The 57,671-nt window shown below is 65.6% G+C and carries 47 protein-coding genes and 1 pseudogene (2 of these 48 cut by a window edge); 25 read left to right on the top strand and 23 right to left on the bottom strand.

Annotation, left to right across the window (positions count from 1 at the left end; translation table 11 throughout):
- A protein-coding gene (locus AB7290_RS14335; protein ID WP_085405887.1) for an NAD(P)/FAD-dependent oxidoreductase crosses the window boundary here: on the bottom strand, nucleotides 1–1,416 show its 5' portion. Its footprint begins 21 nt before the window's first position; 1,416 of the gene's 1,437 nt are visible here — the first part of the coding sequence; the start codon lies at nucleotides 1,414–1,416; the stop codon falls past the left edge of the window.
- Nucleotides 1,417–1,508: 92 nt separating this feature from the next.
- Between AB7290_RS14335 and AB7290_RS14330 the strand changes: the two genes are divergently transcribed.
- The gene (locus tag AB7290_RS14330) at nucleotides 1,509–2,045 is read left to right on the top strand and encodes a SixA phosphatase family protein (protein ID WP_085405886.1); all 537 of its coding nucleotides are present in this window, start codon (nucleotides 1,509–1,511) and stop codon (nucleotides 2,043–2,045) included.
- 60 nt (nucleotides 2,046–2,105) lie between these two features.
- A complete protein-coding gene (locus AB7290_RS14325) occupies nucleotides 2,106–2,531 on the top strand; it encodes a universal stress protein (RefSeq protein ID WP_071917342.1) in 426 nt (141 codons plus the stop codon).
- A 150-nt stretch (nucleotides 2,532–2,681) separates the two neighbouring features.
- Here the strand turns inward: AB7290_RS14325 and AB7290_RS14320 are convergent, their stop codons facing one another.
- The gene (locus AB7290_RS14320) at nucleotides 2,682–2,918 is read right to left on the bottom strand and encodes a DUF1127 domain-containing protein (protein WP_071912174.1); all 237 of its coding nucleotides are present in this window, start codon (nucleotides 2,916–2,918) and stop codon (nucleotides 2,682–2,684) included.
- Nucleotides 2,919–3,103: 185 nt separating this feature from the next.
- On the opposite strand from AB7290_RS14320, the gene AB7290_RS14315 reads away from it, so the two are divergent.
- Entirely contained in the window at nucleotides 3,104–4,447 is a 1,344-nt protein-coding gene (locus AB7290_RS14315) for an aminotransferase-like domain-containing protein (RefSeq protein ID WP_014493975.1), read from the top strand.
- 70 nt (nucleotides 4,448–4,517) lie between these two features.
- Here AB7290_RS14315 and AB7290_RS14310 read toward each other — a convergent pair whose 3' ends face one another.
- Nucleotides 4,518–5,108, bottom strand: a complete 591-nt coding sequence (locus tag AB7290_RS14310) for a YdcF family protein (protein WP_434057416.1) — start codon at nucleotides 5,106–5,108, stop codon at nucleotides 4,518–4,520.
- A 71-nt stretch (nucleotides 5,109–5,179) separates the two neighbouring features.
- Nucleotides 5,180–5,767 (bottom strand): hypothetical protein, encoded by a 588-nt coding sequence (locus AB7290_RS14305; protein ID WP_085405938.1) that lies wholly within the window; start codon nucleotides 5,765–5,767, stop codon nucleotides 5,180–5,182.
- A gap of 79 nt (nucleotides 5,768–5,846) precedes the next feature.
- Here AB7290_RS14305 and AB7290_RS14300 point away from each other — a divergent pair, with 79 nt between their 5' ends.
- Nucleotides 5,847–6,281, top strand: coding sequence for a hypothetical protein (locus AB7290_RS14300; protein WP_028158298.1), 435 nt, complete (start codon nucleotides 5,847–5,849; stop codon nucleotides 6,279–6,281).
- Between the two features lie 3 nt (nucleotides 6,282–6,284).
- Here the strand turns inward: AB7290_RS14300 and AB7290_RS14295 are convergent, their stop codons facing one another.
- The 3 genes from AB7290_RS14295 to AB7290_RS14285 all read right to left on the bottom strand — a co-directional run bounded on the left by AB7290_RS14295 (nucleotide 6,285) and on the right by AB7290_RS14285 (nucleotide 10,872).
- Complete coding sequence (locus tag AB7290_RS14295) at nucleotides 6,285–8,684, bottom strand: bifunctional diguanylate cyclase/phosphodiesterase (RefSeq protein ID WP_085405884.1); 2,400 nt, start codon at nucleotides 8,682–8,684, stop codon at nucleotides 6,285–6,287.
- A gap of 104 nt (nucleotides 8,685–8,788) precedes the next feature.
- Entirely contained in the window at nucleotides 8,789–10,222 is a 1,434-nt protein-coding gene (locus AB7290_RS14290; RefSeq protein ID WP_085405883.1) for an MFS transporter, read from the bottom strand.
- A 143-nt stretch (nucleotides 10,223–10,365) separates the two neighbouring features.
- Nucleotides 10,366–10,872 carry a YciE/YciF ferroxidase family protein gene (locus AB7290_RS14285; RefSeq protein ID WP_283017057.1) on the bottom strand — a complete coding sequence of 169 codons (507 nt, stop codon included), beginning with the start codon at nucleotides 10,870–10,872 and terminating at the stop codon, nucleotides 10,366–10,368.
- Between the two features lie 444 nt (nucleotides 10,873–11,316).
- Between AB7290_RS14285 and AB7290_RS14280 the strand changes: the two genes are divergently transcribed.
- The 8 genes from AB7290_RS14280 (at nucleotide 11,317) to garD (ending at nucleotide 22,737) form a co-directional block, all read left to right on the top strand.
- Nucleotides 11,317–12,399, top strand: coding sequence for a lysylphosphatidylglycerol synthase transmembrane domain-containing protein (locus AB7290_RS14280; protein ID WP_063982249.1), 1,083 nt, complete (start codon nucleotides 11,317–11,319; stop codon nucleotides 12,397–12,399).
- A gap of 90 nt (nucleotides 12,400–12,489) precedes the next feature.
- Entirely contained in the window at nucleotides 12,490–14,439 is a 1,950-nt protein-coding gene (locus tag AB7290_RS14275; protein ID WP_283017058.1) for a hypothetical protein, read from the top strand.
- Nucleotides 14,440–14,756: 317 nt separating this feature from the next.
- The gene (locus AB7290_RS14270; RefSeq protein WP_063982247.1) at nucleotides 14,757–16,112 is read left to right on the top strand and encodes an MFS transporter; all 1,356 of its coding nucleotides are present in this window, start codon (nucleotides 14,757–14,759) and stop codon (nucleotides 16,110–16,112) included.
- Nucleotides 16,113–16,234: 122 nt separating this feature from the next.
- Nucleotides 16,235–17,140, top strand: coding sequence for a LysR substrate-binding domain-containing protein (locus AB7290_RS14265; protein WP_063982246.1), 906 nt, complete (start codon nucleotides 16,235–16,237; stop codon nucleotides 17,138–17,140).
- A 131-nt stretch (nucleotides 17,141–17,271) separates the two neighbouring features.
- The gene (kdgD, locus tag AB7290_RS14260) at nucleotides 17,272–18,216 is read left to right on the top strand and encodes a 5-dehydro-4-deoxyglucarate dehydratase (RefSeq protein ID WP_038952797.1); all 945 of its coding nucleotides are present in this window, start codon (nucleotides 17,272–17,274) and stop codon (nucleotides 18,214–18,216) included.
- 26 nt (nucleotides 18,217–18,242) lie between these two features.
- Nucleotides 18,243–19,586, top strand: coding sequence for a glucarate dehydratase (gene gudD / locus AB7290_RS14255; protein ID WP_085405880.1), 1,344 nt, complete (start codon nucleotides 18,243–18,245; stop codon nucleotides 19,584–19,586).
- A 19-nt stretch (nucleotides 19,587–19,605) separates the two neighbouring features.
- Entirely contained in the window at nucleotides 19,606–21,054 is a 1,449-nt protein-coding gene (locus tag AB7290_RS14250; RefSeq protein ID WP_085405879.1) for an aldehyde dehydrogenase family protein, read from the top strand.
- A 141-nt stretch (nucleotides 21,055–21,195) separates the two neighbouring features.
- Nucleotides 21,196–22,737, top strand: a complete 1,542-nt coding sequence (gene garD, locus AB7290_RS14245) for a galactarate dehydratase (RefSeq protein ID WP_085405878.1) — start codon at nucleotides 21,196–21,198, stop codon at nucleotides 22,735–22,737.
- 17 nt (nucleotides 22,738–22,754) lie between these two features.
- On the opposite strand, the gene AB7290_RS14240 is transcribed toward garD, so the two are convergent.
- Both AB7290_RS14240 and AB7290_RS14235 read right to left on the bottom strand, forming a co-directional pair.
- Nucleotides 22,755–23,495 carry a hypothetical protein gene (locus AB7290_RS14240; RefSeq protein ID WP_085405877.1) on the bottom strand — a complete coding sequence of 247 codons (741 nt, stop codon included), beginning with the start codon at nucleotides 23,493–23,495 and terminating at the stop codon, nucleotides 22,755–22,757.
- A 6-nt stretch (nucleotides 23,496–23,501) separates the two neighbouring features.
- On the bottom strand, nucleotides 23,502–24,395 hold the full coding sequence (locus AB7290_RS14235; protein WP_201266286.1) for a MipA/OmpV family protein: 894 nt from the start codon (nucleotides 24,393–24,395) through the stop codon (nucleotides 23,502–23,504).
- A 347-nt stretch (nucleotides 24,396–24,742) separates the two neighbouring features.
- Here AB7290_RS14235 and AB7290_RS14230 point away from each other — a divergent pair, with 347 nt between their 5' ends.
- From AB7290_RS14230 to AB7290_RS14220, 3 genes are all read left to right on the top strand, one after another.
- Nucleotides 24,743–25,423: a response regulator transcription factor gene (locus AB7290_RS14230; protein WP_071912145.1), complete on the top strand. Its 681-nt coding sequence runs from the start codon at nucleotides 24,743–24,745 to the stop codon at nucleotides 25,421–25,423.
- A gap of 92 nt (nucleotides 25,424–25,515) precedes the next feature.
- Nucleotides 25,516–26,784: a sensor histidine kinase gene (locus tag AB7290_RS14225; RefSeq protein ID WP_245344303.1), complete on the top strand. Its 1,269-nt coding sequence runs from the start codon at nucleotides 25,516–25,518 to the stop codon at nucleotides 26,782–26,784.
- Between the two features lie 192 nt (nucleotides 26,785–26,976).
- Complete coding sequence (locus AB7290_RS14220; RefSeq protein WP_063986239.1) at nucleotides 26,977–27,246, top strand: hypothetical protein; 270 nt, start codon at nucleotides 26,977–26,979, stop codon at nucleotides 27,244–27,246.
- Nucleotides 27,247–27,294: 48 nt separating this feature from the next.
- Here AB7290_RS14220 and AB7290_RS14215 read toward each other — a convergent pair whose 3' ends face one another.
- Nucleotides 27,295–28,416, bottom strand: a complete 1,122-nt coding sequence (locus AB7290_RS14215) for an L-dopachrome tautomerase-related protein (RefSeq protein WP_085405875.1) — start codon at nucleotides 28,414–28,416, stop codon at nucleotides 27,295–27,297.
- A 227-nt stretch (nucleotides 28,417–28,643) separates the two neighbouring features.
- Between AB7290_RS14215 and AB7290_RS14210 the strand changes: the two genes are divergently transcribed.
- Together AB7290_RS14210 and AB7290_RS14205 are read left to right on the top strand one after the other, a co-directional pair.
- Nucleotides 28,644–29,060 (top strand): winged helix-turn-helix transcriptional regulator, encoded by a 417-nt coding sequence (locus tag AB7290_RS14210; protein ID WP_080583959.1) that lies wholly within the window; start codon nucleotides 28,644–28,646, stop codon nucleotides 29,058–29,060.
- A gap of 267 nt (nucleotides 29,061–29,327) precedes the next feature.
- Nucleotides 29,328–31,592: a TonB-dependent siderophore receptor gene (locus tag AB7290_RS14205; protein ID WP_085405874.1), complete on the top strand. Its 2,265-nt coding sequence runs from the start codon at nucleotides 29,328–29,330 to the stop codon at nucleotides 31,590–31,592.
- 9 nt (nucleotides 31,593–31,601) lie between these two features.
- Here AB7290_RS14205 and AB7290_RS14200 read toward each other — a convergent pair whose 3' ends face one another.
- Nucleotides 31,602–31,958, bottom strand: a complete 357-nt coding sequence (locus tag AB7290_RS14200; protein WP_028158285.1) for a hypothetical protein — start codon at nucleotides 31,956–31,958, stop codon at nucleotides 31,602–31,604.
- Nucleotides 31,959–32,357: 399 nt separating this feature from the next.
- Here AB7290_RS14200 and AB7290_RS14195 point away from each other — a divergent pair, with 399 nt between their 5' ends.
- Nucleotides 32,358–33,458, top strand: coding sequence for a hypothetical protein (locus AB7290_RS14195; protein ID WP_245344302.1), 1,101 nt, complete (start codon nucleotides 32,358–32,360; stop codon nucleotides 33,456–33,458).
- 115 nt (nucleotides 33,459–33,573) lie between these two features.
- On the opposite strand, the gene AB7290_RS14190 is transcribed toward AB7290_RS14195, so the two are convergent.
- Together AB7290_RS14190 and AB7290_RS14185 are read right to left on the bottom strand one after the other, a co-directional pair.
- Nucleotides 33,574–34,185 (bottom strand): DUF2147 domain-containing protein, encoded by a 612-nt coding sequence (locus AB7290_RS14190; RefSeq protein WP_063982234.1) that lies wholly within the window; start codon nucleotides 34,183–34,185, stop codon nucleotides 33,574–33,576.
- A 107-nt stretch (nucleotides 34,186–34,292) separates the two neighbouring features.
- Nucleotides 34,293–35,321: an NAD(P)/FAD-dependent oxidoreductase gene (locus tag AB7290_RS14185; protein WP_085405872.1), complete on the bottom strand. Its 1,029-nt coding sequence runs from the start codon at nucleotides 35,319–35,321 to the stop codon at nucleotides 34,293–34,295.
- Between the two features lie 182 nt (nucleotides 35,322–35,503).
- On the opposite strand from AB7290_RS14185, the gene AB7290_RS14180 reads away from it, so the two are divergent.
- Nucleotides 35,504–35,971: an acyl-CoA thioesterase gene (locus AB7290_RS14180; RefSeq protein ID WP_085405871.1), complete on the top strand. Its 468-nt coding sequence runs from the start codon at nucleotides 35,504–35,506 to the stop codon at nucleotides 35,969–35,971.
- A 15-nt stretch (nucleotides 35,972–35,986) separates the two neighbouring features.
- Here AB7290_RS14180 and AB7290_RS14175 read toward each other — a convergent pair whose 3' ends face one another.
- The gene (locus AB7290_RS14175) at nucleotides 35,987–36,307 is read right to left on the bottom strand and encodes a 2Fe-2S iron-sulfur cluster-binding protein (RefSeq protein ID WP_014493954.1); all 321 of its coding nucleotides are present in this window, start codon (nucleotides 36,305–36,307) and stop codon (nucleotides 35,987–35,989) included.
- A gap of 165 nt (nucleotides 36,308–36,472) precedes the next feature.
- Nucleotides 36,473–36,847: an Hpt domain-containing protein gene (locus AB7290_RS14170; protein ID WP_441253477.1), complete on the bottom strand. Its 375-nt coding sequence runs from the start codon at nucleotides 36,845–36,847 to the stop codon at nucleotides 36,473–36,475.
- A 395-nt stretch (nucleotides 36,848–37,242) separates the two neighbouring features.
- Between AB7290_RS14170 and AB7290_RS14165 the strand changes: the two genes are divergently transcribed.
- Complete coding sequence (locus AB7290_RS14165; RefSeq protein ID WP_085405870.1) at nucleotides 37,243–42,984, top strand: negative regulator of septation ring formation; 5,742 nt, start codon at nucleotides 37,243–37,245, stop codon at nucleotides 42,982–42,984.
- A 179-nt stretch (nucleotides 42,985–43,163) separates the two neighbouring features.
- Here the strand turns inward: AB7290_RS14165 and AB7290_RS14160 are convergent, their stop codons facing one another.
- From AB7290_RS14160 to AB7290_RS14150, 3 genes are read right to left on the bottom strand one after another with little or no spacing between them, the layout of a single operon-like run.
- Nucleotides 43,164–44,045 (bottom strand): MlaD family protein, encoded by an 882-nt coding sequence (locus AB7290_RS14160; RefSeq protein WP_085405869.1) that lies wholly within the window; start codon nucleotides 44,043–44,045, stop codon nucleotides 43,164–43,166.
- Nucleotides 44,046–44,061: 16 nt separating this feature from the next.
- The gene (locus AB7290_RS14155; protein WP_063982229.1) at nucleotides 44,062–44,844 is read right to left on the bottom strand and encodes an ABC transporter ATP-binding protein; all 783 of its coding nucleotides are present in this window, start codon (nucleotides 44,842–44,844) and stop codon (nucleotides 44,062–44,064) included.
- Nucleotides 44,845–44,846: 2 nt separating this feature from the next.
- Complete coding sequence (locus tag AB7290_RS14150; protein WP_063982228.1) at nucleotides 44,847–45,980, bottom strand: MlaE family ABC transporter permease; 1,134 nt, start codon at nucleotides 45,978–45,980, stop codon at nucleotides 44,847–44,849.
- 143 nt (nucleotides 45,981–46,123) lie between these two features.
- On the opposite strand from AB7290_RS14150, the gene dgcA reads away from it, so the two are divergent.
- On the top strand, nucleotides 46,124–47,119 hold the full coding sequence (gene dgcA, locus AB7290_RS14145) for an N-acetyl-D-Glu racemase DgcA (protein WP_085405868.1): 996 nt from the start codon (nucleotides 46,124–46,126) through the stop codon (nucleotides 47,117–47,119).
- Here dgcA and AB7290_RS14140 read toward each other — a convergent pair.
- The gene (locus AB7290_RS14140) at nucleotides 47,089–48,285 is read right to left on the bottom strand and encodes an MFS transporter (RefSeq protein ID WP_085405867.1); all 1,197 of its coding nucleotides are present in this window, start codon (nucleotides 48,283–48,285) and stop codon (nucleotides 47,089–47,091) included. The two genes, dgcA and AB7290_RS14140, sit on opposite strands and share 31 nt — an antisense overlap.
- Nucleotides 48,286–48,360: 75 nt before the next feature.
- Between AB7290_RS14140 and AB7290_RS14135 the strand changes: the two genes are divergently transcribed.
- Both AB7290_RS14135 and AB7290_RS14130 read left to right on the top strand, forming a co-directional pair.
- A complete protein-coding gene (locus AB7290_RS14135) occupies nucleotides 48,361–49,719 on the top strand; it encodes a hypothetical protein (protein ID WP_085405866.1) in 1,359 nt (452 codons plus the stop codon).
- A gap of 382 nt (nucleotides 49,720–50,101) precedes the next feature.
- The gene (locus AB7290_RS14130) at nucleotides 50,102–51,232 is read left to right on the top strand and encodes a hypothetical protein (RefSeq protein WP_144030894.1); all 1,131 of its coding nucleotides are present in this window, start codon (nucleotides 50,102–50,104) and stop codon (nucleotides 51,230–51,232) included.
- 34 nt (nucleotides 51,233–51,266) lie between these two features.
- Here the strand turns inward: AB7290_RS14130 and AB7290_RS14125 are convergent, their stop codons facing one another.
- On the bottom strand, nucleotides 51,267–51,626 hold the full coding sequence (locus AB7290_RS14125) for a hypothetical protein (protein WP_085405864.1): 360 nt from the start codon (nucleotides 51,624–51,626) through the stop codon (nucleotides 51,267–51,269).
- A gap of 253 nt (nucleotides 51,627–51,879) precedes the next feature.
- On the opposite strand from AB7290_RS14125, the gene AB7290_RS14120 reads away from it, so the two are divergent.
- Entirely contained in the window at nucleotides 51,880–53,568 is a 1,689-nt protein-coding gene (locus AB7290_RS14120) for a Na/Pi cotransporter family protein (RefSeq protein WP_085405935.1), read from the top strand.
- 64 nt (nucleotides 53,569–53,632) lie between these two features.
- Here AB7290_RS14120 and AB7290_RS14115 read toward each other — a convergent pair.
- Nucleotides 53,633–53,746: pseudogene (locus tag AB7290_RS14115) on the bottom strand (RbsD/FucU domain-containing protein); the annotation flags it as partial.
- Nucleotides 53,747–53,956: 210 nt separating this feature from the next.
- On the opposite strand from AB7290_RS14115, the gene AB7290_RS14110 reads away from it, so the two are divergent.
- Nucleotides 53,957–55,756: a caspase family protein gene (locus AB7290_RS14110; protein ID WP_085405863.1), complete on the top strand. Its 1,800-nt coding sequence runs from the start codon at nucleotides 53,957–53,959 to the stop codon at nucleotides 55,754–55,756.
- Nucleotides 55,757–55,829: 73 nt separating this feature from the next.
- Here the strand turns inward: AB7290_RS14110 and AB7290_RS14105 are convergent, their stop codons facing one another.
- On the bottom strand, nucleotides 55,830–56,813 hold the full coding sequence (locus tag AB7290_RS14105) for a threonine/serine dehydratase (RefSeq protein ID WP_028153337.1): 984 nt from the start codon (nucleotides 56,811–56,813) through the stop codon (nucleotides 55,830–55,832).
- Between the two features lie 64 nt (nucleotides 56,814–56,877).
- On the bottom strand, nucleotides 56,878–57,671 hold the 3' portion of the coding sequence (locus AB7290_RS14100) for a glycosyltransferase family 4 protein (RefSeq protein WP_063982221.1). Its footprint extends 250 nt past the window's final position; only the last 794 of its 1,044 coding nucleotides appear in the window; its start codon lies beyond the right edge, outside the window; its stop codon occupies nucleotides 56,878–56,880.

Here is a 57,671-nt window from a genome sequence, read left to right as displayed (position 1 = left end):
CTCGGCCACAGGTTTCGGCGGAGGGGCCGGCTGCGGCCGGACGCTGGGCGGCGGACGGCGAGGACCAGTGCCGGCGGCCCGGTTGGCTTCAGCGAGGCGCGCCTCGCGTTCCCGGTCCTTGACCCGCGCACGCTCGCGGTAGCGGGCGAGCGAGCCTGCGGCGGCGGAACTCGCCCTGCCCCAAACTCCCACCAATTGGCCCGCGACCCGCCCGGTCGTGCCGCCCGCCCAGACCAGCTCGAATGGCGAGAACAGCTTCCAGCGGTCGTCGCCCCACAAAATGCTACGCGCGATCAGCTGCCCGGCCACGGCCGACGTGTTCATGCCCTGGCGGCCGAACCCGCTCGCTACCCACAGGCCTTTGCGCAACTGGCCGATCTGCGGCATGCCGTGCACGGTCTGGCCGGTGGCGCCGCCGAACATGTCGGCGATCTCGACATCGCCGAACTGGGGGAAAATCGATCTGATCCGCCGCCTGACCGCGCCCGCAAAGCGCTGCGGACGCGCGGCCCAGGTGGTCTCGGGGCTTTCCCACATCAGGCGGTCGCCGTCGACGACACGGAAATGGTCGACCCCGTCGGAATCCATCACCGATCCCTTGAACGCCACGATCTCGTGCACGCACTCGCCGAGCGGCGCGGTAATCCCGGCATAGCGCCAGACCGGCAGCAGCGTCTCCGACAGGCGCCTCAACGGCGCGCCGAGGTGGATGTTGCCGGCGAGCACGATGTGGGTGGCGCGCAGCCGCGCCGAGGGCGTGACGATGCGCTTGCGGATGCCGGAATGATCGATGCTGACGACCGGCGTATCCTCGAATATGCGCGCTCCCGCTCGCCGCGCCAGCGCTGCGAGGCCGTGCACATATTTGCGGCCGTCGAGCTGGAATGCCCGGGGATAATAGACGCCGTGGAAGTAACGGTCGGTCTTGAGCGCCTCGCGGACGCGATCCACCTGCCAGCCCTCGACCTCCGTGTCGAAATCCTCGTGGAGCATCTGCAACCGGCTGATCAGCCGGTCGCCGGCATCGACGTTGGAGACCTCCAGCACGCCATCGCTCGGGCCAATGCCGGGCATGTTCTCTTCGGTGGCGTTGGCCCGGACGAACTCGGCGCCCTCCTTCGCCAGTGTCCACAATTCGCGCGCGTCCTCGAAGCCGATGCGCTCGATCAAATCTGCGAGCGGCAGCGCAAAGCCCGGCATCACGGTGCCGAGCTGGTTTCCGGAGGCGTTCCAGCCGATATGGCGGCCCTCGAGCACCGCGACGCTGGCTCCGAGCCGGGCTGCCTCCAGCGCGATGGAGAGCCCGGCAAGCCCGGCCCCGATCACGCAGATGTCGGCGTCGAGATCAAACGACAGTCGCGTGCGTTCACGAAAGCCGGCTTCTTCCTGGGACACGCTTGTGAAAGTCTCGCTCATGTCGTTTCCTTAAAGGACCGATCGGGCCCTTGTCACCTTGTCCTCAACCGGCGCCTGTAGATTATCTGGACGCGTAACGATTCGAGAATGCCATGCGCCGTTTGATGCTGCTGCGTCACGCCAAGACCGAGACTGACGCGCCGAGCGGCCGTGACCAGGATCGTTGCCTCGACGACCGCGGCCACAAGGATGCCGCGCAGATCGGGGATTGGCTGGCCACCCATCCCCCCTTCCCCAAGGCCGTGCTGGTGTCGCACGCCGTCCGGGCCCGGCAGACCTGGGACATTGCCTGGGAGACGATGAAGGACCGCGTCGCAGCGCCGCAGGTGGAGGTCTTGCCCGAACTCTACGGCGCCGATCCCGCCCAGATCCTGGAATCCATTCGCACCGCAACCGTTCCGGCCAACCCGAAGCAGTTGCTGCTGGTGGGCCACAATCCCGGCATGCACGAGGCCGCGCTGATGCTGATGGGCGGCGGCGATCCGGCGGGCGCCAAGGCGCTCGCTCACAATCTGCCCACGTCGGGGCTTGCGATCTTCGACTTTGACGTCAAGGATTGGGGTGACGTGGCCTACCGCCGCGGCAAACTGGTGCTGTTCGTCAGCCCCAAGCTGCTTCGATCGGGTTGAGACGCGCGGGGCGCGCCGTCTCGACCGGTTGATCCTAGCTTGGTCAATTGGGAGACGCAGATGTTCAAGTCCATCCTCGTGCCCATCGACCTCGCCGACACCGATCTGGCCAAGCCGGCGCTCGCGACCGCGATAACGCTGTCGCAGACCTGGAGCGGATCGATACGACTGCTCAACGTGCTGCCGATGACGCCGGTGATGCTCGCCGAATACGTCCCGGCCGATTTCGACGAGCAGCAGCGCCAGACCTCCGAGGAAGCACTCGCCATCGTCGCGCGGGAGTCAGGCATCGAGACGGGGCGCATTTCCAGCGTGGTGCGACAGGGCGGCATCTATCATGAGATCCTGGAGGAGGCCATGCACATGAAGGCCGACCTGATTGTGATGACCTCGCACCGGCCGGCGATGCGCACCTATTTCCTCGGCTCCAATGCCGGGCACGTCGTGCGCTACGCCAAGTGCTCGGTGCTGGTGGTCAGGCACTGAGCGCCACAACAAACGCTGTCATTGCGAGCGGAGCGAAGCAATCCAGAGTCTTTCCGCGGTGGCAGTCTGGATTGCTTCGCTCCGCTCGCAATGACGACGCGGAGGCATTGTCACCACGCCCGGACTTGCGGGCGTGGCGGCCGAACAAACTCACAGATACCGCGTCAGCTCGGCCTTGAACTGCCCGTAGACGGCGTCCTCGATCTGGCTGCGCGTGATCCCGATGTCGCGCAAGGCGTGGTCGTCGAGCTCGTTCAGCGTCTTGACGGCAGAGCGGCGCTCCAGACGATCGAACAGCGCATGGGCAACGTTGGCGAGCGTGCTGAAAAATCCGCCCGACGAGGATGGGCGTAAACTCCGCCCGGCAGTTTGCGAGATCGTGGTCATTTTTCTTCTCCGGCCTATTGTCCGCGCAGCGAAGCAGGTGCCGTTGGCGCGGACGCTGTGAGCGCCTGCACCTCATTTGCCATCGGATTGCTCTCGCTCTCCTCGGCTCAATCGCGGAACTTGATGGAACTTAAATGCTCCAGTACACTACTCGGAGCAAGTAAAACATTGCTCTCGGTGCAATAATGTCCAAGTTCGAATACGTGAAGCTTGCCGATGCCATTGCGGCCGATATCACTAAAGGCACGTTAAGGCCCGGCGACCGGCTGCCGCCACAGCGCAACTTTGCCTATGACCGCGGCATCGCGGTCTCGACCGCGAGCCGGGTTTATACGGAGTTGCTTCGCCGCGGGCTCGTCGTCGGCGAGGTCGGCCGCGGCACGTTCATCTCCGGCGACATCAAGCGCGAGGTCGAGGCGTTGAGCGAGCCGCGCGACGCGCGGATCGATTTCGAGGTCAATTATCCGTTATTGCCGCAGCAATGGGCGATGATCGCCAAGAGCCTTGCCGGGCTCGAGCGCGTCGACGCGCTCGAATCCGCCCTGCGCGTCTCGACCAGCACCGGCACCAAGAGCGCGCGCAATGCGGCCGTCGCCTATCTCGCGCGCAAGGATTTCACGCCGCAGGCCGAGCAGATCGTCTTCACCGCCAACGGCAAGCAGTCGCTCGCCGCCGCGCTCGCCGCCCTCGTTCCCACCGGCGGCCGCTGCGGCGTCGAGGCGCTGACCTACCCTTACGTCAAGAGCATCGCGGCGCGGCTCGGCGTGACGCTGGTCCCGATTCCGATGGACGAATACGGCGCACGGCCCGATGCGATCCAGAAAGCGCATCGCGAAGCGCATCTGTCGGCGCTGTATCTCCAGCCCATCATCCAGAACCCGCTCGGCGTCACCATGAACGCGACGCGGCGCGCCGACATCATGCGCGTTGCCGAGAAGCTCGATCTCACCATCATCGAGGACGCCGTCTACGGCTTCCTCGCCGACGACACACCGCTGGCAGCGCTCGGGCCGGACCGTTGCATCGTGATCGACAGCCTGTCCAAGAAGGTCGCACCGGGCCTCGCGCTCGGCATCCTCGTGACCCCGCCGCATCTGCGCGAGAGCGTGATGAGCGCGGTCCGGACCGGCGGCTGGATCGCCTCGGGCCACGCGCTGGCGTCCGGGCAGCGGCTGATGGCCGACGGCACCGTCGCCGAGCTGACGCGGCTGAAACGGATCGACGCTGCGCGCCGGCAGCAGACCGCGGCAAGGCTGCTTGCCGGCTACCAGATCGCGGCCGACGCCCGTTCCTATCATTTGTGGCTGACGCTGCCGCCACACTGGCGCTCGCAGACCTTCGTCGCCGCAGCAGCCCGGCGCGGCATCGCACTGACGCCATCCTCGACGTTTGCAATTGCGCACGGACATGCACCGAACGCGGTGCGGCTCGCGCTCGCCCCGCCCTCGCTCGAGCAGCTCGATTCCGGCCTGCGCACACTCGTGTCGCTGCTCGGCACCAAGGAAGAGGATTTCGACTCGACGGAGTAAGCGAGAGCGTTGCGAGCGAAGTGATACCGGTTCGAAAACGCGTCGCAACAAAGATCCGGCCCTTCGCCGCTCAGGTCGCCGGCCATTCCGCGATAAAGCCCCTCGCCTTGTACGGCTCGATCTTGTCCCATTCGTGCAGGACACGCCGGCGAAACTCGACATTGGTGTGCCAGAGCGCGCGCGGCGTCGCAAAGCTGTCGACGGTGAGCAGCATCTTCTCGACGTCAGGCCAGTGCCGGTGCAGCGTCATCGGGTAGCGGCGCGCCGTCCAGGTGTTGCCGAGGCAGATCACGCTCCGGATGTTTCGCAGTCCAAGCGCTGCATCAATGATCGGCAGCGAGAAGATCACGTTCTCGCCGGTGTTCATTGCGCGATGTTCCTCGAGGATGAGGTCCGCCGGAATGCCGGCCGCGACCATCGCTGCCTTGATGATGGTGCACTCAGATTGCTCCGAGCCCGGCGTCACACCACCGCTGACAATCGACCAGCGGAAAAGGCCCTCGCGCCACAGCCTCGCGGCGGTGTCGGCGCGCAAGCCAACGTCCTCGCGGGTGCCGAACATGAACAACAGATCGGCCGGCCGGAGCGGCGTATCGATCAGATGCGTACGGTTGATTTCGACGATCTCATCCGCTGTAGGCTGCTGCCTGTTGCGATCCATGGTTGGCATGACAGCACGATGCGACACCGGCGCAGGGGCACGAAGTCACGTTTGATTGCGGCCGATTGCACCTAGGGCAGCAACGCCTTCGGCACACGATCAAAACTGTAGCTGTGCGGCTGGTTGCGCCGCACGAAGCCGCCGACCTGCCAGGCGAACAGCGCGGCAAAACCGATGATGAAGAGGGCGCCGGCGAATTCGCCGATCAGGAGCGCGCGGATCAGCAGCCCCGTCATCGCCACCGTCAGCACCGCCAGGAAGGCCAGCACCGCCGCATAGGTCTTGCGGCCGAGGCCTGCGGTCAATTCGGCGCGGCTGCCGGCTTGCGCCATACGTGCGTGCAGTTCGATGATGAAATCGCGAAAACCGTTGTCCTGCGGCGCCATTAACGCCGCGGTCTGCCAGCTCGTCGACAGGATCCTGATGCGGCCGCCGCCGGTGTGGCTGACATCGGCGCGAAAGCGGTGCTGCTGCATCGACACCGGGCGAAACGACAGCCGGATCGCCGAGATCTCGTCATAGCGCCACAGGCCGGAGCGGCCGGCGATGTGCCAGGACAGGCCCTCGTCCGTCAGCTCGAAACGATGCGCCGAGCCGATCAGCGACGCCTTGTAGGCGTAGCTCGTGACCGACGGGCCTTGCGCTCCCGAAACCTGTATCCCCACAATCAATCCCGTCCGCGCAATCCCGCCTGCGATCGGCTTGCGCGATCGCCCTCGCCCATCCTACAAGCGGGGCATGGCTGAGACGACCTTTTTTCCGCGCCGCCTGATTCTCGGCGCCGCCGTGATCTCCGGAGTGCTGCTCGCGCTCGCGGTGCACATGCTGGGCGCGCGCTACGGGCTCGACCTCGGCGGGCTCTGGCATTCCGACACGCACGAATTCATACCCGCGGGCGCAGCGATCGCCTGGTGGCTGATTGCCACGGTGGGTTTCTCCGGCGGCTATTTCACGGCGACATTGATGCAGAGCGCCGTCTCCGGACAGATCCCGCAGCGGATGCGGCAGTTCCTGATCGCGGTCGGCGTGCTGCTGCTTGCCGGTGCGGGCCAGGTGGCCTCGGCGCCGAGCCCGATCCCGTCCGTCTCGGGCGTGCTCGCCGGGCTCGCCGCGCTATGTCTTGGCGCCGTGATGGCGTTTTGCGGCGCGCATTTCGCGCTGCGCCGCGGCTAGACATCAGGCCGAGGCGAGCAGCCGCGGCCGGTTCAGCATCAACGCGACATCGGATGCGGGCCGCGGCTTGCTGAAAAGATAGCCCTGCGCCTGGGTGCAGCCCTCGCGCCGCAGCAGCTCGAGCTGCGCGTCGTTCTCGACGCCTTCCGCCGTGGTGACGATGCCGAGGCTGCGCCCGAGGCCGGTCACGGCGCGGATGATCGCCATGGAATCCTCGCGCGTCGCAAGCTCCGACACGAAGGAGCGGTCGATCTTGATCTTGTCGAACGGGAAGCTGCGCAGGTAGCTCAGCGACGAATAGCCGGTGCCGAAATCGTCGAGCGAGATCCGCACGCCCATGGCCCGCAGCTCGTGCAGGGTGGTCAGCGTCGCCTCGCTGTTCTGGAGCAGCACCGATTCGGTGATCTCGAGCTCGAGCCGCCGCGCCGCGAGCCCTGAGGCTGCCAGCGCATCGGTCACGGATGCGATCAGGTTCGGACTCTTGAACTGCACCGGCGACAGGTTGACGGCGACATCGACGTCGTCCGGCCAGGTGGCGGCGTCACTGCAGGCGCTGCGCAGCACGAACTCGCCGAGCTGGACGATGAGGCCGGTCTCCTCGGCCACCGGGATGAAGTTGATGGGGGCGATCAGGCCGCGCTGCGGATGGTTCCAGCGCAACAGCGCCTCGAAGGCGACGACGCGACCGCTGGCGACGTCGCGGATCGGCTGGTAGTACGCCTCGAACTCGTCGCGCAGCAACGCCGCCCGCAAGTCCATCTCCAGCAGCCGCCGCGCCTGCGCACGCGCATCCATGCCGGTCTCGAAGAAGCGATAGGTGCCGCGGCCGTCCGCCTTGGCGCGGTACAGCGCGAGGTCGGCGTTCTTCAACAGCTCGTCCGGATTGTCGCTGTCCTGCGGCGACAGCGAGATGCCGATCGAGACGCCGATCACGATCTGATGGTCGTCGATCTCGTAAGGCGCAGAGATCACCTCGACGAGGCGGCCGGCAAGGGCTCGCGCCGCGGCTTCCTCGGAGCGCCCGATCTGGACCACGGCGAACTCGTCGCCACCGAGCCGCGCCACGGTGTCGCTCGCGCCGACAGTGGCCTTCAGCCTGCGACCGACTTCCTTGAGCAGCGCATCGCCGATGGGATGGCCGAGCGAGTCGTTGACGTCCTTGAAGTGATCGAGATCGAGGCACAGCACCGCGAGCTGGTCGCCCGACTTCGCCCGGCCCAGTCCCTGCTCGAGCTGCTCGTGGAACAGCACGCGGTTCGGCAGATTGGTCAGCGCGTCATGGCGCGCCATGTGCGAGATCTTGGCCTGCGCCTCCAGCCATTCGGTGATGTCCTCGAAAGTCGCGACCCAGCCGCCGCCCTGCATCGGCTGGTTGACGACGCGGATGGAGCGACCGAACCGGGTGACGACCTGGCTGGTCGTGCGGCCCTCGCGCGCGTCGGCCACGAGGCGCGCGAAGAATTCGCCCGCATCGCCCTGCCACTGGCCCTTGGCCTGCTCTTCCCGCAACACGTCGACGAGCAGGCGGCCGGCGAGCGGAATGTCGGTGCGGCCGAGCAGCGCCGCGTAGCGCTCGTTGAAGAGCTGGATCTTGCCGTCCGCATCGAACATGCACAGTCCCTGCGACATGTTCTCGAGCGCGGTATCCAGCACGACCTGCTGGCGTCCCAGTTCGCCCTTGGCGCGGCGGTCGAGCAGAGCCGCCGCGAGCGCGATCGCGATGATCGCAGCGGCGGCGCTGGCGGTGAGGATCGACAATGAGGCCGGCGGGATCGACAGGCCACTGATCACGACCGCAGGATCCGGCGTCAGCTCCACGGCGCCCATGGCGGTGAAATGATGTGAGACGATGGCAAGCGTCAGCAGCACCGTCGCGCCGAGCGCGCCCGCAAGGCTGTCGCGGCGCCCCGCAACCACCAGGGCAAGCGACCCGAGAACGATGCCGAGGATGATCGAGACCGTCACTGTGCCGGTCGTCCAGCCGATGTGCGCGGGAATCTCGAGCGCCATCATGCCGGTGTAATGCATGGCGGCAACGCCGCCACCAACGACGGCGCCGCCGAGCGCAACCAGGCTCGCCCGCGTCACCGACACCGAGATGCTCAGCCCGATGAAGGTGACCGCGATCGCGAAGATCAGCGACAGGACCGTCAACGGAATGTTGTAAGCGCCGCCCGCACCAGGCCCGTAAGCCTGCATCGCGATGAAATGGGTTGCCCAGATGCCGCCGCCGGCGACGACGGCATCAAGCGCGACCCACGATACGCGAGCTCCCCCGCGCGCCGCACGCGCGCGGTGGAACAGGCTGATCGCCGCCGCGCTGGCGAGCAGACATACCGCTCCGCCGAGTGCGACCAGTCGCCAATCATGCTGATCCGTCAGGCAGTAAAGAACTTGATACATTGCCGGTCCCTATTCCAACCGCACTAGAACCGGCAGAGATGGACAGTCGGTAACCGGCTATGTGCCGGTTTCGGGAATGGTGAACATAGAATGTGTGGGATCGCTCACATTGAGCGCCCTTGCGCCCTTGCGTCAGGTGCATTTGCGCCGAGGCCGATCACGGCGGCGGTGAGCAGCAGGACGGCCGCCGATATGATTAGCGACTGGTGAAGGCCCGTCATGAATGCACTGTCCGAGGCCACCAGCGAGCCGAACAGCGCGACGCCGAGCACGCTGCCGGTCTGCCGCGTCGCGTTCAGGACGCCGGCGGCGATGCCGGAGCGCGCCTTGTCGATGCTGCCGAGCAAGGTGGAGGTCAGCGGCGGCACCAGCAGGCCAAGTCCGCCGCTGATCGCGATCATCTGCGCAAAGATCGCCCAGTAGCTGGTCCCGGCTTCGGTCCAGAGCAGCCCGAGACAGCCGAGCGCCGAGATACAGGCGCCGACCACGATGGTCGGGCACGAGCCGATGCGCTCGGCCAGACGCGGCGCCAGCAGGTTGAGCGGCAACACCGCGCCCATCATCGGCACGAAGGCAAGCCCGGTCCACCAGGCCGACAGCCCGTTGATCCTCTGGAAATACAGGCTCAGCACGAAGATCAGGCCGTAGATCGCGATGTTGACGAGGAGGCCGACGATCGTGGTCAGGGTAAACAGCCGGTGACTGAACAGCGACAGCGGCAGCATCGGCTGCACGGTGCGGCTCTCGCGCCAGACGAAGAGCACCGCGAATGCGGCTGAGGCAACGAATGCTGCGATCACGGCTGGATGGCTCCAGCCGAACGCGCCAGCTTCGATGATCGCGCCGGCGAGCGCGCCCAACGCACCGATCGCGGCGAGCTGTCCCGGCAGATCGATCTCGCGCGAGCGCGACCGCGTGGTCTCGCTGGCGTAGCGCCAGCTCAGCCACAAGCCGGCAAGACCGATCGGCAGGTTAACCAGGAAGATCGCGCGCCAGCCAACCAGCGTGATCAGCGCGCCGCCGACGAAGGGACCGGCAGTCAGCGCCAGGCTCGCTCCGGCGGCCCAGACCGCCACGGCACGGCCACGCTCGCGGTCGTCCGCATAGGCATGATTGAGCAGCGCCAGGGAATTCGGCACCAGGATCGCCGCCGCCAGCCCCTGGACCAGCCGTGCTGCGATCAGCACGATGGCGTTGGGCGACAGCGCGCAGGCGAGCGAGGCCGCGGTGAAGATTGCGAACCCCGCCATGAAGATGCGCTTGGCGCCGATGCGGTCGCCGAGCGCACCTGCGGTCAGAATGAAGGCGGCAAAGGCGATGGTGTAGGCGCTGACCACCCATTGCAGCTCAGCGACGCCGCCGCCGAGCGTTTTACCCATCGCGTCGAGCGCGGTGTTGACGATGGTGACGTCGAGTTGCACCACGCCATAGCCGAGGCTCATCGCGGCAAGCGTGAGGGAGGTCGCAAGGCGCGAGCCGGCACGCTGCGCGCCGGCTCCGTTGTCGAGGGGTTCATATTTGATGGTGCTGGCTCGCATGCTGCCACCTCGGTTGCAGCCCCATGCGAAACATACGCTTCCAGCCCGCATTCATGCTTCGACAATGATCGTATTATGGATGCGTCAAATGCGAACGCCGCGCGGATGACCGCGCGACGCCTTTTTCGCAGCTACGCCCGGTCCTAGCTCGCCGCGCGCAGGTTCACCTTGCTCTCGGCGAGCGCGGTCAGCTTCCTGTCGGTCGCCTTCTCTTCTTCCAGCGTCTTGGCGAGCACGGTGGCGCAGTCGTTGCGGCCGAGCTGTTTGGCCCAGGCGATCAGGCTGCCGTAGCGGACGATCTCGTAATGCTCCGCGGCCTGGGCCGCGTTGATCAGGGCGGCGTCCAGCACCGCCTTGTCGGCGACTTCACCGGCGGTCTCGTCGGCTTCCTCGATGATGCCGTCGATGGCCGGGCAGTCGACCGCCTTCACCTGCGTGCCGTGCATCTTGAATACTTCCTCGAGCCGCTTGACGTGCTGCTTGGTTTCTTCGAGGTGCGTCAAAAAGCCCTGCTTCAACTGCGGATCGGTGGCCTTATCTGCCATTTTCGGCAGCGCCTTGGTGAGCTGCTGCTCGGCATAATAGATGTCCTGAAGCTGGTGCACGAACAGGTCGTTCATGGTTTTGATATCTTTTGTGAACAGTCCCATCGTTCCGATCCTCTCGGTTTCGGGAACACGGAGGCGTCGGCTCGCACGAAAAGCCGATTATTCCGCCATGTTCGATTGCTGATGGAGCGCTAACCAGCGCACGGTACCGACGTTCCAAAAAAGCTCGCATCGCTTGCGCTGGAACAATGCCGACTGCGGGCGGACACGAAATCATGTCAAGATGCGGACGCGCGTTCCGGGCAGGTGCCCCGACTCATATGCTTAACGCGCGCCCGATATGAACCACATATGACAAAAGCGGCGGTCCACCGCAGAACCTATCGGTCGAACGCAGAACCTATCGTTGTCAAGGGCTGCACAAGTCGCTGTTTTTGCCTTAAATGAGCTACAACATGCCTAGCGGTCGAAGCCCATTTCGGGCAGTGATCGCGCCCGACCGGTCAATGTCTGGCCGATCGGTCTTGCCCCCCGCCGGGAGGATGAATGCACGGACTGCTGCCCGCGCTGAAGCGCGGCTTCAAGAGATGGATCGGCTGGCGACGGCTCGGTGTTGCCGCGAGCGTCTTCATCATCGCCTTCGCGATCACCACGCTTGCGCGCACCCTCAAGGACATCGATACCGGCGTCATCCTGACCGCGTTGACCGAGATTCCCCGCGGGAATATCGGGCTGGCGGCGATCTGCGTCGTCTTCGCGTTCTGTACGCTGACCTTCTACGACTATTTTGCACTGCGAACGATCGGCAAGAAGCATGTGCCCTATCGCATCGCAGCACTCTCCAGCTTCACGTCCTATTCGATCGGCCACAACATCGGCGCCACCGTTTTTACCGGCGGCGCGATCCGCTTCCGGATCTATTCGGACTACGGGCTGAACGCGATCGACGTCGCGAAGATCTGCTTCCTGTCAGGCCTGACCTTCTGGCTCGGTAACATCTTCGTGCTCTCGATCGGCATGGTCATCCATCCGGATGCCGCCTCATCGATGGATCAACTGCCGTCGTCGATCAACCGGCTGATCGGGCTCGGCGGCCTCGCCTCGATTGGCGCCTATCTGGTCTGGCTCTGCATGGGCGAGAAGCGCCGCGAGCTCGGCCAGAAGGGCTGGAAGGTGGTGCTGCCCTCGGCGCCGCTGACGCTGGTCCAGATCCTGATCGGCGTGGTCGATCTCGGCTTCTGCGCGACGGCGATGTACCTGCTGATGCCGGCCAATCCGTCGATCGACTTCATGTCGCTGGCGGTGGTGTTCATCCTGGCGACGCTGATCGGCTTTGCCAGCCACGCGCCCGGCTCGATCGGCGTGTTCGATGTCGCCATGCTGGTCGCGCTGCCCGAATTCGGCCGCGAGCAGCTTCTGGCGACCCTGCTGGTCTTCCGCATCCTCTATTTCGTGATCCCGTTCGGCCTCGCCATCTCCATCATGGGCGCGCGCGAGCTCTGGATGAACGTGGTGGAGCCCTGGCAGGAGCGGCGGCGGCTGGCCGAGGCCTGCGCGCAAGGCAACCTGCCGAAGCAGGTAGCAGCGATGGAACGCGAGCGGTCGTTGCGACAGGCCAGCAAGCGGTAAGGCGGGCGGGCGACCGTCAGACAGAGGTTGCGGGCGGCGCAGCAATGCTCTCTTATTTCCGCCTCAACTTTGCCGTTGAACACGCGGGCCATGATCCCTTTTTCCTTTCGTACCCTTCCCGCAGGCCTCCTGCTGCTTGCCGGGATTCTGACGTCTTTGCCGCTCGAGCGCGCCGCCGCGCAGGGCGCCGGTGCGATGCAAATATCCTGGGAGGTGCGCAACCGCTTCCGCCTGTTCCGCGAGGAGCGCGACTTCCAGCTCCATGTCGAGAACGCGCGTAACCGCAGCATCCTCGCCGCCGAGCAGTCGCTGGAGCTCCAGAGCGAGGGCCGCGGCTGGGCCCGCAACATGGTCAACCGGCTCTGCATCGACCTCCAGGGCCGGGTCAACCAGCCCTGCACCCGCGACAACGTCAAAGAGAATTACCTCACCCCGACCGATCATCCGGTGACCGTGCGCCTGACCGGCGCAGTGCCGGTCGGCGCCACCTGCGCCTGGTCGTTCGACGACGGCGACGGGCCGCAGACCTCGACTTTCGATTGCGCCGAGCCGATCAACCTGCGGGTCCGCTACGGCAAGCAGACGGTCGCGAGCGTCGACGTCTCCTCCGGCTCCGATCCGACCCAGCGCGTCCAGGCCGAGATCCAGGTCCGCGACATCTTCGTCGCCGGGCTCGGCGACAGCATCGCCTCCGGCGAAGGCAACCCGGACCGGCCGCTGGCGCTGTCGGACGAGGGCTTCTGCTTCCGCTCCTATCTCGGTACCGCCGGTGCGCAATACTACCGGCCGAGCCGTGCCGGCTATAAAGGTGGCCGCGCCTGCGAAGCACCCGACACGCTCGCCAACTGGCAGCATTACGGCGCGCTCTGGTTCAACTCGCCCTGCCACCGCTCGCTCTACAGCTACCAGGCCCGCACGGCTCTCGCGCTCGCGGTGCGCTACACCCACATCGCGGTGACCTTTCTGCCACTCGCCTGCACCGGCGCCAGCATCGGCGACGGTCTGCTGGGCTCGCAGCGCGCCCGCGAATGCCCGCCCGGCAAGACCGGCGTCTGCAACACCAGCGTGAACGCCCAGGTCGCCGAGCTGCGTGAGGCGCTCACCGCGGCGAAAAAGCGCCAGCCGGACCGCACGCTCGATCTCGTGCTGCTCTCGGTCGGCGCCAACGACGTCTATTTCTCCGGCCTCGTCGCCGACGTCATCGTCGACACCGCGACCGAGCGCGCGCTGTTCCGCCGCTCCGGCGTAATGGCGAGCGTCGACGATTCCCGCGATGCACTGGCGCGCGAGCTGCCGCAGAATTTCGCCAAGCTGCGCGAGGCGCTGAAGCCGCTCGTCAGCGGCGACCTCTCGCACGTGGTCTATGTCTCCTACGCCAATCCCGCGCTCGCCGATGGCGGCGTGCCCTGCCGCGGCGGCCGCGCCGGGTTCGACATCCATCCGTCCTTCAACGCCGATCCGCAGCGCCTGGCCCGCGTCTCGACCTTCGTCGACACCGAATTCCTGCCGCAGCTGAAGAGCCTCGCCACCTGCACGCGCGGGGCGCTGTGCCGCGATCCCGAAACCGACCGCATGACCTTCGTGGACTCGCACCAGGCGGTGTTCGCCGATCACGGCTTCTGCGCCCATGCGGGCAACGATCCCGAATTCGACCGCACGTGTTTCGCCGAGAACGGCCAGAGCTTCAATCCCGATATCGTGAGCGCGGCGAGCCAGCCGATGCTGTGCGGCCGCGGCGCCTCGGAGTATCGCGCCTACCTGCCGCGCGCGCGCTGGATCCGCGATGCCAACGACAGCTATTTTGCCGCGATGACCTATCCGCAAGGCCTGCCGGCGGCGAGCCAGCCGACCGACATCCACGACGCCACCTGGGGCGTGCTCTCCGCCGTCTACGGCGGCGCCGTGCATCCAAGCGCGGAAGGCCACGCCGCGATGGCGGACGCCGCACTGCCGGCCGCGAGCAGCGTGCTCGGCCTCGATGCCGTGCCGCCCGGCGTGACACGCGGACTGTTGGCGCCGCTGCTGGGCACGCAGCAATAGCACGACACTGCTCCCACATACTCGGTGTCATCGCCCGCGAAGGCTGGCGATCCAGTACTCCGTGACAGCGGTGATTGAATCGAGAGGCTGCGGCGTACTGGATTCCCCGCTTTCGCGGAGAATGACAGTGGTGTGCGGAGCACGACCTCGCGCATCACGATCGCACATTCTCGTCACCTCGTGATCGTTCCCCGCACCTGCCGTTCCATCGATCCAAAAACGGCATCGATCGATACTCCCTTGAACTTGGACACTTTGCCGCGCGCGCCTCTAGGAGTCGCAGAGAGGAAACATTTCGAGTTCTAAGGAGGCGCGTGATGAGCGCAGTGGTGTCGTCCGCAGCGGACGTGAGGAGGTCTCGCGTCAGGCTGTTCATCGTGACCATGTTGTTCCTGGTCACGACCGTGAACTATGCCGACCGCGCCACCCTGTCGATCGCGGGCCCCGCACTCTCGAAAGAGCTGCATCTCGATCCCGTCGCCATGGGCTGGATCTTCTCGGCCTTCGGCTGGTCCTATGTCGCGGCGCAGGTGCCGGGCGGCTGGCTGCTCGACCGCTACGGCTCGCGCCTCGTCTATGCCTTCAGCATCATCGTCTGGTCGCTGTTCACGATGATGCAGGGCTGGGTCGGCTTCCTCAGCGCCGGCGCCGCCATCATCGTGCTGTTCGCACTTCGCCTCCTTGTCGGCGTCGCGGAAGCGCCCTCGTTCCCCGCCAACGCCCGCATCGTCGCCGCCTGGTTTCCCGGCAATGAGCGCGGCACCGCATCGGCCTTCTTCAATTCGGGACAGTATTTCGCCACCGTGATCTTCGCGCCGCTAATGGGCTGGATCGCGCATGATTACGGCTGGCGCTTCGTATTCTTCGTGATGGGTGGGCTCGGCGTCATCATGGGCCTGGTCTGGATCAAGACCGTCTACGGCCCGAAGGAGCATCCCGGCATCAACGAGGCCGAGTTCGATTACATCAAGGAAGGCGGCGCGCTGGTCGATCTCGACGCGCCCAAAAACGATCTGGTGCAGGAGCGTGCGCCCGAGTCCGGCTCCGGGTGGGATCACATCCGCCAGTTGCTCTCCAACCGCATGATGCTCGGCGTCTATCTCGGCCAGTACTGCATCAACACGCTGACCTATTTCTTCCTGACATGGTTCCCGGTCTACCTCGTCAAGGAGCGCGGCCTGTCGATCCTGCAAGCCGGCTTCGTCGCGACGCTGCCCGCGCTGTGCGGCTTCATCGGCGGCGTGCTCGGCGGCGTCATCTCCGACGCCATTCTCCGCAAGACCGGCTCGCTCACCATGGCGCGCAAGATCCCGATCGTCGGCGGCATGCTGCTGTCGATGTCGATCATCGCCTGCAACTATGTCGACGGACAGGCGCTGGTGGTCGGCTTCATGGCGCTCGCCTTCTTCGGCAAGGGCATCGGCGCACTCGGCTGGGCGGTCGTCTCCGACACCTCGCCCAAGGAAGCCGGCGGCGTCTCCGGCGGCCTGTTCAACACCTTCGGCAACCTCTCCTCGATCAGCACCCCGATCGTGATCGGCTACATCCTGGCCGCGACCGGCTCATTCAACGGCGCACTGCTGTTCGTCGGCGCCAATGCGCTGGTGGCCGCGTTCGCCTATCTCGTGGTGGTCGGCAAGATCGAGCGGGTGGTGCTCAAACGTTCCTCCTGAGGGCTCCCGCGGGAGCTTGACCAGGCAACTCAACGGCGGCTCCTCAGCCGCCGTCTTTGTTTTGGGGATGATCGATGCTAGAAGTGCCGGGGAAACGCCTTATCCATCTAAGGCATGTATCGATGTTCGACCTCAACCAGCTCCGCTGTTTCGTCACGGTGGCCGAAGAACTGCATTTCGGCCGCGCCGCCGCGCGACTGAACATGACCCAGCCACCGCTGTCGCGGCAGATCCAGGTGCTCGAGCACATCATCGACGCGCCGCTGCTGGAGCGCACCAGCCGCTCGGTGCGCCTGACGCCGGCGGGGCGCAGCTTCCTGCCCGAGGCAAGGCGCATCCTGAAGCTTGCGGAAAGCGCCTCGCAAGTCGCCCGCCGCATCGCGCTCGGCAAAACCGGCTCGCTGAAAATCGGCTTCACGGCGGCTGCCGCCTACGGCTTCCTCCCGGAGCTCGTCGCCGCCTGCCGCGCCAAGCTGCCCGAGGTCGATTTCTCGCTGAAGGAGATGGTGTCCGGTGATCAGTTCGAGGCGCTCAGCTCCGGCCAGATCGACGCCGGGCTGTTGCGGCCGCCGATCGCGCGCCCCGAAGTGGCCAGCCGCCGTGTCGTCGCCGAGCCCCTGCTCGCCGCGATCCCGAAGAAGCATCCGCTGGCGAATGCCGAGACCATCACCATCAAGGATTTCGACGACCAGCCCTTCGTGATGTACTCGCCCTATGAGAGCCGATATTTCCACGATCTGCTGGTGGCGCTGTTCACCCGCGCCGACGTGCTGCCGCGCTATGTGCAGCATCTGAGCCAGATCCATTCGATCCTCGCCATGGTCCGCGCCGGCCTCGGCCTTGCCATCGTGCCGGCCGCGGCTGCGAGCCTGAAGATCTCCGACGTGCGACTGCGGCCGTTGAAGCTGCGCACCCGCGTCCCCGTCGAGCTGTTCATGGTCTGGCGCCGCGACGACGAGAACCCGCTGCTCTCCGCTCTGGTCAAAATCGCAGGCGAATTGTCCTCCGCGGAGGTAGCGGACGATTGATGCTCAATCCGCATCGGTCGATATAGGCTTTGGCTTGGACGCGCATCGAACGGTCTCCTAAACAACGGCGCATGGACGCGCAGGCTTCGGCCCGCGTCCTCCACAACACGCAAATTAAGGGAGCAGCGCCCATGAGCAAGATGACCCCGCAGGAAATGGCCCAGAAGATCGGATCGGGCCTCCTGTCCTTCCCCGTCACGCCCTTCAAGGCGGACTATTCGTTCGATGAGGCGACCTACCGCGCCAACATGGACTGGCTGTGCGGCTATGACGTTGCCGGCCTGTTCGCCGCCGGCGGCACCGGCGAGTTCTTCTCGCTGACGCCGACCGAGGTTCCGCAGGTGGTCAAGATCGCCGTCGACGAGACCAAGGGCCGCGTGCCCGTGCTCGCCGGCACCGGCTACGGCACCGCCACCGCGCGCGAGATCGCGATCGGCGCGGAAAAGGCCGGCGCCGACGGCCTGTTGCTGCTGCCGCCCTATCTGACCCATTCCGAGCAGGACGGCCTTGCCGCCCACGTGGAAGCCGTGTGCGCCGCCGTGAAGATCGGCGTCATCGTCTACAACCGCGACAACGCCATCCTGCAGCCCGATACGCTGGCGCGCCTCGCCGAGCGCTGCCCGAACCTCGTCGGCTACAAGGACGGCATCGGCGACATCGAGCTGATGACCCGCGTCTACACCAAGCTCGGCGACCGCCTCACCTATATCGGCGGCCTGCCGACCGCGGAAACCTTCGCGCTGCCCTATCTCGACATGGGCGTGACGACCTATTCCTCGGCCGTGTTCAACTTCGTTCCAGAATTCGCCACCAACTTCTACGCCGCGGTGCGCAAGCGCGACCATGAGACGATCCATGCCGGCCTGAAGAACTTCATCCTGCCGCTGATCGCAATCCGCAACCGCAAGAAGGGCTATGCGGTCTCGATCATCAAGGCCGGCATGAAGGTGATCGGCCGCGATTCCGGCCCGGTCCGCCCGCCGCTGACCGATCTCACCGAGCAGGAGGTTGCGGAGCTGACCGCGCTGGTGAAGAATCTCCCCGCCATCCGATCGTCACAACAAGCTGCAGAATAACAGACAACAACAGGGAGGAGCGTGCGATGGCCCAGACTGAGGTCTCCGGCGCACCGGTCGTCACATCGATGCAGGTGATCCCGGTCGCGGGCCGCGACAGCATGCTCCTCAATCTGAGCGGCGCGCACGCGCCGTTCTTCACCCGCAACATCGTCATCCTCACCGACAATTCCGGACACACCGGCGTCGGCGAGGTACCGGGCGGGCAAAAGATCTGGCAGACGCTCCAGGATGCCCGCGATCTCGTGATCGGCAAGACCGTCGGCGCGATGAACAACATCCTTGCCGACGTCCGCACGGCGTTCGCCGACCGAGATGCCGGCGGCCGCGGCAAGCAGACGTTCGACCTGCGCGTGATGATCCATGCGGTCACGGCGATCGAGTCCGCACTGCTCGACCTGCTCGGCCAGCACCTCAACCTGCCCGTCGCCGCACTGCTCGGCGAAGGCCAGCAGCGCAAGAGCGTCGAGACGCTCGGCTATCTCTTCTTCGTCGGCGACCGGCGCAAGAGCAAGCTTGACTACGTCAGCGGCGAGACCGGCAAGCCCGAATGGTTCAACCTGCGCCACCAGGAGGCGATGACGCCGGAGACCGTGGTGCGGCTCGCGGAAGCCACGCACGACCATTATGGCTTCGCGGACTTCAAGCTCAAGGGCGGCGTGCTCCGCGGCGAGCAGGAGATCGAGGCCGTCACCGCCATCGCAAAGCGCTTCCCCAGCGCACGCGTCACGCTCGATCCCAACGGCGCATGGTCGCTCGACGAGGCGATCAGCCTCTGCAAGGGCATGCACGGCATCCTGGCCTATGCCGAGGATCCCTGCGGCGCCGAAGCCGGCTTCTCGGGTCGCGAGATCATGGCCGAGTTCCGCCGTGCCACGGGCCTGCCGACCGCGACCAACATGATCGCGACCGACTGGCGCCAGCTCTCCCATGCACTACGCTTGGGGGCGGTGGACATTCCGCTGGCCGACCCCCACTTCTGGACCATGCAGGGCTCGGTGCGCGTCGCCCAGACCTGCCGCGACAACGGCCTGACCTGGGGCTCGCACTCCAACAATCACTTTGACATTTCGCTCGCGATGTTCACCCATGTCGGCGCCGCCGCGCCCGGCAAGGTCACCGCGATCGATACCCACTGGATCTGGCAGGACGGCCAGGCGCTGACCAAGGAGCCGCTCCAGATCAAGGGCGGCAAGATCGCCGTGCCCGAGCGGCCGGGCCTCGGCATCGAAATCGACCGCCCGGCCATCGAAACCGCGCATGAGCTTTACAAGAAGCATGGACTCGGCGCCCGCGATGACGCTACTGCCATGCAGGACCTGATCCCCGGCTGGACCTTTGACGACAAGCGTCCCTGCCTCGTGCGTTAAGAAAATCTCGGAGGACTACATGACTGCGATCCTGAAGAACTTCATCGGCGGCGAATGGGTCGACGGCTCCGGCGTCACCAAGAACATCAACCCCTCCAACACCAACGACCTCGTCGGCGAGTACGCCAAGGCCGACAAGGCGCAGACCGAGAAGGCGATCGCGGCAGCCAAGGCCGCCTTCCCGGCCTGGGCGCAGTCGACGCCGCAGGTGCGCCATGACGCGCTGAACAAGATTTCTCTCGAAATCCTCGCCCGCAAGGAAGAGCTCGGCCGCCTGCTCGCCCGCGAGGAAGGCAAGACGCTCCCCGAGGGCATCGGCGAGGTCGCGCGCGCCGGCCAGATCTTTGCGTTCTTCGCCGGCGAAGCGCTGCGCCTGATCGGCGAGAAGGGCGCCTCCGTCCGTCCCGGCCTCGACGTCGAGCTCACCCGTGAGCCCGTCGGCGTCGTCGGCATGATCACGCCCTGGAATTTCCCGATCGCGATCCCCGCCTGGAAGATCGCGCCCGCGCTCTGCTACGGCAACACGGTGGTGTTCAAGCCGGCCGAGCTGGTGCCGGGCTCGGGACATGCGCTGTCCGAGATCATCACCCGCTCCGGCATTCCGGCCGGCGTGTTCAACCTCGTGGTCGGCTCCGGCTCCGTCGTCGGCCAGACCCTGCTCGACCATCCGGATGTGGCCGCGATCTCCTTCACCGGTTCGGTGCAGACCGGCCGCAAGATCGCGCAGGCCTGCGTGCTGTCGAACCCGATGAAGAAGTTCCAGCTCGAGATGGGCGGCAAGAATCCGCTGGTCGTGCTCGACGATGCCGACCTGAAGACCGCCGTCGAGGTCGCCGTCAACGGCGCCTATTTCTCGACCGGCCAGCGCTGCACCGCCTCCTCCCGCCTGATCGTCACCGAAGGCATCCACGATCGCTTCGTCGCGGCGGTGGCCGAGCGCCTGAAGGGCCTGTCGGTGGACGACGCGCTCAAGGCCGGCGTGCATATCGGCCCGGTGGTCGACCAGAGCCAGCTCGACCAGGATCTGCGCTACATCAAGATCGGCCAGGACGAAGGCGCAAAGCTCGCCTTCGGCGGCGAGCTGCTCAAGCGCGAGACGCCCGGCCATTACCTCCAGCCGGCGCTGTTCACCGAGGCCAACAACAATATGCGCATCGCGCGTGAGGAGATTTTTGGCCCCGTCGCCGCCGTCATCCGCGCCAAGAACTACGAGGAAGCGCTGGCGATCTCCAACGACACCGAGTTCGGCCTCGCCTCGGGCATCTGCACGAGCAGCCTGAAATACGCCTCGCACTACAAGCGCAACAGCGAGTCCGGCATGGTGATGGTCAATCTGCCGACCGCCGGCGTTGACTATCACGTGCCGTTCGGCGGCCGGAAGGGTTCGAGCTACGGCGCCCGCGAGCAGGGCTCCTATGCGCGCGAGTTCTATACCACGGTGAAGACCGCCTATACCTATCCGGGTTGATAGGCCACGATCGTAGGGTGGGTTAGCCCGCGGCTGCGCAACGCGCGGTCCGCTGGCGTAACCCATCTCTTCTGCCTCCGCGGATGAAGACATTGGTGGGTTACGCTACGCTAACCCACCCTACACTTTCGGAGTCCTCCCATGGACCAGGACGTCGCAGCGAAAGAGCAGCCCCGCTACATCAAGCTCAACGAGCGCGACAATGTCGCGATCGTGGTCAATGATTTCGGGCTTCCCGCCGGCTCCCGCTTCGCCAGCGGGCTGACGCTGCGCGCCTTCGTGCCGCAGGGGCACAAGACGGCACTGGTCGATATCGCGCAAGATCAGCCGATTATCCGCTACGGCGAGGTGATCGGCCACGCGTTGTCGCCGATCCTGGCCGGCGAATGGGTCGACGAAGCGCGCATCCGCATGCCGGAGGCCCCTGCCCTCGACAAGCTGGAAATCTCGACCGCCGTCCCCGCGCCGCTGCCGCCGCTCGAAGGCTTCACCTTCGAAGGCTTTCGCAACACCGACGGCTCGGTCGGCACCAAGAACATCCTCGGCATCTCCTCCTCCGTGCAATGCGTCAAGGGCACGATGGAATACGCCGTGAAGCGCATCCGCGCCGAGCTGCTGCCGAAATACCAGAACGTCGACGACGTCGTGCCGCTGACGCACGCCTATGGCTGCGGCGTCGCCATCAATGCCCCCGATGCGGTCGTTCCGATCCGCACGCTGCAGAACATCGCGCAGAACCCGAATTTCGGCGGCGAGATCCTGGTCATCAGCCTCGGCTGCGAAAAGCTCGCGCCCGAGCGACTGGTGCCGGAGGGCGTCAGCGATGCCATCGTGCGCATGCAGGACGAAGCCTTCGACGGCTTTGGCGCCATCGTCGATGCGATCATGACCCAGGCCGAAGCCCGCCTGAAGATCCTCAACACCCGCACCCGTGAGACCTGCCCGGCCGCCGACCTCGTCATCGGCCTGCAATGCGGCGGCAGCGACGCCTTCTCCGGCGTCACCGCGAACCCCGCCGTCGGCTTCGCCGCGGACCTGCTGGTGCGTGCCGGCGCGACCGTGATGTTCTCGGAAGTGACCGAAGTGCGCGACGCGATCCAGCTCCTCACGCGACGCGCCATCAACGAGGACGTCGGCCGCGCGCTGGTGCGCGAGATGGCCTGGTACGATTCTTATCTCGCCCGCGGCGGCGCCGATCGCAGCGCCAACACCACGCCCGGCAACAAGAAGGGCGGCCTCGCCAACATCGTCGAAAAGTCACTCGGCTCGATCGTCAAGTCCGGCTCGTCCGCCATCACCGGCGTGCTCTCGCCCGGCGAGAAGGCGACCCAGAAGGGCATGCTGTTCGCGGCAACGCCCGCGTCCGACTTCATCTGCGGCACACTCCAGCTCGCCTCCGGCATGACGCTGCAGGTGTTCACCACCGGCCGCGGCACGCCCTACGGTCTTGCGGCTGCGCCCGTGATCAAGGTTGCGACCCGCACCGAGCTCGCGCGCCGCTGGAAGGATTTGATCGACTTCGACGCCGGCGGCATCGCCACCGGCGAGAAGACCATCGAGGAAACCGGCTGGGACCTGTTCCGCCTGATCCTCGATGTCGCCAGCGGCCGCACGAAGCCGTGGTCGGACCGTTGGGGCATCCACAACGACCTCACGCTGTTCAATCCGGCGCCGGTGACCTGAGGCCGGGCCAACCGGCCTCACTGACCGTCGATCAGGTGCATGTCGCCGAGCGTGACCGGCAGACTGCGCGTAATGAGATCCGCGACCGCCGCGCGTAGCCGTTCGTTCGCAGCCGGCCCCTCGAACGTCGCGTCGATCGGCCCGCTGGGTCCGGCAAGCCGCATGGTGCCGGTGTTGTCGAGCGGCGCGGCTGCCCGCTTCTCGATCACGTTGAACGACTTGCCGTCGATCACGCGCACCTCGTAGAGCGCGTGGATCAGGCCGTAATCCGCAAGCAGCGTGCGATATTGGGCGAGCCCGATGCCCTCGACGTTGCGGCCGTTGCCGAGCTTCGATCTGGCCCGGGTGATGACGATGTAGGCATCCAACCCCTGCGGCGCGACATCGCTGCGAACCAGCTCCTTGAACGGATCGCTGCGCAGGAGATTGACTGGCGCAACCGCCGAATCCCTGATCGCGGCAAACGCGGCACGTCGGTAGCTCACCGCCTGCACGCGAAAGCGTCCACCGAGCAGCTTCGTCGCCTGGTGGACGATCAGCTCGTCCAGCCCCCATGCGCTGATCGAGAGGCTTTGCCCGGCGTTGCCGAGCGCGATCAGGCCGGCTTGCGTCAGGCTCATCTCCTCGCCGATGGCCGAGACGATGCCGACGGTCTTGATCGCCTGGAGCCGGGTCGCGCGCGTCTCGAACGCGGCGGCCGCGCCGAGGGCGATGCAAGCGACCGCCAGGCCAACCCATAGAAAAGCAATGCGGCGCATGGTGACCTATCGAATCCTGAAATCGAACGAATAGGACGCACCGAGGCCGATCGTCGTCTGGTTCGACGATCCCCGCAGCTTCACGAGCGGGCTGTCTGCGGCGTCGCCCAGCAGCTTCTCGTACTCGACATAGGCATGGACTTCCCACTGCGGATTGATGCGATAGGAGATCTGGCCGCCGAAGCCGACCGAATGCGCACCGCCTTTGGCATCGTACATCGGCAGCCCGGACGCCACGGACTGCACGGCGTCGACGCCGAAATAGGGCGCAGTCGCCTTGGTGCTTTTCCAGGTGAAGCGCGGGCCGGCCGAGATCGTGAGCCTTTGGATCAGCGGCACGATGACGTCGGCGGAGACATCGGCGACCGTGCCGGTATTTCCGCCCATGCCCTGGCGCAATTCACTGCGCAGGCGCAGCCAGTCGACCGGGAAATATTCGACGAACCCGCCGAGCTCGTATGCGGCCTTGACGTCGCCAAGGCCGGTCAGCTCGGCATATTTATCGCTCCTGCGCGACGCGACGTATTTGAACGCGGGGCCGGCGCGAAAATTTCCGACGTCGAACAGCGCGATACTGGCGCTGTCGCGGGGCCCGCGAAACTGGTCGACCGATCCGGCACGGCGAATGGAGAAGATCGGGATCGGCATGAGCTTCCCGTTCTTCGATCCGACGAAATCCGGCGTGTACTCTCCGCCGATGCCGACCATGACGGTCCAGTTGCCGGAAGGTGACGGCAGCATCGGCACGTCGAACGGCGGGGCTGGCAACGTGAACGCCGTCTGCGCCGATGCCGACTGCGGGATTGCCAGGATTGCGCCGAACGCGGCGAGGAAGGCGGTCAGCAAGGTCTGCTGCGCTCTCGCCGCAGGATCGAGAGCAGCTTCGTCAAAATGCTTCATTTACAGGGCCCCGGACCGGCCTTGCTGGCCTGGTCGACTCGTGTGGTTAGGAGCCACAGCATGTGGTCCGGCAAAATTGCCCCAAGATTGCAAGGGGCAGACAGCGCCCCGATCCATTCGCGGCGCATGCCGGGCGCGCCGCCGGATCAATGTTGCCCGAACATTGCCGGGCCGCGCTCACGCTCTCAAACTTTGAGCGCTAGGGCCGGTCGGCGCCCTCGCTCCTGCCTTTTATTCGCCAAGCTCGCTGCCTTAAAGGGAACCCTGCGCACGAGCCGGAACGCCAGACTTCGGCCAGGGAGCGTCACGCTCAGGTTTTGTTGCCCCAGCAGAGTCAAGGACGTCCCGTGCGCTCCCTCGTAATCGAAGACGAACCGCAGATCGGCGCCTATGTCAGCCGCCTGCTCGGACAATTGCACGGCATTGTCGACGTCGTCGGCTCGATTGCCGATGCCCGCCAGGCGCTGGACAATTTCAAATATGATCTCGCGATCATCGACCGGATGCTGCCCGATGGAGATGCGCTCCAGGTGGTGACGGCGCTGAGCCGATCGGCGGACCGTCCCGCGATCATCATGCTGACCTCCAAGGACGCCAAGGAGGATGTCGTCGACGGTCTCAATGGCGGCGCCGACGACTATCTCGGCAAGCCGTTCGAGCCGCAGGAGCTCATTGCGCGGGTGCGCGCTGTGTTGCGGCGCCCCCGGCAGCTCGCGCCCTCGGTGCTGTCGCTCGGCAATGTCGAGCTGCATCTCGGCAGCAACGAGGCGGTGGTCGCCGACACGAAAATCCTGCTGCGCCGGCGCGAGGCGCTGATCCTCGGAGCGCTCCTGATGCGCCGCGACCGCGTCATCACCCGCGCCGCCCTGATCGAGGAGATCTACGGCTTCGACGACGAGATCGAATCCAACACGCTCGAAGCGCAGGTCTCGCGCTTGCGGAAGAAACTGACCGAGCTCGGCGGCGATGTCGAGATCCGCAGCATGCGGGGCATCGGCTACATCCTGCGGCTGGCAACACCGCGATGACGTCGATTGCCCGAACGTTTGCGCTGTCGCTTGGCATCGCCGCGACGACGATCTTCCTGATCATGCTCGGTGTCTTCATCTGGCGTTACCCGATGGAGGAACGCGAGTTCAGGGCTTGCCGCATTGTGATCGCCGTTCTCGATCGCGCCACGGTGATCGAGGGGCAAAACCTGACGGTACGCCCGACTCCCGCCCTCGGGGAGCTTAAAGCGGACAGCCCGAACCTCTGGTACGTCTTGTCCGCGGGCGATCTGGTCAGCGAATACGGGAGCGAACGCCGGCCCACCCTCCCCTTCGCGTTTCCCTATCACGGGCCGATCGGCTCGTCCGTCTTCAGCACACTCGACCAGAAGAACACCTTTTGTCTCGCCGTCGTGCAACGGGGCCCGTTGCAGCTTACGATGATGGTCGGCGAACCCAAGGTTCGCTTCGGTCGGATTGCAAGGAACTTCCTTGTCCGCAGCATTTTCGCGATCATCACGCTGGCGCTGGCCTTTGCGGCGACGGTCGCCATCGGCTCAATGCTGGCCGCACGTTTCGTCTCGCGCGGCATCGAACGGGTGGCGCGTCGCGCGCTCGCGATCGACCCATCGGCCCCGCAGGGCCTGATATCCCTGTCCGAAGTCCCCACCGAGCTGAAGCCGCTGGTCGCGGCGCTGAACCGCGCCTTCGGCGAGATCGACGCCTACATCAGGATGCAACGCCGCTTTCTCGGCAACGCCGCCCATCAGCTGCGCACGCCGCTCACGCTGCTGCGCGCGAAAATCGAGGACGTGCCCGAGCCGGCGCTGAGGGTGGAGTTGGTGCGCGACGTCCGCCGCCTGACGTCGCTGGTCTCCGCCATGCTCGACCTGGCGCGATTGCAAAATTATGCGATCGAGAAGCGACCGATCGATCTTGCCGAGATCACGCTGGACGTGCTGGCCGATTTCAGCCCCTCGGCGCTGGACGCCGGCATAGAGCTTGCGCTGGAGCACGCCGAAGAAGGTCCGTTCCTGGTGCAAGGCGTCGACGCCGCGGTGCGCAGTGCGCTTGCGAATCTCGTCGGCAACGCGCTCATCCACGCCCATGGTGCGCGGCGCATCGTCGCCACGCTCAGCCGCGGCGACATCTCGATCGACGATGACGGCGCGGGCCTGCCCGACGGCGCGGAGCACAGGCTGCTCGAGCCATTTCAGACCGGCAACAGCGCGGGCGACGGCGCCGGCCTCGGCCTGTCGATCGTCCGCGAGATCATGGCCGCGCACGGCGGAGAGCTGGTCATTTCCTCCGCGCCGGGCCGCGGCACGACGATGAGCTTGCGCTTTCCCGAGGCCACCGCGACGACCAGATCGCCGCACCTCGATCTGCAAACGGGCTGACGAGCCGCTTCTAGCCCTTCGGCGAAACCGTCCGGAAACATTGGCGTGGAAAACTTCTTCCGCGTTTCACGTCTGTCGCATCACGCAATCAAATAGATCCGCCGGCGGCGGTCGAATGTTCGCACACAAGCGAACCTGGCGTGGCATCGCCGCGACCAAACCTCCGATTGCCATCTTCCGCGGAGATTTTCCATGCGCGTTCTTTCAATATTTGCCGTTGCCGGCGCCATGATTGCGAGCTCGGCCGGTGCATTTGCCGGCGAGCTTCCCTCTTACGACGTGAAGTCGTTTCCGATTTCGACGACGCAAGTGCAGGTGCTCGGCGGCGCCGGGGTCGAGGAGCAGCCGTCTGCGCCCGCGATGATCGTCGCCGGCATGCCGGCCTCGCCCGCGCAAATGTCGGTGCTGTCGCCGCGCGTCAAGCGGCTGGCGAGCGCCAACGCCACGAGCGAAGAGCGCTGAGACAGTTTTCGACCCCGGCTGCCCTTGCCGGGGTCGTCGCTCCCGCCGTCAGCGTGACATATAGCCTGCCGCGATCGGCTTGAACCGATAGATCAGATACGGCGTCTTGTTTTCGGCCTTGCCGCCATGGAACATGGCGGCTGCGGAGACCTGAGACGCGGACACGTACATGTACCCGTCGGGAGAGGCAGTAATCCCGTCCGGCCACACCATGTCCGGATCGCTCAAATAAGTGCGAAACTTCCGGTCGGCTCCTATGACTCCAATCGATTTGGTCTCGACCGCAGTCAGGTAGATGTTGCCCGCATAGTCGATCGACAGGCCGCCATTGTTCGGTTTGTCCGAGTAGCGTTCTACCCGCGCGCTCAGCTCTTCGGCGGGCAGCTTCTCGTTGCCGAGGTCGGTGGCCTTGATGCGGTACAGCGACCGGCCGCTGAGTGGCGCGAAATAGACCCATTCGGACCTGGCATCCATCGTGATGCCGTCGCAGCCGACCTTAATGAGCGAAGGCTTGCCGTCCTTGCCAGGCACGGTCAGATCATTGCCATCCACGGTGATCGGCACATTTTCAGGGACGGTGGATCGATCGCCGTCCAGCACGCGCCGGGCGGCACCCGTATCCATGTCGATGACGATGATCGCAGCGTGAGAGCCATCGCCGCCGGGCCCGATGTTTTCGTCGGCGATGTAGAATTTCCGGTTCTTCTGGTCGATCACGATGTCCTGCGGCTGCGAGCCTTTCACGGTCACGGGCTCGGGCATGTAGTGGATGCGCTCCAGCCTGTTCGTGCGCGTGTTCCAGCCGACCAGCTTCGGCGTGATCTGCGTCCGGAATCCCATGTCGATGATCCACACGACACCGCTTTCGTCGGAACGAAGACCCAGGACGTTATCGAGGTACTGATCGGTGCCTTTTCGTGGCGTATTCCATTCCGCATTTGGAAACGGCTCGAACGTCGTCGGCGATGTCAGCCGCGCCACACGAACGTCGGGACTGAAGAATGGATGGTGACTGAAGATCAGCTGATTGTCCGGCGTAAACGCAATGTTGCCGACCGACTGAGGGAGCTTCGCAAAGACTTCCGCGTTGCCGCCTCCGTTCTCCGCACAGGCCGCGCCCGTGACGATTGCCGCCGACAGAAAAATGACAAGTCGAATTCCTCTCCTCACGCTTCGCACCGCTCCCTCCCTTTGTTTTCCACGGTTATTCCGGCGCGCGTGCGCCCGGTCCGCGCCGGCAACCGCCGCAGGATTTGAATGCAGAGACCCAATGCGAGCCGAAGCGGCCGCTCGTTCACCGCCTCGCCGATATCGATCTTTGCGAGAGCCACGATGCGCGCTAATTTGCGGACTGACAATTACGCACAGGCCAGTCCTCTAGTATCACGGAGTGAACCATGCAGAAGCTCGGCAGCAAGACGTATGATTGTGCCGTGGGATGCCCCGTGGAGGCCACCCTCGATCTGATCGACGGCAAGTGGAAGGGCGTGATTCTCTACCACCTGCTCGACGATACGATTCGCTTCAACGAGCTCAAGCGGCGCCTGTCCCGGATCACGCAGCGCATGCTGACGCGCCAGCTCCGCGAGCTCGAGGCGGACGGCCTCATTCATCGCGAGATCTATGCGGAGGTCCCGCCGCGGGTCGAGTATTCCCTGACGGCGCTTGGGCGCTCGCTCGAACCGGTCGTTCGCATGCTCTGGACATGGGGCAATCAGTATCTCGCGACGGAAGCGGCCCGTGCCGGTGCGGTCAACGGCGCCGTTTCGCTCTCGCCGCGGGTCAGACGGAGCCTGCCGGCAGGTCGCGCGTAGGCGGGCCCCTGCGTATCCACGATGCCTTGCGGCGACTGCAAGTAAATCGCACACGTCGATCAAGACGGCGTGGGCCTACGCCGCGACGAGACACGATTCTCCATCCTCACATGAGGCCATCCGCGCGCCGCCATCAAGCGGCGCGCGCTCTACTTATATAAATACTAATTCCAAATCTGATGATTGAGGGACCATTGCGCCCCTCCCGCACTTCAAGCCATCGACTGCGCTTGTTAGTCGTCCGCCCCGCAAATGATGGGGTCGCGAATGACTACATATCTCAGAACGACGGCAGGATTGATCGGCGGCGCGCTGCCGCTGTTGGCAGGCCTGATGGATGCGGCGCCGGCCGAGGCGCAATCATCGTCGCAGGAATTGCCCGCCGTCGTGGTTGAGCAATCGTCGCGGCCGGCAGCGCGCACACGTCCGTCTCCCTCCCGTCAGGCCGCACAGGCGGCAAGCCGCCGTCGCCAGGCCGAGCGCGCACCATCGAACGCCGATACACAGGCGGCCGGCGCGAGCACGGGCGCGGAGACCGCGACAGGCCCCGTCCGCGGCTACGTCGCGACCCGCAGCGGCACCGGCACGAAGACCGATACGCCGCTGCGTGAGACACCGCAGTCGATCACCGTGGTCACCGCCGACCGCATCATCGACCAGGGCGCGACCACCGTTCAGGAGGCGCTGCGCTATGTCCCCGGCGTGTTCGCCGACGCCTACGGCGCGGACTCGCGCGGCGACTATCCGCGCATCCGCGGCCAGGACCCAAATATCTATCTCGACGGCACCCGCATGGTGAACACCAACAACTTCAACGAATGGCGGCCGGAGCCGTACACCCTGGAGCGCATCGAGGTCTTGCGCGGCCCCTCTTCCGTGCTCTACGGCGACACCTCGACCGCCGGCCTGTTGAACCTGATCTCGAAGCGCCCGCAGGCCGAATCCGCCAACGAGATCGGCGTGCAATATGGCAGCTTCTACCGTAAGCAGGTGCAGCTCGACTCCACGGGAAAGCTGACCAAGGACGGCGAGTGGCTCTATCGCTTCATCGGCGTATACCGCGACAGCAACACGCAGACCGATTACGTCAAGGACGGCCGCATCGTGCTCGCGCCATCACTGACCTGGCGGCCGACCAACAACACCAGCTGGACGGTGCTCGGCACCTATCAGAAGGACACCACGGGGTCCTCCACGGCCTTCCTGCCGCATGAGGGCACATTGTTTGCCGGCCCCAACGGCTACATTCCGGTGCGGCGCTTCGCCGGCGAGCCCGGCTTCGACCAGTACCAGACCGAGACCGGCGCGATCAGCAGCCTGTTCGAGCACAGCTTCAGCGACAGTCTGAAGATCCGGCAAAACCTGCGTTACGCCCATGTCGAGGGCATTTACCGGTCGACGTGGCCGGACCTGAACTTCGTCGATCCAAGCGATCCGAACTATCCATTTCTCGACGCCAGCCGACGCTCCGTGGCGCGCAGCGTATGGAGCCGCGAGACGGTCAAGGACAACCTGACCTCGGACAGCAATGCCGAGCTGAAATTGCACACCGGACCGGTCGCACACAAAGTGTTGTTCGGCACCGACTACCGCGAGTTCAGGGAGCACGCGCAATCAGGCTTCACCACAGACCCGACGCCGTTCGATCTCTACGCGCCGGTCTACCGCGGCGTACCCGCGCCGACGATGTCTCCCGAACCGGATCTGCGCCAGACCCAGCTCGGTATTTACGCTCAGGACCAGTTGCGCCTCGGACCGTGGCTCGCCGTGCTTGGGCTGCGCCACGACTACGTCACCAGTAACACGCAGGCCTCGCCGGTCGAAAACTACCAGGCCACCACCGGCCGCGCCGCGCTGATGTACGAGCTGCCATTCGGCGTCACGCCTTACGTGACCTATGCGCAGTCGTTCAACCCGGTGTTCGGCAGCGGCGTCTGCGCCACGGTGTGCGCGCCGCAGCGCGGCGAGATGGTGGAGCTCGGCTTCAAGTACAATCCGACACCGGGCAATGCGATCAACGGCGCGATCTTCGACACCACCGAACGGAATCGGCTGGCCAGCGACCCCGATGATGACCGCTTCTCGATCCAGACCGGGAAGGTGCGCATCCGCGGCGCCGAGCTCGAGGTGCTGGCGCGCGTCACGCCGGAGCTCGACCTGATCGGCGCCTATACCTATCTCGATGCCCGCGTGGAAAGCGGCGACAATTCCGGCAAGCATGTCGAGACCGTGCCGGATCACCAGGCCTCGCTCTGGGCGAAGTACCGTCTGTCCCTGCTCGGCCTGCCCGGCGTCACGCTCGGCGGCGGCGTGCGCTACATCGGCACCTCCTGGGACGGCACCGACACCCTCCGCACACCCGACTATACGCTGTTCGACGCCATGGTTCGTTACGAGACCGGTTCCTGGCGGCTTCAGGTCAATGCCAGCAATCTCTTCGACAAGCGTCACCTCACCACGTGCCTGGCGCGCGGCGACTGCTTTCTCGGAATCGGCCGCACGGTGCTCGGCAGCGTGACGTACAAATTCTAGCCACGACCGCTACGTCATGCTGCCGGGCATGAAGCAGCGCACGCGCGGATGGCCGTCGACATAGTGCTTCCACACCATGGTTCGACCGATCTTGTTCGGCTCGGTGATCACGGCACCGTCGGGCACGACGACCCATTCGTCGTCGATGCGCACGCGGTAGTGGCCGCGATCGGATTCCCAGTCGACGTCGGCTATGACGTAGCCGTCGGCATCCGAGCAGCATTGCCCGTATTGGCTGTGCAGGCTCTCGAACCAGGGTTTTAGCGGCGAGTTGGCATAGCGGCCGTCGTCGCGCGCCAGCGCCGAGGTCGCAAGCAGCGCCATCGGCCCCAGCAGCGCCGCCGCACATAGTCTGGCAAGTCGCATATCGTCTCCGCGGATCGCAATCAGCGCCGCGAGGGACAGACACCGCCGTCCGCCTTCCGCACGGACGCGGCAGGCGTGGAGACGGCGACTCGCTCCCCAGCGGCTTTGCGACAGCTATGCAAATCCGGCGCCAGCGCGCATTCCGGGGAACTACGGCCGCACGGCGTTGCCCCGGCCGGCGCGCACGTCCTGCATGTCCAACGCGTCGGCAATTTGCCGCAGCTGTTTTGGAGGCTTTCCTTGTTCCGCGAGGACGTGTACGAAACGGCCGCGGACGCGGGCCGCATCTTTTAATCAACTGTTTCAATTAGAGAAATCAGGTGTTGGCGTGACTGGCATTGGACCGTCAGCGCTATGAGTTCGAGAGAGTTGCTTCCTGGCCAGCAGGATTCGACCGACTTGCCCGCAAGCGAAGTGCAGTTTGCGCTCGTGATTTCGCGCATGCTCGAGACGGTGAAGGACGACGCGGACGCCAGGCGGCAGATGGTCTACGACCTTGCCCGCTACAAGCTCCAGGAGCAGTTCACCTACGCCGACGCCAGGAACATCGACCAGATGAAGCGGGCGCTCGAGGTCGCAATCGAGGAGGTCGAAAAATTCTCGCGCGACCAGGCGCCGCTGGAGCGCTTGCCGTCACAACAGCTCACGTCGTCAAAGGCGACCGAGACAGGCGGTCTCCTGGTGTCCGGCGACGCGACCGTTTTGCGATCGAGGATCGAGATATCCCGCAGCAAGCTGCCTGCGATCTCGGGCCCGCTTCTACCGGTGATCAAGCGTACGGCGGCCATCCTGCTTGCCGTTGGCGCCGTCATCCTGATCGTCTCGCAGCGAGACAACATCGCCGCGCTGCGCCGCCAGATTTCGTCCCAGGCCCAGGAGATCGCGCAGGTATCGCCCAAGCCGGAGGCGACGATCACGGTCGCCAAACCGGAGATGGTCGCCCCCGCCCCGCCTCCCTCGACGCGCGTATTGCCAACCGACTACGGCATCTACGCATTGATCGACGACAAATCGCTGGCGGAATTGAATGCGACCGGCGTGATGGCGCCGGACATGCGCATCGCGATTTCACCGGAGTTCAAGAAGCCCGATCGCCCGCATCTGCCGAACGGCCGCGTCAAATTCATCGTGTTTCGGCGGGACGCCGCGAACGTGATCCCCGAGCGCGTCGAGGTTCGGGTCGTCGCGAAGATCGCCAGGGAGTTTTCTACCGACGCTGCAGGCAAAAATCTAGGCGGCGGAGAAGATGTCGGGGTGATCCGAAACTTCTCCTATCCGTTCCGGGTGTCGCCGATCCCGGGGAAGCCCGAGATGTACGAGCTTCACACCGCCGATTCAGGGCTCGAGCTTGCGCCGGGACATTACGTCCTGAGCCTGGGACCGCAGGCCTATTATTTCCAGGTCGACGGCGAGATCACCGATCCCCGGCAATGCCTCGAGCGGGTCGTCGCCGGCAACGGCACGTTCTACGCGCCTTGCAAGAAGGCGCGGACGTATTGACGGTCGTCAAGACCGTCGCTGCTGAGGCAGGCCCGAGCCACACACTCAACTGTCATCGCCCGACTTGATCGGGCGATCCAGTATTCCAGAGACAGTGCGAGGATACGGAGGGGCCCTACTGCTTCGGCGCCGGCGCCATCATCGCGCCGCCCTTCTTCGCCGCGGGCGCGGGCGCCGGCTTCGTCGTCGCGGCGGTCGCCTGTGCCGGAAGATATTTGGCGACGATGGCAGGATCGACCTGGGCGATGTAGGCGTCGGGAAGACGCGTCCAGGTCTCGTCCTTGCCGAACAGGGAAATGCCGAGGAAGCCGCGCATGGTCAGCGTCTGCCCGTCCGGGCTGACCGACATCTTGGCCTTCCAGATGTTGCCGTCGCGCGGATTGACCACGTTGCCGCCGTCATACTTCAAGCCGTCGCGCTTCATGTCGCGGATGAAGGAGAGCCCGAGCACCGGCGCGTTTTTGCGATCATCCGTGCATTTCGCACAGACCTCATTCGGGTCGTCGCCGGGGCGCGGAAAGGTTTTTGCGATCACGCCTTCGAAGATGCCGTTGTGGTCGACGAAGAGAAACCATCCCACCGTCTTGCCGTCCTCGGTCTTCTGCCAAAGACCCGCGGCGGTTGGCTGCTGCGCCTGTGCGGCTACCGGCCCAACCGCGCCAAGCGTCAGCGCAACAGCGAGCGCGAGGGGCGAGAGCAGTCGAAAGCTGGAAAAGAGAGTCCGCATTATGATCACCTTGCTAAGCCGCCACTGCAATGGCCGCAGACTACGGCGATTTCGCGAACGGTTCCAGCACCAGAAACATGGGGCATTGCCTGCCGAACCCGGTGCCGTCAGTTGACACCGAGCTTCTTTTGCAGACTGGAGGACGAGGTCGTGTACTGGAACACGAGCCGCTTCTCCGGATAGACGTAGCGATGGGCTTTTTGCGCCATCAGTGCGCCCTCGTGGAAGCCGCACAGGATCAGCTTGAGCTTGCCCGGATAGGTGTTAATGTCGCCGATGGCGAAGATGCCGGATACGTTGGTCTCGAACGCGGACGTCTCGACCGGCACCAGATTGTTCTCCAGCGCGATGCCCCAGTTCGCGACCGGACCGAGCTTCATGGTCAGCCCGAAGAACGGCAGCATGGTGTCGCAGGAAATTTCGCTCACGCTGTTGTCGTTGCCCTTGACGGTGGCGCCGGTCAGCTTGCCCTCGGTGCCGGACAGCGCGGTGACCTGCCCGAGCCGCAGATCCATCTTTCCGTCGGCCACCAGCGCGCGCATCTGCTCGACGCTGTGGGGCGCGGCGCGAAAATCGTCGCGCCGGTGCAGCAGCGTGACGCGCTTGGCGAGCGGATGCAGATTGAGCGTCCAGTCGAGCGCGGAATCGCCGCCGCCGACGATCAGAACGCTCTTGTCGCGGAACGTCTCCATCTTGCGCACGGCGTAGTGCACCGAGGTGCCCTCATAGGCCTCGATGCCCGGCACCGGCGGGCGCTTGGGCTGGAACGAGCCGCCGCCGGCCGCGATCACCACCACCTTGCATTCGAACACCTTGCCCGCGTCGGTGGTGCAGCGAAACAAGGGATCGCCGATCTTCTCCACCGTCTCCACCATCTCGCCGAGATGGAAGGTCGGATGGAACGGCTTGATCTGCTCCATCAGCGCGTCGGTGAGGCCCTGCCCCGAAACGTGCGGAATGCCGGGAATGTCGTAGATCGGCTTTTCCGGATAGAGCTCGGCGCACTGGCCGCCGACCTTGTCGAGGATGTCGATGAAATGCGCCTTCATGTCGAGAAGGCCAAGCTCGAAGGCGGCGAACAGACCACAGGGGCCGGCGCCAATAATCAGCACATCGGTTTTTATCACGTCGCTCATGTCGTCTCTTTATCGATCGTTATCGGTTGGACGCCGCCCGGGGGGCAGAAGTGACCCTGCCTGTCTAGCCAACGGGGATGGATCAGGGAAGGCATAAAAGCGGGAGCACCCCGCAGCCGCGCCCACTTGCCGGGTCAGGATAACTGGGCTGTAACGGGAAGCGATATGACGGAGATCAATCGGTGAACGCACCAAGCCGCCTCGATACGACGCCGCGCCTGGAGGACTATCCCTATCGTCTCGGCGACAATGTCCGCTTCGGCGATCTCGATCCGAACCAGCACGTCAACAACGCGGTCTACGCCACTTATTTCGAGACCGGCCGGGTCACGCTGATGAAGAGCCCGGAATACAGGCTGACGCCGCCGGGCCTCGCCTGGATCATGGTGCGCCTCGACATCCATTTCCGCGCCGAGCTGCACTGGCCGAACACGATCGAGCTCGGCCTCGGCGTGGTCAAACTGGGACGGACGTCGGTGACCTTCGAACAGGTCGTGTTTTCGGAAGGAAATTGCATCGCTTCGGCGATGTCGGTCGGCGTCATGCTCGACGAGGCGACGCGGCGGCCCGCACCGCTCACCGCTGAGATCATCGAGAAGCTCAGACCCTGGCACAAGCGCGGTATCGTGGTCGCGCCGCCGAGCATCTAGTAGATCGAGAGACGATCAGGCCTGTCGTTCCGGCGTCGCCACGACAAGCCCGTCGAGCTCGTCGGAGACCTTGATCTGGCAGGACAGCCGCGAGTTCGGGCGCACGTCGAAACCGAAATCGAGCATATCTTCTTCCATGGGCGTCGGGCTGCCGACCTTCTCGCGCCAGGCTTCGTCGACATAGACATGGCAGGTTGCGCAGGCACAGGCGCCGCCGCATTCGGCCTCGATGCCGGGAATGCTGTTGCGGATGGCGGCTTCCATCACGGTCGCGCCGTTCTCGACTTCCACCGTACGGGTTTCGCCCTTGTGGTCGACAAAGTTAATCTTGGCCATGTGTGCTCGTGCTGCCGCGATGTTGCGAATGAAGGAGGTCCGGGCTGTCCTATAACGGGTCGATCCGCCCGGCGCCATAGGGTTTTGAAGCGACGTGAATCCCGCTTCGCGGGAAGAAAACGCGTCAAAACAAAAGACTAGAGCGCGGTTTCTCGCCCTGTCGCCCTAGGGCTTCAGGATCGCCTCGACGGCGGCGCGAGCCTCGGTCACCCCCTCTTTCAACGCGGCGAAGGCGTGGGGCTGGCCATGGCCGGTCCGGACCGCGGTCTCCAGGCTGGCCGCGGCATCGGCCACCGCAAAGGCGCCGATTCCGCGCGCGGAGCCCTCGAGCTTGTGGGCGAGTGTGCCGGCCTCGGCCGGCAGTGCTGCCATCGCCGCAACCAGGCGAACCGCCTGCTCGGCGAACATCGCGAGCACTTCCTGTTCCAGCTCAGTGTCCCCGAGCGTCATGCGCGAGAGGTGATCGAGGTCGAGCGGGCTGTCGATGGGTGCAAGCGGGGGCGAAGGCATCCAGTCCATCCGTTGCAGTTCAGGCGTCATGGCGCAGACCCCGGCATCGCGCGATGTCCGCCGATCCGGCGGTCAAGTTCCCCCACCGAAGCATGGAAATGGTTAACGAAGCGTTTGGGCCGTTTTACGCAAATCCGCCCGTTTATTGACGAAAAGTTGCCGCAATCCGGCGAGTCCGGTGGAGAATTCCATTTATTGCTAAGGCGTTACGGCGCTATCCTGTTAACGATGATTAAGATTGTCTTAATCCCGGGCATTTCATTCGCGACGCTCTGCCAATAGGATGTTGGGAGAAATTGGCGGACAAGCCGTCCGGGTGGGGACGGCTGGGAATCCGCGTAAGCGGCATGATCCGGTCTGTGGGCTTGCGTAGCGCGCTGGGCTCGCGGGAGGACGCGTACAAGTAACGAGGGCTCGGACTGAACATGGCGAACACTCCGAAAAAGGTCAAAGACCCCACAGAAGTTGCGCTTTCTGCGATCCAGGAAGCCCTGAACATCAGCGACACGGCCGCGGACACCAGCCGCAACGCCTCGATGCGCAACGAAACGTCGGCTCCGGTGGGGCCGCCGGCTCCCCCGATCTTCGACGAGCCGACCTTCGAGCCGCGTCCTGCCGCCAACGAGCGCACCACCGTGTTCGATACGATCGAGGAGCCGCGCACCTCGCGCCGCGCCGCCAACGATGACCGCGAGACCATCGGTCAGTTGCTCCAGGCGCTTCAGAAGGGCCGCCCTGCCCGCAGCGTCTACACCTTCGCCACCATCTTCGCCGGCGTCTGGCTCGCAGCCTGCGCCGCGCTCACCGTCGGCTTCCTGCCCTCGATCCAGGCCGCCATGGGCCAGAGCGGCGGCGTGCTCGTCATCGCCGGCCTGATCGCGATGTTCTTCGCGCCGATCATGCTGTTCTACTTCCTGGCGAGCCTGGTCTGGCGCGGCCAGGAAATGCGCATGATCGCGCAGGCGATGGCGCAGGTCGCGATCCGCTTCTCCGAGCCCGAGGGCTCGGCGTCCGATTCCATGGTCACCGTCGGCCAGGCCATCCGCCGCGAGGTCGCGGCGATGGGCGACGGCATCGAACGCGCCATCGCGCGCGCCGGCGAACTCGAGACGCTGGTCGCCAACGAGGTTGCGGCGCTCGAACGCGCCTATTCCGACAACGAAGTGCGCATCCGCTCCCTGCTCCAGGACATCGCGCACCAGCGCGACAATCTGGTCGGCCAGGCCGAGCAGGTCCGCAGCGCCATCTCCGGCGTGCAGATCGATCTGCGCCACGACATCGCGCTGATCTCGGACGCGATCGCCTCGCGCGTCGACGAGGTCGCCAAGAGCATCACCGGCGCGCTGGAAGAGCGCGGCGCCCACATCACCGGCGCACTGAGCAACGCCGGCGACAACATGATCCTCGCGCTCGGCGAGCGCGGCGGCGACCTGCTCGACCGCCTCGAGGAGGCCAGCAACGAGACCACGCGCGCCGTGCTCGACGCCAGCGAGCGGCTGACCACCAGCCTCAACTTCAAGACCGGCCACGTCCACGACGAGTTCGTCGACCTCGCCGACCGCGTCCACGAGATGCTGAACGAGCGTATCGACCGCATCACCGGCGAGTTCGAGCAGCGCTCCGCCGCCATCGTCGACGGCATCTCCGAGCGCACCGAGCAGGTGCACGACAGCCTGAAGAATTCGTCGGACTCGCTGCTGCTCGAGCTCGAGCTGCGCTCCAACGACCTCTCCGCCAAGATCGACGATGCCGGCAACCGGCTCGCCGGCCACATCATGACCTCCGGCGACAAGGCGAGCGAGGCGCTCGACGCCACCGTCAACACCCTCGTCGCCAAGGTCGTCAGCCAGACCGAGACCGCGCACGACTCGCTGTCGCTGCAGATGAGCGCGTTCGACGAGCTGGTGAAGAACCAGGGCACCGAGCTGGTCGAGAGGTTCGCCCGCGACTCCGGCACGCTCGGCGCGCTGATCACCCGCCACATCTCCGAGTTCGACCGCACCGTGAAGACGTTCGGCGGTGATATCGTCGATCGCATGGGCCAGCGCACCCAGGACATCGCCGAGAGCCTGAAGACCTATGTCGACAATTTCGATACCCGCTTCACCTCGAACGGCGGGGCGATCACGGCCGTGCTCGACCAGCGCCTGGTGCAGTTCGAGACCACGGTCGGCGAACGTGTCACCAACCTCGACGCCTCGCTGAACGACAAGATCGTCAGCCTCGACGGCACGATCGAAGGCCACATCAAGACTTTCGACGACCAGCTCGTCGGCCGCGTCGCCGCGCTCGAGCAGTCGTTCGACACCCGCGCCAAGTCGGTGACCGAAACCATCGACGGACGCCTCAACACCCTCGCCTCGTCGCTGACCGACGGTGCCGCGCAGGCGATCCAGTCGATCGACTCCCGCCTCACCCACCTCACGACGTCGCTCACTGACGGCGCATCGCAGGCCATCGAGACGATCGATACGCGCCTCAACTATCTCGCGACCTCGCTCACCGATGGCGCATCGCAGACCATCCAGTCGATCGATACGCGGCTGACGCACCTCACGACGACGCTCTCGGGCGGCGCCTCGCAGGCGCTCGAATCCATCGACACGCGCCTCACCTACCTGACGACTGCGGTGACGAACGGCGCCTCGCAAGCCGTGCAGTCGATCGACACGCGCCTCACCCTCCTGACCTCGACGCTCACCGACGGCACCGCGCAGGCGATCGAGGCGGTCGACCGCCGCATCACCGGCGTCGCCGAGATGATCGACGGCCGCAGCACGCACCTGACCGACACGGTCACGGCGCGCTTCCAGGACATCCACCAGGCCATCGAGACCAAGGTCGGCTCGGTCGCCAACGACATCGACGTGCGCGTGGCGCAGTTCGAGGACCTGCTCGGCTCCCGTGTCGAAGCCGTCGCCGGCCGCATCGAGAGCAGCGGCCGTCAGGCCAGCGAGGACATGATGTCCCGCGCCGAGATGATCTCGACCGCGATCCGCTCGCATGTCGAGGATGCCGAGCGCTCGCTCACCAACCTCGTCGTCAACACCAGCGAAACGATCCAGACCGGTGCGCGTACCGCCCAGCAGTCGCTGATGACGGTCTCCTCCGACGTCAACGCCCAGCTCAAAATGACCTCCTCCGATGTCAACGCCCAGCTCAAGATGACCTCCACTGAGGTCGAGCGCGCGCTGACCGCGGTCGGCACCGGTGCTGCGAACTCGATCCTGAGCAGCGCCCGCGAGGCTCAGTCGACCCTGGTCGCTGCCTCCGGCGATGCCTCCAACCAGATCAAGGGGCTCGCGGTCGACGTCGAACGCACGCTGTCGGCGGCCGGTTCTGCCACCGCAGCCTCGATCCTGGCCGGCGCCCGCGAGGTACAGACCACGCTCGTCACGGCGTCTTCGGACGCGGCCAACCACGTCAAGACCCTCACCGCCGACGTGCAGCGTTCGCTGTCGCTGGCCGGCGCCACCACGGCGGAATCGATCACCGCCGGCGCCCGCGATGCGCAGAGCGCGCTGATTGCGGCCTCGACCGAGACCGCCAACCAGATCAAGGCGCTGTCCTCGGACGTGCAGCGCTCGCTCTCGATGGCCGGCACCTCGACGGCCGAGACCATCATGACCGGCGCCCGCGAAGCCCAGACCACGCTCGTCAACGCGTCCTCGGATGCGGCGACCCAGGTCAAGTCGCTCGCGGTCGAAGTGCATCGGTCGCTCTCGCAGGTCGGCCAGTCGACCGCCGAGACGATCACGACCAGCGCCCGCGACGCCCAGAGCACCCTGCTCTCCGTCTCGGCCGAACAGACCAGCCAGGTCCGTTCGCTGGCGGCCGAGATGCAGCGCGCGCTGGCGACCGCCGGCGGCGCCACCATCGAGGCGCTCACCAGCGGCGTGCGCGAGGCCCAGGGCACGCTGATCACCGCCTCGACGGATGCGGCAAGCCAGATCAAGTCGCTGACCACGGACATCGAGCGCACGCTGACCTCGATCGGCGCCGACACCGCCTCGACCATCCTCAACAGCGCGCGTGAGGCGCAGACCTCGCTGACTTCGACGTCGGCGGATGCCGCAAGCCAGATCCGCACGATCTCGACCGAGATCGAGCGCGTATTGAGCACGGCCACGACCAACGCCACCAACGACATCCAGACCAGCGCGCTCAACGCCCAGAACGCGCTGATCAACGCCTCCAACGAGGCAAGCTCGCGTGTCAAGTCGAGTTCGGCCGACGTCGAGCGTTCGGTGCTCGCCGCCAGCAGCAGCTTCGGCCAGGCCATGACCGGCAAGACCGACGAGATCGTCACCTACGTGCAGCAGCAGGCCGACCGTCTGTCGAACATGATCGACGCCAAGCGCGGCGCGCTGGTCGACGCGATCGGCTCGAAGACCAGCCAGCTCACGCTCGACATCGACCGCGTCACCTCGGATGCGCTGAAGTCGATCGAGACGCGCGGCCATGCGTTCTCGCAGACGATGATGGGCAACGGCTCCGAAGTCGCCCGCACCATCAACGCGGCGAGCGAGATGGCCACCGGCGCGGTCGGCAAGTCGCTCAAGGACCTCGAGCAGGCCTCCCGCTCGGCGATCGACCAGTCGCGCCAGGTCTCGATCGCGGCCGTCACCGAGATGCAGGAGACCAGCAAGATCCTGCGTACCGATACGGTGGCCCTGTTCGAGCGTCTGCGCGAAGGCAACATCCTGCTCCAGGAGGTGCTGACCGGTGCGCACGACAACCTCAACTCGCTCGAGCGGGCGCTGGTGACGCGCGTCGCCGACTTCGTCTCGGCGATGAACGACGTCACCTCGCGCAACGGCGCTGCGACGCAGAACCTGGAAGACCAGCTCAACGTCTTCAACACGAAGACCACGCGGGCGCTGCAGGACCTCGGCGAGCTATCGACCCAGTTCGACGCGCACGGCAAGGCACTGGTCGAGGCCGCGCAGGTCGTCGAGGTGAGCAACAAGAACACCACCGCTTCCCTCGCCGAACGCAAGCAGGCGCTGGAATCGCTCGTCACGACCATCGACCTGCGCACGGCCGATCTCGACCAGCGTCTGTCGCGCTTCACCGGCCTGCTCGATGAATCGCTGGCCGCCGCCGAAGAGCGTGCCCGCGACATCGCCCGCGTTGTCGCGGAGACCGCCGGCGCAGGTTCCGCCGCGATCACCCGCCAGTTCGAGGCGGTGCGCGTGGCGTCCGAGGAGGAGCACCGCCAGACCATCGAGGCCATGCACGACATCTACCGCCAGACCACGGACGAGGCGGATACGATGTTCAAGCAGTCGACCGAGAAGTTCACCAACCTCGTCTCCAGCATGAAGCAGATGGCGTTCGAGATGCACAACGAGCTCGAAGCCACCCGCAACGAGCTGCGCCGCGGCGTGCTCGAGATGCCGCAGGAGGCCGCCGAGAGCACTGCGCAGATGCGCAAGGTGATCGTCGACCAGATCGAGGCCCTCGCCGAGCTCAACCGCATCGTGGCCCAGCATGGCCGTGGCCTCGACGTCTCCACGACGGGCCGCGCCGGCGCGCAGCGCCAGGAAGAGCCGTTGCTGGCAGCCGTCGGCACGCGCAACACCGAGACCCGCGGCCGCGACACCGGCAGCGCCTCGACGCTGCCGCCGCCGGACCTCGGCATGCCCGCCTCCTCGCGCCGCACCGAAGCGCCGCCGGTCGCGCCCGCAGGCAACGACCAGGGCCGCGACGGCTGGCTGTCGGACCTCCTGAACCGCACGGACGCCAACCAGGGTGCTCCGACCGGACGTGAGGCCCCGCGTGGCCGCGCGACACCCGCGCCGCAGCCGCAGGCTCCGCAGGGTGGCAGCAATCCGCTGGAGTCGCTGTCGCTCGACATCGGCCGCCTGATGGACCGCAACCTCGCCGCCGAGATGTGGGACCGCTACCAGCGCGGCGAGAACAAGGCCTTCACCAAGCGCCTCTACACGCCCGCCGGCCAGAAGGCCTTTGACGAGGTCGCCCGCAAGTACCGCGCCGACCGCAACTTCAAGGGCACGGTCGACCGCTACGTCGCCGAGTTCGAGCGTCTGCTCGACGAAGTCGCCCGCGACGGCCGTGGTCCGCAGGAGCTGCGCAGCCACCTGACCTCGGAGACGGGCCTGGTCTACACGCTGCTCGCGCATGCAGCGGGCCGGCTCGGGTGATCAGCCCATAGCGACAACGAATAGCGAATGAGAACGGAGGCCTCACGGCCTCCGTTTTCGTTTGAGCCCGTCATTGCGAGGAGTCCTTGCGACGAAGCAATCCAGACTGCTTCCGCGGAGACAATCTGGATTGCTTCGCTACGCTCGCAATGACGAGGTGAGGTCCGTGTACTAAACGCCTACTGCCGCCTGCCGCTCGCGGCGGGCGCCTGCCTCGGCGGCTCGGCGGGCGGCGGAGCGGCGGCCGGGGCGCTGTTGCTGGCGCCGAACAGCACGCGGGTCGGGTTGCGGTCGAAATTGTTCACGGCGCGGCTGATGTCGCCGAGCGTGCGCCGGCCGTCGGTCATCAATGCACCGGAGCGCTTGTCGAAATCCTCGGCCAGCTCGCGGATCGACTTCACCGCCTGGAACAGCTCGCCGCCGTCCTTGCCGCCGGCGAGCGTGTTGAGGCCAAGCATGAGGCTGTCGGCCTTGTGCATGACGCCGTCGACCTTGGCCATCACGCCGTCGATCTTCTCCGAGTTGCGCGCGAGCGAGTTGGTGAAGGTCTCGAGGTTCTTCAGCGAGTTCTTCACCGACTCCTGATTGTCCGCGACGATCTTGTTGATGTTCTGGAGCGTGCCGCGGATCGCCTCGGTGACGTCCTGGAGCTTGTTGGGATCGGCCGTCAGCGACGGGATGCCGTCCTCGTCGAGCGGCGGCGGAGGCGCGGCCTCCTCGCCGCCCTTGAGCGAGATCGCGGCGACGCCGGTCAGGCCCTGGAATTCGAGGCCGACCAGGGTGTCCTTGCGGAGCGGGGTGTTGTTCTCGACCATGGCGAGTGCGACAACCCGCCGCGGGTTGTCGAGCTTCACGGAGACCACCTCACCTACCCGGATACCGTTGAAGTTGACACTGCCGCCGTTGCGCAGGCCCGCCGCCGGGCCCTCGAACACGACGCGCAGGGGGCTGCGCTGCTTGGTGGTGTGCAGCGACTGGAACCACAGCACGAAGCCGATCGCCGCGGCGATCACCGCGAGCGTGAATGATCCGATCAGTACGTAATTGGCCCGCGTTTCCATCAGCTACTCCGGCACCTCAGCCCATCACCGCACGGGCGCGCTTGCCGTGGAAATATTGTCTCAGCCAGGGATGCTGCGAGGCCTGCATGTCGGCGATCGACCCTGCCGCAATGATCTTACCGTTCCCTAAAACGGCGATGCGGTCGCAGGCTGTGTAAAGGCTGTCGAGGTCGTGCGTTACCATGAAAACGGTCAGGCCCAAAGTACGCTGGAGCGTCCTGACCAGCTCGTCGAAATCGCCGGCGCCGATCGGATCGAGGCCCGAGGTCGGCTCGTCGAGGAACACGAGATCGGGATCGAGCGACAGCGCGCGCGCCAGCGCCACGCGCTTGATCATGCCGCCCGACAGTTCCGAGGGAAAGCGATCCGCGACTTCCGGCTTGAGCCCGACCATGGTGAGCTTGGCCAGGGTGATCTCGTCCATCAACCGCTGCGAGACCCGGAGATACTCGCGCATCGGAAACTGGATGTTCTGCCGCACGGTCAACGAGGAGAACAGCGCGCCCTGCTGAAACAGCACGCCCCAGCGGCGCTCGACGCTGCGGCGCTGCGAGGTGCTGGAGGAATCGAGGTCGACGCCGAACACCTCGATGGAGCCCGCGACCTTCGGCACGAGGCCGATGATGGTGCGCGTCAGCACCGACTTGCCGGCACCGGATGGACCGACGAAGCCGAGGATTTCGCCGCGCTTGACGTCGAGGTTGAGGCCGTCGAGCACGCGCGTCGCGCCGAACTGCACGGTGATGTCGCGAACGCGGATGATCGGATCTTGAATCGCGTTTTGAGTTTCTTGCGCCATCGTCACATCCCGATCGAGGCGAAGAAGATGGCGAACACGCCGTCCATGACGATGACGAAGAAGATGCCCTTCACCACGGAGGCCGTGGTGTGCTGTCCGAGCGATTCCGCGCTGCCCTGCACGGCGAGCCCCTCGACGCAGGCGACGATGCCGATCACGGCGGCCATCACCGGTGCTTTGACGATGCCGACGATGAAATGGTCGATCGAGATGGCGTCGCGCAGACGCAGCAGGAAGGCTTCGGGATCGACGCCGCCATAGAGCCAGGCGACGAGGCCGCCGCCATAAAGCGCGGCCATGGCGCCGAGGAAGGCGAGGATCGGCAGCGCCAGCACCAGCGCCAGCATGCGCGGCAGCACCAGGACCTCGATCGGGTCGAAACCCATCGTGCGCAGCGCGTCGATCTCCTCGCGCATCTTCATCGAGCCGAGCTCGGCCGTGTAGGCGCTGCCCGAGCGACCCGCGACCATGATCGCGACCAGGAGGACGCCGATCTCGCGCAGCACCAGCACGCCGAGCATGTCGACGACGAAGATATCGGCGCCGAACCTGCGGAAATGAAAAATGCCCTGCTGGGCGATGATGCAGCCAATCAGGAACGTGATCAGCACGATGATCGGCACCGCGCGCCAGCAGACCTGCTCCATGTGGTGCACGGTCGAGGTCAGGCGGAACGAGCGCGGATGGATCAGGACGCGAAAACCCGCCGCGAGCACCGCGCCGAGCATGTCGACGAGGCCCGCAACCGTGCCGGCGACCCCGGCCACGGCCCGGCCGATCTGCTCCAGCATGCCGGTGATGGTGACCGCGCTGCTGTCGACGACCGGCGTCGCCCCGACCCGCCGCACCTCGTCCACGAGGCTCGAATAATTGGCGGAAAGCCCCGCGATCTGCGCCTCGACGGCGCCCTGGGTCAGGCTGCGGCGCAGCCGTTCGATCAGCCAGGCGCCGAAGGTGTCGAGCTTGGCGACCTCGGAGACGTCGATGAAGATGCTTTGCGAGCCGCCGGCGAGCTTTTCGGCGTCAGCCACCATCCGCTCCAGGACCGGCGCGAAGCTCGCGGTCCAGGTTCCGGTGGCGCAGAGTGCCAGCGCGTTGCCCTTGGCAATCCGTTCCAGCTTCGGATCGCCGCTCAATGTGTCCGCTCCCGTGCCGGGGCGCGAGAAACGGGTAGAATCAGATGGTTGCGCACACGCCCTTACCCGGAGAAGGTATCCCCAACTGGTTAATGTTAGTTGCTAGAGGTAACTAGCAGGTTCAGATTTCGCCAGAGTTCAAAATGACTTCCAGCAAAGTTCCGGCCCTCGCGGCGCGAATCGAGCGATTTCCCATCGCCGGCAGTTTCACCATCAGCCGGGGCGCCAAGACCGAGGCCGTGACCGTCGTGGCCGGAGTCAGCCGGAACGGCCTCACCGGCCGCGGCGAATGCGTCCCCTATCCCCGCTATGGCGAGACCCCCGAGGCAACCCTTGCCGCCATCGAGGCCATGCAGGCGGCCGTCGCGGGCGGCCTCTCGCGGGAGGCCCTGCAAGCCGCCATGCCGCCCGGAGCGGCCCGCAACGCGCTGGATTGCGCCCTGATCGACCTCGAGGCCAAGGCGACCGGCCTGCGGGCCTGGAACCTGCTGGACCGCCCGGTGCCGGGCGAGCGCACCACCGCCTTCACGATCTCGTTAGGGACCCCCGAGGCGATGGCGGCGGCGACCGCCAAGGCGGCGCACCGGCCCCTGCTCAAGATCAAGCTCGGCGGCGACGGCGATCCGGAGCGGATCGCGGCGGTTCGCAAGGCCGCCCCCGAATCCGAGCTGATCGTGGATGCCAACGAGGCCTGGACCGAGGCCAATCTGGAGCAGAATCTCGCCGCCTGCGACGCCGTCGGCGTCACCCTGGTCGAGCAGCCGCTGCCGGCCGGGAGGGATGGCGCGCTGGCGCGGATCAAGCGGCCGCTCGCGGTCTGCGCCGACGAGAGCGTGCATGACCGCAAATCGCTGGCGCCGCTCCGCGAGCGCTACGACGCCGTGAACATCAAGCTCGACAAGACCGGCGGGCTCACCGAGGCGCTCGCGATGGCTGATGCGGCGCAGGCGCTCGGCTTCGAGATCATGATCGGCTGCATGGTCGCGACCTCGCTGTCGATGGCCCCCGCAATGCTGGTGACGCCGCAGGCGCGCTTCGTAGATCTCGACGGCCCGCTGCTGCTCGCGCGCGACCGCGATCACGGCCTGCGCTATGACGACAGCCTGGTCTATCCGCCTGATACCTCGCTCTGGGGATGAGCCTTGAGTCGATGCCGCGCCGACCAGATCACGAGCGCGCCGGCCGCGGCCATCGCCGCCATGACGTAGTACAAGCTGTCGCCGATGCGGGCGTAGATCGCGCCTGATGCGATCGATGTCGCTGCACCCAGCAGCCCGTTGCACGCGGCATAATAGCCCTGCCCCCGCGCGATCTGATGCGATGGCACGCGCTGCACCAGCAGGTTCATGGTGCCGACGATGGTCATGCCGAAGGTGAGGCCGTGGCCGAGTTGCACGATCACGAGCAGCGCGAGCGGCGGCTCCTGCGCGGTGACGATCCAGCGCACCACGGCGCTCGCGCCGCCGATTGCGATCAGCGTGGACGGATGCAGCGAGAACCGCGGCGACAGGGCGAACACGACGATCTCGGCGATCACGCCCAGCGTCCAGAGGCCCGCGATCGTCAGCCCGCCGAAGCCGTGGAGCTGCCAGTTGATGGCCGAGAACGTGTAATAGGCGACATGGCTGCCCTGGATCAGCGCGGCCGACGCGATGACGGCCCAGAAGCCGCCATCGCGCAGCAAGGCCTTGCCGGCATGCGTCTCCGTCGTCCTTCGCCTGACATCGTCGAGCGGCTGCAGCAGCAGGCTGGTGGCGACCGCAACGACGGCCCACGCGACGATGATCCAGATCAGATCGCGCGCAGCGATGTGGTCGACGAGAAAGCCGCAGGCGAGCGAGCCCGCGGCGAAGGCCGCCGAGCCCCACAGCCGCAACGGTCCGTAATCGAGCCCGTAGCGGGCGACGCCGCGCAACGCATAGGCATCGGTCAGCGGGGTCGTCGGCGTCCACATCATGCAGGTCAGCGCATAGATCAGGAACAGCGCCAGCGGCTGCTGCTGCAAGCCGACCGCCGTGAACCCGATCGCGGTTGCCAGCACCGACACCATCATGCCGGCGCGAATGGCATGTCGCCTTTCGGCAAGGGCGGTGATCTGCGGCAGCGTGGTGAAGCGCGTGATCGCCGGCAGCGCGTTGATGAGGCCGATCCAGCTTGCGTCGATGCCGATCGCCTTCAGCCAGAGCGGAAAGAACGGCAGATGCGTGCCCGACACCGCGAAGACCGCCGAATAGAACAGCGCCAGGCTCACGGCGAATCGCCGCTTCACGGCGGCTTGCGTGGGGATTTGTGATTCGCCTGCCATCAAACCAATTGCGATTCGGTCGATATCGTGGTGATCGTTACAGTAACGCGTAGTGATTTGCGCGACGAGATTGTCATGGCCAACGAAGCATTCGCCCTCTCGCCTATGTCTGCCCGTGCGGCCGAGCCGAACGAGCAGGATTACGACGCGATCCGCGAAGCCTTCATGGAGACCGCGCGCGGCCGCTGGTTCCTCGGCGAATATGCCAAGCGCAACCGCAATGCGGATACCCGCATGGTGCTCGACGCGGTCGCGAAAATCGAAGAAACCCTTGCGGCACAGCGACAACCGGTGGTCGAGGATCGCCTGCCCGAGGCGCTGGTCGAGATCCGCCGCGCCATCCGCGAATCCGAGACCGTCGCGATCGCCGCCTTCGATCCCGCGGCGATCGAGGCCAGCCTCGCGCCGATTCCGCGCGGCGTGCGCATCATCAAGGAGATCTCCTGGCGCTGGCGCGAGATCGGCGCCGACGGGCGAATCTGCGATCTCATTGATTCGCAGCTCGCCTCCATCGAGGCGGCTTGCGGGCAGCTATCGACCGTCGACCCCCGCGTCGAGCTCAAGGCCGCATTCGATCTGCTCAGGGATCGGGTCGAGCAGCTCGATGGTGACGGCGACACAGCGCCGCAAGCGGCGGTGCATCCTGCGCCGGTGCAGGAAGCGTCCGTCGCAGAGGCTGTGACTGCCGCGATGGCCACTGAAGCACCCGTGGCTTTTACGGAGGCGCCGCAGGACATCGCAGCGACTCCCGCGCCCGAAGCAGCGGTCGAGGCCAGCGCCGCCGAAGCACGCGCCGTTGGCGAGGAAGCGATCGACGTCGCCACCGAGCCGGAGCTCGTCGCCGGCCATCACGTCGGCCCCGAAGAGGAGGTCGCAGAGGCCGCCGCCTTCACTGAGGTGACTGACGGGGTCTCGCTCGACGCCGCCGCGGAAGCCGAGGACGAAGCCATACTCGATGCCATCGCGCTGGAAATGGCCGCGCCCGATCCGGAGTTCGACGAGATCACCGAACCGGTCGAGCTGGAAGCGGCCATTCCGGAGCCGATGGCCGCGGAGGTCGCAGCCCCGATTGCAGCAGAGCTTCCGGAGCCGGTCGCAGCCGAGCCGGCCGCCACCGCAGTCGCGGAAGAGCCCGCCGAAGACGCACCGATCGCGATGGACTCGCTCGCGCGTCTCACCGACGCCATTGCGGAGGCCGCCGCCGAAGTGATGGAGCAGCCGGCCCCGGCCATGGCGGCCGCGGCGACATTCGGTGCGGCGCCGACCGCGACGCTTCCGATGCCCTCGCCCTTGTCCGCCTCCTTGCCCGAGCCCTCGCTCGGGGCCACCATCCTCGCCAGCGGCATCCTGCAAAAGCCCCGCGCGGCGGCCAACGACCCCATGGCGCCAATCCGCCGCATGACCCAGGCCGAGAAGATCGCGTTCTTCTCGTAAGGGGCGCAGCGTACTCACTCTCGTGTCCCGGACGCGCAGCAACGCCCTTAGCGTTGCTGCGCGTCCGGGACCCAGCAGGCAACGAACTCCTCCGCAACGTGGGCCCCGGCTCAGCAGCGCACCGTCGAAGAGACGCCGCGCTGCGGGCACGAAAGGAGAGTACAGGCACACTCTCTCGGTCGTCATTGCGAGCGCAGCGAAGCAATCCAGAGTCTTTCCGCGGCGAAAGTCTGGATTGCTTCACTCCGCTCGCAATGACGGTGCATGACGCACCAGCGCGCCAAGCGTCGCAGCGCAGAGCCGGGACCCTTTGCTATGGTTGAGCTTGCCTGCAATCACAATCTGTGACTTTCTGCCCAAAATCAAAAAGGAGACGTGATCGATGGCGGAGAGTTCGGGAGTTTTCTTGTTGCGGGGTGAAGACACCCTGGTGCCAATGCAGCGTGGCCATTTCGCCGCCGAGGATGATTTCCAGCGTCTTCTAGCTCGCTTCCCTGAGCTCCTCGTCGGAGATCAGATCGATCCGCAGAATCCAAGACGGTGGATATTGGTCAAGCGGGAGCAAGCGATATCGACCGGCGAGGTCGGGTCTCCCACATGGTCCATCGACCACGTTTTCCTCGATCAGGACGGCATCCCCACCCTTGTCGAGATCAAACGCAAGGAGGATAGCCGGCTCAGGCGCGAAGTCGTGGGCCAGATGCTCGACTACGCCGCCAATTGCGGGTCCTACTGGACTCTGGAGACACTTCAAACGGGCTTCGAGACCACCTGTCGGGAGGCAGGCCAGTCATCCGACGACCTGCTCAAGGATCTGTTGGGCGACGACGCAGATAGGAGTAAGTTCTGGCAGCAGGTCGAGGACAATCTCGAAGCGCAAAAGATCCGTCTGTTGTTCGTCGCGGACGTCATCCCGATCGAGCTTCGCCGGATTGTCGAGTTCCTCAACAAGCAAATGAATCCTGTCGAGGTCCTGGCGGTCGAACTCCGGCAGTTCGTCAACAACGACCTCAAGACAATCGTGCCGACCGTTTACGGCCATCTATCGATCTCCCGAAAGCGCGCAACTGCACCATGGCGATGGGACGAGGCCACTCTCTTCGACGAACTCGCGCGCACCGTCGGTGAAAAAGAACTGGCGATTGCCCGCGCGATCTACGCGTGGATGTCGAAAGGTGGCCGCAAGCTCATTTTCGGAACGGGCAAGGACTATGGCTCGGTCTATCCGGTCTTCAAGCCGAACGGGATCTCGATCAACCCGGCCTATCTGTCTACTGACGGCAGTCTCTGGCTGCAGTTCGCGCCACTGGACAAGAAACCGGTATTCGGATCGATCGCAGAACGCCAGGCCTTGATGCAGCAGTTCAATGCCATCAAGGGTGTGGACCTCAAGAACAGCGACCTGACGAAGTATCCTTCCATACCGCTTCACACCATTGCCCAGGATCCCGAGGGGGAAACAAAGGTGCTGAACGCCCTGAGATGGATGGAGGAGCAGATCTATCGGGCGTGACGCTTATGCGCGCGCCCCCGACGCGACCTTGGTATCACCCGCAGTTCCAGACCGCGCCGATCGGGGTCCGCGTCCAGCACGGTCCGAAGCTGCCGCCATTGTAGCGGCCGCCGCCGAAGCCGGGCCGGCCGAAATAGCGCCATTCGCCATCCCAGCCGTAATACTGCGGGACCGGGTCGATGTACCAATGGCGGCGGTCGCTGCGCGACATGCGGCGCATCGCCTCCTTCTGCTTGTAGAGCGGAATGCTGTTGCTCAGCGGCTGACGATAGCCCGGCAGGAAGCCGTAACCATGCCAGACCGGCTTGGGGCGTTTTTGAGATGACGCAGCCGGCGCGACGGCGGGCAGCAGCGACAGGATGACAGCAATGGATAGACACATAAGGCGCGACATGGACCGACCATAAACAGTAAGGTTCAGACAGGCCACTCAAATTCGAGTGCGAGACTATTCGCTGCCTCGATCAAATCCCGCACACGCAGCCATGCCGGCTTTCGCGGAATCGTTAGGCGTTGGCTCGCGGCGATCGGGCGGCTGGACCGATTTGATGACGTGCTCCCGGCTGATCGACCATCGTGCAATGATTGATCCGACCTATCAGCACTCCGTTGCTGCTATTCATGGTGCCCTGTCGGAAGGAGCGCACATGTCCACGGCGATCTCGACGCTCGGCGGGGTAGGTCTCTTCCTGCTCGGCATGACCGTGATGACGGATGGCCTGAAGACGCTGGCCGGCTCTGCGCTACGCACGGTGCTCGGCAAGGCTGCGTCGACGCCGCTGCTTGGCTCGTTTTGGGGAGCCGTGGTCACGCTGCTGGTGCAGTCCTCCAGCGCAACGACCATGACGACGATCGGTCTCGTCAGCGCCGGCCTCTTGACCTTCCAGCAGGGGTTGAGCCTCGTCTTCGGCGCGAATATCGGCACCACCGGGACCGGCTGGCTGGTCGCGCTGATCGGCGTCCGCGTCTCGCTCACGGCCGCGGCGCTGCCGATGATCTTCGTCGGCGCGCTGACCAAGCTTCTCGGCAGAGGACGAATCTCCGGGGTCGGCGCCGCGCTCGCCGGCTTCGGACTTGTGCTGTTCGGCTTGACGACCCTGCAGCAGGGCATGGGCGGGCTGGCTGAACGATTGCACCCGGCGGACCTGCCCGCAGTTCTCGGCAGTCCCGGGGTGTCATGGTGGTCGGGCCTCTTCGGCGTGCTGGCGCTGGTCGTAATCGGATTGGTCATGACCGCGCTGATGCAATCGTCGACGGCCGCGATCGCGGTCACCCTGTCCGCCTATTTCGCGGGCGCGATCGGGTTGGACCAGGCCTGCGCCCTGATCATCGGCCAGAACATCGGAACAGCGACGAGTTCCGCCCTGGCCGCGATTGGCGCGAGCCCGACCGCGAAGCGGCTGGCCATCGCCTACGTTCTTTTCAAGCTGATTGCCGCACTCATCGCGTTGGTGGCTTTTCCCATAGTAACGCCCTTGCTGCTGCGCGCCTCTGACACGATCGACGGCGTCACGCTGCTGGCCGGCTACCACACGGCCTTCAACGTCGTCGGTGTCGCGGTCCTGCTGCCCCTGATCAACCCGTTCACGCGACTGGTCGAACGGATTCTGCCCGAGCGCGGCTCGCCGCTGGCGCGATGTCTCGATCCTTCGGCGCTTGAGACCCCGATCGTGGCGGTGGAAGCGGTACGGCGCACGATCGCGCGCGTGCTCTTGACGGTGTGCAGTTCGGTCGAGACGAAACTGGCCGGCCGCGCTGGATCGATACGTCTGGGGAAGGACGCTGTATCCGTAGAGGAGGCGGCCGATGCCGTGCGCCAGGCACAAATATTCCTGTCGGATGTAGCTGGACCGCCTGAGACCGACGACGAGCAACAGCGTCTGACGATCACGCTGCACGCTCTCGACCACGCGTCCCGGCTGACGGACCTCGCAAGTGGAGGAAACAATTTCGCTTCGGTGGCAGGCGGACCGGAGGACATCCGCGCCGGAGAGCTATGTGCCGAAGTTATGCGAAGCGCGGCTGCGATTGCGCGCGGCGTGGCGGTGCCGCCCCGCGTCGACGGATCGCCGCACTCCGTACCCGCCTCGCGTGCCGGCGACGCCACGGCCGGTCCGCGCGCTGACCCGCCCGACGAGGCGATCGCCGAGCTCGAGCGTTGTACGACACAGCTCGCCGAAATGCTGCGCACCCATCGCATTGCGACGCTCGGTGCGGTGGCCAATGGAACCCTGACCGCCGACGCCGCCCTGCTTCGTGTCGAGGCAGTGCGAAACCTCGAAGCCCTGTCGCAGCACGCCTGGCGCTCGGCGGCTCATCTGGTGGGGCGGGGCTAGCGCGGAGATATGTGCAAACAGCAGCCTGAAGCGCGATGACCGTTCGCCCCAATCTCATCGCGATTCAGATCACGCCCTTCCTGATCAGGAAGCATCCATAGCCCCTGCTGTCGCCGACCTGCACCACACCAAAGCTCGCCGCCGCCGCGCGATGGAATTCCGGGCGCGAGAGCTTGCCGAGCATGTGACGGCATGTCCCCAAAAAGCATGGTCTTCGCGGGCCGAACCGGCGCGGCCGGTCATGGGCCGTTCACCATAGCAGGTTCCAAAGCGTGATTCAGATCACGCAGCTTACCATGGTGATTGCGATCACGGACCACGGGCTCGAACGCGGCCAGGCTTCCTCGCAACCAATCTCGCATCGAGATGAGTGCCAGAGGAGCACGCCATGTTCCGCCTAAAGCCTTTCCTGATGACAGCTAGCCTCGTGGGAAGCCTGTTCGGCTTCGCCAGCGGCCCTGCTTCCGCGCAGGTCGCCCCGGTCCAGCCTGCCCCGATCGCGCTGCAAGGCCCGGAGCAGCGCGTGGCGCTGGTGATCGGCAATTCCAACTACAAGAACGCGCCGCAGCTCCAAAACCCCGACAATGATGCGGAGTCGATGGCGCAGTTCCTGAACTCCGCCGGCTTCGAGGTGGTCGCCGCGACCGACCTGACCCAGAACGACATGCTCCGCGTCGTCCAGGACTTTTCCGCCAAGGTTTCCGCGCGGGGTCCGAACACTGTCGCCATGGTCTACTACGCCGGTCACGGCGTGCAGCTCGCCGGCGAGAACTACCTCGTCCCCGTGGATGCGAAAGTGTCGAACCCCACGGAGCTCGTGAGCAACTCGGTGCGCCTGGTCGACGTGATGTCGACGCTGGAGACGATCCCGAGCCGCATGCGCATCGTCATCCTCGATGCCTGCCGCAACAATCCGTTCCCTGATGTCAACGACGCCGGCCGCGGCTTGGCCATCGTCGATGCGCCGAACGGCTCGATCGTCGGCTACTCGACCGCGCCGGGTGCGGAAGCACAGGACGGCACCAACGGCCACAGCCCCTATACCCAGGCCTTCCTCAACGTCGCGCGCGAACCCAACGTGCCGATCGAGCAGCTGTTCAAGCGCGTGCGCCTCGAAGTGAACCAGACCACCAGCGGCGCGCAGATCCCGTGGGAAAGCTCGTCGCTGACCTCGGACTTCACCTTCCTCGGCGACACCGCTGTCGCCGCCAACCGCGCGCCGGTGAATGCGTCGGTCGTGCAGGTGGCCTCCAACCTGCCGAGCCGTTCGACGCGCCAGGCCTATGACTACGTCGTGTCCGAGGGACGGCAGGAGTACTATCAGGAGTTCATCCAGATGTACCCGCACGACCCGCTGTGCGACCACATCCGCTGGCTGCTCTCGAACCTGCTGATCACGCAGGCCTGGCACATGGCGGTGCTGGCGAACTCCCCGCTCGGCTACAAGAGCTTCTACGACAGCTACGGCAACAGCCCCTATGCGCAATCCGCGCTGAAGCTGCAGGCCCAGCCGAAGCTGATCCCCCTGATGCAGGCGACCAAGTTCCTGGCGCCGCAGAACATTGCCCCGACGTTCAAGGTCGGCAATCTCGGCCAGCCCAAATACATGCCACTGATGCAGCAGGGCAATGGTGGTGGTCAGATGAATGGCAATCTGCCGGTCGTGCAGAAGCCGGTGGACAGCAACGTCATCGGCAAGCTCGGCAATGGCGGTCAGGTCGTCAACCTGCCCTCAGGCAACAACCAGCCGAACGGCACGCCGTCGCAGACCCCGGGCAAGATCGTCACCCTGCCTGCACCGACCAACACCAATGGCGGCACCGGCAGGATCGTGACGCTGCCCGCGACCAACACCACGCAGAACGGCGGCAGCAACAATAACGGCACGACCAAAGGCACGCCTGGCAAGATCGTCAGCATGCCGGTGAATGTCGGCAAGGGTGGCACGACTGTCGATACGAAGCCGGTCGTTCAGACGCAGAACAACCCGATCCGCGTCAACACCGGCGTGAAGCTCAACAACAACCCGGTGAACAAGGTGCAGGTCCAGAACAACCAGCAGAACAACCGCCCGCAATTCAATGCGACCAACCGTGTGGTCAACAACGGCGGCAACAACTTCCGGCAGTCGATGAACCAGGCGCCCTCCATGGGCGGCGGCAACAACCACCGCGGCTTCATGCGCTGATCGCCACAAGCGAAACGACAAAGGGGCAGAGCGGCGACGCTCTGCCCCTTCCTCATGTTAGAAGGTCCGAAACCTAAGCCACCAGTTCGGCAAACAGATCCGCATCCACATTGCCGCCGGAGAGCACGATGACGACGTTCTTGCCGGCGACGTCGAGACGTCCTGCCAGCAGTGCGGCAAGACCGACAGCACCGCCCGGCTCGACCACGAGCTTCAGCTCGCGATAGGCAAAGGCCACGGCCGCACCGACTTCCTTGTCGGATGCCGTCACGCCGCGCGCCAAGAGCTTGCTGTTGATCGCAAAGGTCATCTCGCCGGGGATCAAGGCCATCAGCGCATCGCAGATGGTACGGCCCGCGGGCCCATGCGGCTCGCGGTGGCCGGCGGTCAGCGAAATGCCGTGATCGTCGAACGCCTCGGGCTCGGCCACCACGATCTCGGCGAGCGGATAGCGCGCCTTCACTGCCGTGGCGACACCCGCGATCAGGCCGCCGCCAGAGGCCGGCGCCACCACGATGTCGGGACTGAGGCCGAGCGCAGCCATGTCCTCTGCGATTTCGCGACCTGCGGTGCCCTGCCCCGCGATCACGAACGGGTCGTCATAGGGCCTGACCAGGGTCGCGCCGCGCTTCTCGGCGATGCCGCGCGAGATCGCCTCGCGGTCGTCGCGGTCGCGATCGTACAGCACGACCTCGGCGCCGTAGGATTTGGTGCGCTCGCGCTTCGACAGCGGCGCATCCGCGGGCATCACGATGGTCGCGTGCATGTCGAGGATCTTTGCAGCCGCCGCCACGCCCTGGGCGTGGTTGCCGGACGAGAACGCGACGACGCCGCCGGCGCGCTTGTCCTGCGGGATCGAGGCGACCTTGTTGAAGGCACCGCGGAACTTGAAGGAGCCGGTGCGCTGGAGCATCTCCGGCTTCAGGAAGACCTTTGCGCCGACGCGCTCGTTGAGCACGGGAAAGGACAACAGCGGGGTGCGGATGGCGAAGGGTGCGATCACGCGTGCTGCTGCATCGATATCGGCAGGGCCGATCGGGAGGAGCTGTTCGGTCATGCCTAATGTTATCGCGCCGGACGAGGCGCGGGGCAAGACACCTGCGCGCGATGAACCTTGGTTTTCAGGCTACGAAACTAACCGGCTCCGCCCCATTCCTGCCTGGAAGCACCGCGCCAACCGCCTTGATGCTGTCCACAAACGCCCTCGCCGAGGCCTCCCAGGTGTAATTGGCGGCGAATTCGACGCAGTCCTGCCGGGACACGTCGAGCGCGGCGAAGCAGGCGTTGCGCAGATCGTGATCGAGGGCGCCGACCGGCGCATCGCCGATCACGTCGCGGGGGCCCTTCACCGGGAAGGCCGCAACCGGCAATCCGCTGGCGAGCGCTTCCAGCAGGACCAGGCCGAACGTGTCGGTCTTGCTAGGGAACACGAACACGTCGGCCGCCGCATAGATTGCCGCCAGCGCCTCGCCGTGCTTCTCGCCCAGGAAGATCGCATCCGGATAGGCTTCTTCCAGCGCGACCCGCGCCGGGCCGTCGCCGACGATCACCTTGGTGCCGGGCAGATCGAGATCGAGAAACGCCTCGAGGTTCTTCTCCACCGCGATCCGGCCGACCGAGAGAAATACCGGCGCCGGCAGGCAGAGGTCGATCCCACGGGGGTGGAACAGGCTGGTGTCGACGCCGCGCGGCCACAGCACGACGTTGTCGAAACCGCGCTCGCCAAGCTCGCGGGCCAATGCCGGCGTCGCCGCCATCACGGCGCGGCTGGGCGCGTGAAATCGGCGCAGCGCCCGCCAGATCAGGGATTCCGGAACCGGCACGCGGGCGCGGACATATTCGGGAAAGCGGGTGTGGAAGCTGGACGTGAACGGCAGCTTGCGCTGGCGGCAATAGCGGCGGACCATCAGGCCGA

It is taken from the genome of Bradyrhizobium sp. 613_E4_N2_2 (assembly GCF_052075995.1).
GTDB classification, from domain to species: Bacteria; Pseudomonadota; Alphaproteobacteria; order Rhizobiales; family Xanthobacteraceae; genus Bradyrhizobium; species Bradyrhizobium barranii.
Note: the sequence above shows the minus strand (reverse complement) of the source record. Positions and strands in the feature narration are given on the sequence as shown.

Coding starts and splice junctions, on each gene's coding strand:
- garD (WP_085405878.1), top strand. CDS start 21,196: ATGGACCAGGACGTCGCAGCGAAAGAGCAGCCCCGCTACATCAAGCTC.
- AB7290_RS14200 (WP_028158285.1), bottom strand. CDS start 31,958: ATGCGACTTGCCAGACTATGTGCGGCGGCGCTGCTGGGGCCGATGGCG.
- AB7290_RS14285 (WP_283017057.1), bottom strand. CDS start 10,872: ATGGGACTGTTCACAAAAGATATCAAAACCATGAACGACCTGTTCGTG.
- AB7290_RS14220 (WP_063986239.1), top strand. CDS start 26,977: ATGCGCGTTCTTTCAATATTTGCCGTTGCCGGCGCCATGATTGCGAGC.
- AB7290_RS14175 (WP_014493954.1), bottom strand. CDS start 36,307: ATGGCCAAGATTAACTTTGTCGACCACAAGGGCGAAACCCGTACGGTG.
- AB7290_RS14300 (WP_028158298.1), top strand. CDS start 5,847: ATGGCTGAGACGACCTTTTTTCCGCGCCGCCTGATTCTCGGCGCCGCC.
- AB7290_RS14110 (WP_085405863.1), top strand. CDS start 53,957: ATGTTCCGCCTAAAGCCTTTCCTGATGACAGCTAGCCTCGTGGGAAGC.
- AB7290_RS14310 (WP_434057416.1), bottom strand. CDS start 5,108: ATGGATCGCAACAGGCAGCAGCCTACAGCGGATGAGATCGTCGAAATC.
- AB7290_RS14185 (WP_085405872.1), bottom strand. CDS start 35,321: ATGAGCGACGTGATAAAAACCGATGTGCTGATTATTGGCGCCGGCCCC.
- AB7290_RS14205 (WP_085405874.1), top strand. CDS start 29,328: ATGACTACATATCTCAGAACGACGGCAGGATTGATCGGCGGCGCGCTG.
- AB7290_RS14130 (WP_144030894.1), top strand. CDS start 50,102: ATGGCGGAGAGTTCGGGAGTTTTCTTGTTGCGGGGTGAAGACACCCTG.
- AB7290_RS14190 (WP_063982234.1), bottom strand. CDS start 34,185: ATGCGGACTCTCTTTTCCAGCTTTCGACTGCTCTCGCCCCTCGCGCTC.
- AB7290_RS14315 (WP_014493975.1), top strand. CDS start 3,104: ATGTCCAAGTTCGAATACGTGAAGCTTGCCGATGCCATTGCGGCCGAT.
- AB7290_RS14330 (WP_085405886.1), top strand. CDS start 1,509: ATGCGCCGTTTGATGCTGCTGCGTCACGCCAAGACCGAGACTGACGCG.
- gudD (WP_085405880.1), top strand. CDS start 18,243: ATGGCCCAGACTGAGGTCTCCGGCGCACCGGTCGTCACATCGATGCAG.
- AB7290_RS14265 (WP_063982246.1), top strand. CDS start 16,235: ATGTTCGACCTCAACCAGCTCCGCTGTTTCGTCACGGTGGCCGAAGAA.
- AB7290_RS14210 (WP_080583959.1), top strand. CDS start 28,644: ATGCAGAAGCTCGGCAGCAAGACGTATGATTGTGCCGTGGGATGCCCC.
- AB7290_RS14240 (WP_085405877.1), bottom strand. CDS start 23,495: ATGCGCCGCATTGCTTTTCTATGGGTTGGCCTGGCGGTCGCTTGCATC.
- AB7290_RS14325 (WP_071917342.1), top strand. CDS start 2,106: ATGTTCAAGTCCATCCTCGTGCCCATCGACCTCGCCGACACCGATCTG.
- AB7290_RS14160 (WP_085405869.1), bottom strand. CDS start 44,045: ATGGAAACGCGGGCCAATTACGTACTGATCGGATCATTCACGCTCGCG.
- AB7290_RS14140 (WP_085405867.1), bottom strand. CDS start 48,285: ATGGCAGGCGAATCACAAATCCCCACGCAAGCCGCCGTGAAGCGGCGA.
- AB7290_RS14120 (WP_085405935.1), top strand. CDS start 51,880: ATGTCCACGGCGATCTCGACGCTCGGCGGGGTAGGTCTCTTCCTGCTC.
- kdgD (WP_038952797.1), top strand. CDS start 17,272: ATGAGCAAGATGACCCCGCAGGAAATGGCCCAGAAGATCGGATCGGGC.
- AB7290_RS14105 (WP_028153337.1), bottom strand. CDS start 56,813: ATGACCGAACAGCTCCTCCCGATCGGCCCTGCCGATATCGATGCAGCA.
- AB7290_RS14290 (WP_085405883.1), bottom strand. CDS start 10,222: ATGCGAGCCAGCACCATCAAATATGAACCCCTCGACAACGGAGCCGGC.
- AB7290_RS14135 (WP_085405866.1), top strand. CDS start 48,361: ATGGCCAACGAAGCATTCGCCCTCTCGCCTATGTCTGCCCGTGCGGCC.
- dgcA (WP_085405868.1), top strand. CDS start 46,124: ATGACTTCCAGCAAAGTTCCGGCCCTCGCGGCGCGAATCGAGCGATTT.
- AB7290_RS14250 (WP_085405879.1), top strand. CDS start 19,606: ATGACTGCGATCCTGAAGAACTTCATCGGCGGCGAATGGGTCGACGGC.
- AB7290_RS14155 (WP_063982229.1), bottom strand. CDS start 44,844: ATGGCGCAAGAAACTCAAAACGCGATTCAAGATCCGATCATCCGCGTT.
- AB7290_RS14165 (WP_085405870.1), top strand. CDS start 37,243: ATGGCGAACACTCCGAAAAAGGTCAAAGACCCCACAGAAGTTGCGCTT.
- AB7290_RS14295 (WP_085405884.1), bottom strand. CDS start 8,684: ATGTATCAAGTTCTTTACTGCCTGACGGATCAGCATGATTGGCGACTG.
- AB7290_RS14235 (WP_201266286.1), bottom strand. CDS start 24,395: ATGAAGCATTTTGACGAAGCTGCTCTCGATCCTGCGGCGAGAGCGCAG.
- AB7290_RS14125 (WP_085405864.1), bottom strand. CDS start 51,626: ATGTCGCGCCTTATGTGTCTATCCATTGCTGTCATCCTGTCGCTGCTG.
- AB7290_RS14320 (WP_071912174.1), bottom strand. CDS start 2,918: ATGACCACGATCTCGCAAACTGCCGGGCGGAGTTTACGCCCATCCTCG.
- AB7290_RS14275 (WP_283017058.1), top strand. CDS start 12,490: ATGATCCCTTTTTCCTTTCGTACCCTTCCCGCAGGCCTCCTGCTGCTT.
- AB7290_RS14225 (WP_245344303.1), top strand. CDS start 25,516: ATGGAGGAACGCGAGTTCAGGGCTTGCCGCATTGTGATCGCCGTTCTC.
- AB7290_RS14170 (WP_441253477.1), bottom strand. CDS start 36,847: ATGACGCCTGAACTGCAACGGATGGACTGGATGCCTTCGCCCCCGCTT.
- AB7290_RS14280 (WP_063982249.1), top strand. CDS start 11,317: ATGCACGGACTGCTGCCCGCGCTGAAGCGCGGCTTCAAGAGATGGATC.
- AB7290_RS14270 (WP_063982247.1), top strand. CDS start 14,757: ATGAGCGCAGTGGTGTCGTCCGCAGCGGACGTGAGGAGGTCTCGCGTC.